Source organism: Streptomyces telluris (genome assembly GCF_024519335.1).
Classification (GTDB): domain Bacteria; phylum Actinomycetota; class Actinomycetes; order Streptomycetales; family Streptomycetaceae; genus Streptomyces; species Streptomyces telluris.
Genome location: NZ_JANIID010000028.1, coordinates 55,811 through 109,721, shown reverse-complemented (window position 1 = coordinate 109,721; position 53,911 = coordinate 55,811). Strand labels below are relative to the sequence as shown.

Genomic DNA, 53,911 nt, shown 5'->3' with positions numbered 1-53,911 from the left:
AGTCCCGCCCGTGGTCCCGTCCGTAGTCCTGTACCGATGCGTTGTGAGCGGGTGCGCCGGCAGTCATTTCCCGCGCCCTCCCATCACGCCCGACCGAGCCGTCCCCGAGGAACTCCATACTCCAAGGATGCGGCAGCGCGCGGGAAACGTGCAGCGGGACGGGCAGCCCCGGCACCCCGCCCCGCCCGCTCGGGGACGGGCGGGGTACGCCACTCCCCCGCTGCGCTGCACGTCAGGCGCCTAGCGGACCAGGCCCCAGCGGAATCCGAGCGCCACGGCGTGCGCCCGGTCCGATGCGCCCAACTTTTTGAACAGGCGCCTGGCGTGCGTCTTGACGGTGTCTTCCGAGAGGAAGAGCTCCCGTCCGATCTCCGCGTTCGAGCGGCCGTGGCTCATGCCTTCGAGCACCTGGATCTCGCGCGCGGTGAGCGTGGGTGCGGCGCCCATCTCGGCCGAGCGCAGCCGGCGCGGGGCGAGCCGCCAGGTCGGGTCGGCGAGGGCCTGCGTCACGGTGGCCCGCAGCTCGGCGCGCGAGGCGTCCTTGTGCAGATAGCCCCGCGCTCCGGCGGCGACCGCGAGCGCGACACCGTCGAGGTCCTCGGCGACGGTGAGCATGATGATGCGGGCCCCGGGGTCCGCGGACAGCAGCCGCCGCACGGTCTCGACTCCACCGAGACCGGGCATGCGTACGTCCATCAGAATCAGATCCGAACGATCGGCTCCCCAGCGGCGGAGGACTTCCTCGCCGTTGGCTGCCGTCGTCACACGCTCGACGCCGGGCACGGTCGCCACCGCGCGGCGGAGCGCCTCGCGGGCAAGCGGGGAATCGTCGCAGACGAGGACGGATGTCATGACCGTCCTCCGCAGCTGATGCGCGTCACCTTGAGCCTCCAGGCTGGTACTGATCGTCACCTGTGCGATCGACGACTCTGGCGCCGGGTCGGACACCTGCCCGACTGCTTCATCCGTCAACCGCCTCCGCCCTCTCAACGACGGTCACCCGAAAGAGTTACGGGGTCGGTCGAGCACGTTCGGCACTCTACGTGAGGGCGCGGACACGGAGCAGGGCGCATTGGGGGCGCCCGGCACACCACCCCTGTCACACCCCCGCCCCGCCCGTGTCACAACTGAGATATGCCCCATTTGCCCATGCGGAGCAGTTTTTCTTCCCATTTGCTGGCGTCTATGACTAGATTCGCAATCAGTCATATTTACATCCGCACGGCAGACCGTTCGCTTCGAGGGGATGGCAATGGCAGATTTCTCCCGGCTTCCCGGTCCCAACGCCGACCTGTGGGACTGGCAGCTCCTGGCCGCCTGCCGCGGGGTCGACAGCTCGCTGTTCTTCCACCCGGAGGGTGAGCGCGGCGCCGCCCGCAGCGCGCGCGAGACCTCCGCGAAAGAGGTGTGCATGCGCTGCCCGGTGCGCGCCGAATGCGCGGCGCACGCGCTGGCCGTGCGGGAGCCCTACGGCGTGTGGGGCGGCCTCACCGAGGACGAGCGCGAGGAGCTGATGGGCCGCGCGCGACACAGAGCCGTCGCCGCGGCCGGCTCATAAGGAGCCCCGACCGCGGCCGGCCCGCAGACCCGCGCCGGGGCGCCGCCCGCCCGGGGCGCGGGACTGACCGGCGACCGGGGCGCCGGGCCCCGCTCAGCGCCCGGCCGTCCCCGCCAGTTTGTCCAGCATCGCGTCCACCGCCGGCACCCGCGCCAGGTCCGGCAGGGTCAGGGCGACGATCTCACGGTGCACCGCGGGCTCCACCGGAACCACCCGCGCGCCCTTGGGGCGGACGGACTCCAGCGCCAGCTCCGGCATCACCGCGACGCCCAGCCCCGCGCCGACCAGGCCGAACACCGCTGGGTAGTCGTCGGTCGCGAAGTCGATGCGAGGGGTGAACCCGGCGCTCTCGCAGACCTCCACCAGATGCCGCCGGCAGCGCGGGCAGCCCGCGATCCACGGCTCCTCGGCCAGGTCGGTGATGCCGATGCGCTCCGCCCCCGCCAGCCGGTGCCCCTCCGGGACCACGCCGATGAGCCGGTCGGTCAGCAGCGGGCGGACGACGAGGTCCTCCCACTCCGCGCCGGCGGCCGGATCCGACCCCCGGACGTCCGGGTAGCGGAAGGCCAGCGCGATCTCGCACTCGCCGTCGCGCAGCATCTCCACCGAGCGCGGGGGCTCGGCCTCCACCAGGGAGATCTCGGTGCCCGGGTGCGCCGCCCGCATCTGTGCGAGCGCGCCGGGCACGAGCGTCGAGCTGCCGCTGGGGAAGGACACGAGCCGCACCCGGCCCGCGCGCAGCCCGGCGATGGCCGCGATCTCCTCCTCTGCGGCGGTCAGCCCGGCCAGGATCCCGGAGGCGTGCCGGACGAGGGCCGTGCCGGCCTGGGTCAGGCGCATCTCCCGGCCCGTGCGCACCAGCAGGGGCGTGCCCGTGGACTGCTCCAGCGCCTTCATCTGCTGACTGACGGCGGGCTGGGTGCAGCCCAGCTCGCGCGCCGCGGCGGAGAAGGAACCGGTCAGGGCCACCGCGCGCAGCACCCTCAGATGACGAGCCTCGATCATGCTGCGAGCATAAGGCAACCTTGGGGAAGTCGCGACTTACCCCCTGGTCACTTTGAGTTGCAGCGAGTAATCTCGGTCCATGCACCTCCTCTCCGTGAATGTGGGCCGCGCCGGTACGGCGGACCTCCCGGGCGCGCCCGGCTTCGAGGCCGGCATGGCCACCGGAATCGACAAGCGCCCCGTCGAGGGGCCGGTCGCCGTGGCCGCGCCGGGCCCCAAGGGCGTGGGCGGCAGCGGCCTCGCGGGCGACGAGATCGTCAGCCTGCGCCACCACGGCGGGGACGACCAGGCGGTGTACGCGTTCGCGCGCGAGGATCTCGACCGCTGGGAGCAGGAGCTCGGCCGCCCCCTGCCCAACGGCTCCTTCGGCGAGAACCTCACCACCAGCGGTCTCGACGTCAACGGCGCGCTGATAGGCGAGCGCTGGCGCATCGGTGCCGATCTGGTGCTCGAAGTCAGCGCTCCCCGCATCCCCTGCCGGACGTTCGCCACGTGGCTCGGCGAGGCGGGCTGGATCAAGCGGTTCACCCAGGAGGCAGCCCCCGGCGCCTACCTTCGGGTGATAGAGCCGGGCGAGATCCGCGCGGGCGACCCCGTCACCGTCGTCCACCGCCCCGCCCACCACGTCACGGTCTCCTTCCTCTTCCGCGCCGGCACCGTCGAGCGGGCCCTCCTCCCCGACGTTCTGGCAGCCGGGGACGCCCTTACGGCCGGTACGCGCGAGAAGGCGCTGGCGTACCGGGCGAGCCTCTGAGGCCTGCGAAGCGGCTCCGGCGGCGGGCCGGGCGGGCGGCGGCGCGCCCCCGACCGGGCGTCCGGAGCGGCCCGGCCGCCGCCCCGTGACCGTCAATCAGCGCCCGACCCGCCGTCAAAACGCCGTACGGCTTCGGCGAGCGCCGTCGACGGGCTCTAACGTGCCGGTATGACGACTGTATTGATCACTGGGGCAACGGCCGGGATCGGCGCCGCGTTCGCGCGCCGCCTGGCGGGCGACGGACACGACCTCGTTCTCGTGGCCCGTGACGAGGAGCGGCTCGGCCGCCATGCGACCGAGCTCCACGACCGGCACGGCGTGGAGGTGGAAGTCCTGAGCGCGGACCTCGCCGAGGAGGAGGGCATCGAGGCGGTCGAGGCGCGCCTGCGCGACCGCGAGCGCCCGGTGCACCTGCTGGTCAACAACGCCGGGTTCGGCAACAAGGGCGGCTATCTGGAGGTGCCCCTCGCCGACGAGCTCAAGATGCTCAAGGTCCACTGCGAGGCGGTGCTGCGGCTGACGTCCGCGGCGGCCGAGGTGATGCGGGAGCGCAAGCGCGGCGCGGTGATCAATGTGGCGTCGGTGGCCGCGTTCGTCCCGCGCGGCACGTACGGCGCGAGCAAGTCCTGGGTCGTGCAGTTCACCCAGGGTGCCGCGCGCGACCTGGCCGGAAGCGGGGTGCGGATGATGGCGCTGTGCCCCGGTTTCGTACGGACCGAGTTCCACCAGCGCGCCGGGATGGGCACGGAGAACGTGCCCGGCTGGCTCTGGCTGGACGCCGACAAGGTGGTGACGGCCGCCCTGCGGGACCTGTCGCAGGGCAAGTCGCTGTCGGTGCCCGACCCGCGGTACAAGGCCATGACGGGCCTGATGAAGCTGGCGCCGCGCAGGGTGGTGTCGCGGGCGTCGTCGTCGACGGGCCGCAAGTACGGGCCGAAGTAGCGGACCGAAGCAGCGGGCCGCCCTCTCCGCCGCATTCTCCGCCGCAGCGGAGAATCCCGCCCTCCCGGGTGATCCATTCAGGACTAACCTGGATATATCACCCGGGAGGCGCCATGACTTTCGTACAGATCATCGACTGCAAGACGAGCCGGTACGACGACATGAACCGGCTGATGAACGACTGGGTCGCCGCGACCGAGGGGAAGCGCACCGCCACGCACTCGATCGTGGGCAAGGACCGCGCACGGGGCGACCACTACGTGGAGATCGTGGAGTTCCCCTCCTACGAGGACGCGATGCGCAACTCGAAGCTCCCCGAGACCGACCGCATCTTCGCCGAGATGGTCGCGCTCTGCGACGGGGAGCCGACCTTCACCGACCTGGACGTGGTCCGCGACGAGCAGCTCAACAAGGCCGCGGCCCGCCGCTTCTTCGACGAGGTGGCGCGGGACGGCGATCTCGGCCTGATCGACGAGCTCATCGCCGCCGACCACCTCGACCACGACATGGGCAAGCCCGAACCCGACATGACCGGCCGGGACGTCATCCGCTCCGACGTCGAAGGCTGGCGGGAGGCGTTCGACTTCTCCTTCACCCTCCACTCCCAGATCGCCGACGGCGACGAGGTCGCCACGCGCTGGACCTGGCGGGGCACGCACCAGGGCGACTTCATGGGCCACCAGCCCACCGGGCAGGAAGTGCTCATGACGGGCACCACCATCTTCCGCTTCCAGGACGGGAAGATCGCCGAGAGCTGGTGGTTCTACGACCTGATGCGGCTGATGGGGCAGCTGGAGGCGGGCCCGGTGTGAACCGCGGGCACCCGTGAACGGCCGGATGAACGACCGGATGAACGGCTGGACGAACGGGCGGACGAACGGCCGGAGCCCGGCACCCACCAGGGGTGCCGGGCTCCGGACTGCGGCCGCCGTGCGGCGTGAGGTCAGTGCCTCAGGGCCTGTGCCTCAGAGGCAGTGCCTTGGCGTCAGTGCGAGTGACCGTGGCCGTGGCCGGCCTCGGGCTCCTCGTCGGCCGGCTTCTCGACGACCAGGGTCTCGGTCGTGAGCAGCAGCGACGCGATGGACGCGGCGTTCTCCAGGGCGGAGCGGGTGACCTTGACCGGGTCGATGACGCCGGCCTTCACCAGGTCGCCGTACTCGCCGGTCGCGGCGTTGAAGCCCTGGCCCTTGTCGAGCTCCGCCACCTTGGAGGTGATGACGTAGCCCTCGAGGCCGGCGTTCTCGGCGATCCAGCGCAGCGGCTCGACGGCGGCGCGGCGGACGACGGCGACACCGGTGGCCTCGTCGCCCTCCTTGCCCAGGTTGCCCTCGAGCACCTTGACGGCGTGGACGAGCGCGGAGCCACCACCGGAGACGATGCCCTCCTCGACCGCGGCGCGGGTCGCGGAGATGGCGTCCTCCAGACGGTGCTTCTTCTCCTTGAGCTCGACCTCGGTGGCCGCACCCACGCGGATGACGCAGACGCCGCCGGCGAGCTTGGCGAGGCGCTCCTGGAGCTTCTCGCGGTCCCAGTCGGAGTCCGTGGCCTCGATCTCGGCCTTGATCTGGGCGACGCGGCCCTGGACGTCCTCGGAGTTGCCGCCACCGTCGACGATGGTGGTGTCGTCCTTGGTGATGGTCACGCGGCGGGCGGAGCCCAGCACGTCCAGGCCGACCTGGTCGAGCTTGAGGCCGACCTCCTCGGCGACGACGGTGCCGCCGGTCAGGGTGGCCATGTCGCCCAGCATCGCCTTGCGGCGGTCGCCGAAGCCCGGGGCCTTGACGGCCACGGCGTTGAAGGTGCCACGGATCTTGTTGACGACGAGGGTGGAGAGGGCCTCGCCCTCGACGTCCTCGGCGATGATCAGCAGCGGCTTGGAGGAGCCACCCTGGATGATCTTCTCCAGCAGGGGCAGCAGGTCCTGGATCGAGGAGATCTTGCCCTGGTGGATGAGGATGTACGGGTCCTCGAGGACGGCCTCCATGCGCTCCTGGTCGGTGACCATGTAGGGCGACAGGTAACCCTTGTCGAAGGCCATGCCCTCGGTGAAGTCCAGCTCCAGACCGAAGGTGTTCGACTCCTCAACGGTGATGACACCGTCCTTGCCGACCTTGTCCATCGCCTCGGCGATGAGCTCGCCGACCTGCTTGTCCTGGGCGGACAGGGCGGCGACGGCCGCGATGTCGGCCTTGTCCTCGATCGGACGGGCGGTCGCGAGCAGCTCGTCGGAGACGGCCTTGACCGCGGCGTCGATGCCCTTCTTCAGGGCGGCCGGGGAGGCGCCGGCGGCGACGTTGCGCAGACCCTCGCGGACCAGCGCCTGGGCCAGGACGGTCGCGGTGGTGGTGCCGTCACCCGCGATGTCGTTGGTCTTGGTCGCCACCTCCTTGACGAGCTGGGCGCCCAGGTTCTCGTACGGGTCCTCGATCTCGACCTCACGGGCGATGGTGACGCCGTCGTTGGTGATGGTCGGGGCACCGAACTTCTTGTCGATGACGACGTTGCGGCCCTTGGGGCCGATCGTCACCTTGACCGTGTCCGCCAGCTTGTTGACACCGCGCTCGAGGGCGCGACGGGCGTCCTCGTCGAACTTCAGGATCTTCGCCATGGTTGCTTCAAGTCCTCTCAAACGAACCGCGCCCCGGACCCCGGCGGCATATACACACGGGAACCAGGGCGCAGATCACATCAAACGGGGTGAATTACTTCTCGATGATCGCGAGCACGTCGCGAGCCGAGAGAACGAGGTACTCCTCGCCGTTGTACTTCACCTCGGTGCCGCCGTACTTGCTGTAGAGCACGACGTCGCCGACGTTCACGTCGAGCGGAAGACGGTTGCCCTCCTCGAAGCGGCCCGGGCCCACGGCCAGGACGACGCCCTCCTGGGGCTTCTCCTTGGCGGTGTCCGGAATAACCAGGCCAGAGGCCGTGGTCTGCTCGGCGTCGAGCGGCTGGACCACGATGCGGTCCTCAAGCGGCTTGATGGCAACCTTGGAGCTGGCGGTCGTCACGATCCGACCTCCCCCTTCGGAGATTCACGGGGTTATCTGTCTGAGGTGGCGACCAGGAGGATCCGTCGTCGCGGGTGCCGGATTCTGCCCGTCGCTGCGTTTGGCACTCCCGGGTGGAGAGTGCCAACGGAGCCGAGACTATGACGCGGTTAGCACTCGGTCAAGCGGAGTGCCAATTCGCCGTGCGGCGAGCCTGCGGTTCACCCCTGGGGGTAAGGCACCCGGCCGGTCGGGGCGGCGCGTTCCGGCGTTCCGGCGCGGAGGTGGATCTGCCCGCGGGCCGCGGGTCGTAATCCTCCGGATTCTCATGCGGCGCGTACGACCCGTGCGGCGCGTCCGGCACCCGGCACCCGGCACCCGGCCTAGACGTAGTCCTCCAGGCGCGCCACCGTGAACCCCTGCCGCTCGATGCTGCGCAGCATGTTGGTGACCATCCGCGTCATGGTCGTGCCCTTGAGCTCCGAGGGGCCGCGGAAGTGGGCGAGGACGATGTCGCCGGAGCGCAGCTTCCCGCCGTCCGCGTAGCGCATGTCGTTGATCTGCATCGTCGCCTCCCACAGCAGCAGCGCCTTCACCCCGCAGCTGCTGGCCGCGGCGAGGGTGGCGTCGTTGTAGTTGCCGTAGGGCGGGCGGAAGAACGGCGGCTTGCTCCCGTACCGCTTCTCCAGGGCGTCCTGCTGGCCGCAGACCTCGCGGCGCTGCGCGTCGGCGGAGAGGGTGCGGAGGTTGGGGTGGGAGAGGGTGTGGTTGTGGATGCCGTTGCGGTTCCCCTCGCCCCGCAGCTGCTCGAAGTAGCCGTAGCCGCTGCCCGCGCGGGCGATGTCGTCGGTGAGGAACATCGTGAAGGGCAGCTTCAGGTCCTTGGCCATCTCCACGAATTCCGGGTCCTTCTCCGCCCCGTCGTCGAAGGTCAGGAAGACGACCTTGTCCTGGGTGGGCACACGCCGGATCACCTTGGGCGCGGCGCCGGCCTTCATCCCGTCCGTCAGCCTGGCGGCCGGCGGGGCGGGCGGCGCGGCGAGGGGCTTGTCCAGGCCCCAGCGGCGGTAGGCGGCGGCGTCCGGGACGGCCGGGGCCGAGGGCGAGGACGCCGCGTCCGTACGCGCAGAGGGGGACGCGGACGCCGTTCCCTTGCCGCCACCGGAGGAACCGGAGCAGCCGCTGAGGAGCAGGGCCAGCAGGAGCGTGCCCGCGGCGGCGGCACGGGCGGACGGGCGGGCGGATATCGGGCCGGATACAGGGGAGCTCACACCTCTGATTGTTGTGCATGTGTTCGAGCCGGGCAGACCGGGCGGAAGGGGGGCCTGTCGGAGGGGCGGGGAGGAGGCCCGGGCGAAGGCCTGGGCAAGAATGGCCGGGTGCCAGCACAGAACGAACCGAACGAGCCGAACAAGCCGAACGCCCGGGACGAACCGGACGCGTCGGGGGCCGCCGTTGCCGCCTTCACCGCCCTCCTCACGGACGAGGGCCGCGGCCTGCTCGCCGGGCTGCGCGACCACGACCCCGCCCGGGAACTGGCCACGGCGACCCGGCTGCGCCGCGACCACCCCGCGGAGCTCGTCTCGGCGGCGCTCGGCATGGCCCGGCTGCGGCAGCGGGCCGTGGCGAAGTTCGGTGCGGAGGACGCGTACCGGATGTTCTTCACGCCGAACGGCGTGGAGCAGTCGACGCGGCGGTCCGTGGCCGAATACCGGGCCGGCCGGTTCGCCGCGCTCGGCGTCCGCTCCGTGGCCGACCTGTGCTGCGGCATCGGCGGCGACGCGATCGCGCTGGCGCGCCTGGGCATCCGCGTCCTCGCCGTCGACCGCGACCCGCTGACCTGCGAGGTGGCCCGCGCGAACGCCGAAGCGCTGGGCCTTTCCGACCTCATCGAGGTGCGCTGCGCCGACGTCGCCGACGTGGACACCTCGGGCTACGACGCGGTGTTCGTCGACCCGGCTCGGCGTGGCGGGCGCGGCCGCATCTTCGACCCGGAGGCGTACTCGCCGCCGCTGTCGTGGGCGGTCGAAGCCGCCCGGAAGGCCCCGCACGCCGCCCTCAAGATCGCTCCCGGGGTGCCCCACGAGGCGGTCCCGGACGACGCCGAGGCCGAGTGGATCTCGGACGGCGGCGACGTGAAGGAGGCCGTGCTGTGGTTCGGCACGGCACCGGGCGCGCGGCGGGCGACCCTGCTGCCGGGCGGGCACTCGCTGGTGGGCGCCGGGCTGCCCGACCCGGCGGTACGACCGGTGGGACGGTACGTGTACGAGCCGGACGGTGCCGTGATCCGCGCGCACCTGGTGGCGGACGTGGCGGCCGCGCTGGACGGCGGCGGGCTGATCGACGAGACGATCGCGTACGTGACGAGCGACGAGCTGCGGGCGACGGACTACGCGTCGGCGTACGAGATCACGGACGTCCTCCCGTTCAACCTGAAGAAGCTCAAGGCCGTGGTGCGCGAGCGGGGCATCGGCGTCGCCGTCATCAAGAAGCGGGGCTCGGCGGTGGAGCCGGAGGACCTCCGCAAGAAGCTGAAGCTCGCCGGACCGAACTCCTGCGTGATCGTGCTGACCCGGGCGGCGGGAGCGCCCGTGATGCTGCTGGGGCGGGAGATCCGCGCTTAGGCGGTCCGTTCCTCCTACGCTCGCCCCATGAGCAAGAACCTGAACGAGAACGAGATCAAGCTCAAGGCCATCGCGGCGCTCACGGCCCTGCGCGGCGGCGTGGGGACGGACTACGTGTCGTCCCTCCTCGGCGAGGTGATCCCGGACGAGTTCATGGTGCCGGTCGGCGCGGAGGCGCGCGAGGTGGGGCTCGCCGTGCTGAACCAGCTCTCCGCGCCCATGAGCGCGCTGATCAGCGGTCTGATGCTGGCCTTCGAGGCGGTCGCGGACGCCTACGACGAGACGACGCCCGAGGCGCCGACGGAGGAGATCCTGCAGTCCCTGGCGCTCGAACTCGCCCGGGACTCCGAGTAGCGCGGATCCGCCACCGGGCAACCGGTCGTATTTCCCGCCGAACGGACGCTGCGACGACCGGTTCGGCGCTAGCGTGCGTCGCGTCCGGCACGGACACGTTGACGGGGACCACGGGGACGACGGGGGCGAGCGGGATGCTGAGCGAGGCACTGACGGAGGCGGCCGCGGCGGGCGGTACGGCGGTCGTACGGACGGCGGGAACCGACGCGTGGACCGGGCTCCGGGAACGGGTCGCCCGGTGGTTCGGCCGCGGCGACGCCACGCGCGAGCACGGAGAACTGGAACGGCTCGACCGCACGGCCGCCGCCCTGGACACCGCGGCCCGGTCCGGCCGGACGGAGCGCACCCGCGACCGCCAGGAGGCCGTCTGGCAGGACCGCTTCGAGACCCTCCTGGAGAGCCTCCCCACGGACCAGCGGGAGCCCGCGGCGGAGGAGTTGAAGGCCCTGGTCGAGAAGTACGGGGCGCCTTCGCAGGCGGCGGGGCAGGTACCCGGGAACGTCTTCCGCGGGCCGACGGCGTTCGAGGTGAGTGACACGAGCGACGGCGTCACCCACCTCGGCCCGGATCAGTCGGCGTAGTCCTTCAGTTTCTCGGTCTCCAGAGTGATGCCGACCGGGGCCGGGAGCTTGACGGTGTCGCCGTACGGGTACGGCGTGCACACCTGGTAGGTGCCGTCCTTCGGCTCACTGTGGACGACGACCGTGTGCGCCTGCCGATCGACGAGGAGGTAGACCGGGATGTCCGCCTCGGCGTAGCCGTCGCGCTTCTCGTTACGGTCTCGCCGGTCCGTGTCCGAATCGTGGGAGGTGACCTCCACGACCATCAAGGCGCCGGCCGGGTCGGCCCACTCGCCGGAGGCGGCGAAATGATCGATGGGAGCGAGGGTGGCGTCGGTGATGGCCCGACCCTTGCGGTAGCTCTCGGCCTTCAGTTGCTGTTCCGGGATGAGATCCAGCTCAGGGCGCTGCTGCATGCACTGCCTGAGCATCCACATGATGATCGCCCCATGGGCACCATCCGGCACCGGCTTGACCTCTAGCTTTCCCTTGATGAGTTCGAGCTTCACGCCTTCCGGCGCATGGTGGGCAAGCTGTTCGAAGTCATCTTCGGGCAGCTGATGCCAGTCCGGGGCAGCGGGCGTAGCAGGTGTCATGGCGTCGCCTCCTCCCCTCAATGGTGCCCCTATGACCCGGCGTAGCTCCTGAACACTCACGTGCTGCTCCTTTCGAGGGTGCGGAGGTTTACGCGGATGGCGGCGGCCCGGCGGTGAATTTCTGTCGGGGGGACGGCCTGGGGAAGGTCGGGGAGCGACTCGCCGCGGCAGGGGCGGCAGAGGCCGCCCGGGAGGGCCTCCGGACGGCCCGGGGTGCGGCAGACCGTGCACTCCAGGATGCGGAGGGTCCGGTCCGGCAGCGGTGGCGCCGACCGCTCGGGCGGGAGCTTGTCCCTGAGGCGACGGCGGGCCAGCGCTGCGCCGTGGTGGACTTCCGGCGGCAGGCCGGCGGTGAGTTCGCGGGCGATGTCAGCGGGAGTCGCACCCCTGGCCAGCCATTCCTCTGCGAGGGGCTCCAGGGCGGCGCAGTCCGCCGCAGACAGGGTCATGCGGGGATCCATGCGACCCGCTGTCGCGAGGGCCTCGTACGCCTGTGAGCGGGGCGGCTTTTCTGACGGTAACGACTGCCGCGGCGGTTGCGTGCGCGACCTCGGAACGTTTCCCGCCTGGAACTCCGCCCACCACTCGTCGTCCCTCGCCGTGCGCGAGAAGTACGTCCGCGTCACCCAGTGCGTGCTGCCGCCGTCACCCTTGATCCGCTCCGTCACCCTGCGCAGGTGGCCTTCCAGCGACAGCCGGCGCAGTGCCGTGCGGCAGGCCGCCTGGCCGTAGTTCGGGAGGTGCGCCGCAAGTGTTTTCGCATCCATGGCCGCACCTTCGGGCAGGCGGTCGATGAACGCGGCGATCGACGCCTCGCGGGGCGGGAGGTGTGCGAAGTCTTCGGCGGTGCGGCGGCGCTGGCCGGGGGCGGATCGTTTACCGTAGCCCGGCTTCGCCTGAGGGTGCACCTGTGCGGGCAGCGCGGCGGCGCTAGAGTTGGCCTCAGCCATGGGATCGAGTCTCTTTCGATCTTGATGGTCAAGCCCCGGTTCGGTGTTGGCGCACCAGCCGGGGCTGATTTGTTGCTGCGAACGCTAGAGGCCCGTGACGGTTCGTTGCAACCCGGTCGCCCAAAGTGAACTCGTGTGGTATGTGCGGCCGTTGGCCCTCGCGTACGCGAGGAAGGGAGGGTGGGTGGGTTATCACCCACCCGTTCCTCGGAAAGAGGGCTCGGGACCCGACCCCCGAAGCCCGGAGCGCGGCGCTCAGGCCGCATCGCCCTTTGCCGCTACCGGAGGTTGAGGGAGCGGAACCAGCAGCGCCGGGATCACCGCCCCGCCCGCCAGGATCAGATACGCGACCGCGTAGACGTACTGCACACCACCCTCAGGTGCCAGGGCGGGGGTGGTGGCGGCAGCTTCACGACTCGTACAGGTTCTTCCTGCTCAGTTCGTGGACGTGGTCGTGATCATGGGAGTGGGAGTGGGAGTGGGAGTGCCCATGCCCGTGGTCGTGTCCGTGCTCGTGCTCCTCCCCCGGCACGTGCGTCTCCGTCACCGGCAGCGACGAGTCCGCCGACAGGTCCCACGACGACGCCGCGCGCCCCCGCGCCACCATCTCCGCGCCCAGCGCCGCCACCATCGCCCCGTTGTCCGTGCACAGCTTCGGCCGCGGCACGCGCAGCGTGATGCCCGCGTCCTCGCAGCGGCGCTGCGCCATCGCCCGCAGCCGCGTGTTCGCCGCGACGCCGCCGCCGATCATCAGGTGGTCGACGCCCTCGTCCTTGCACGCGCGGACGGCCTTGCGCGTGAGGACGTCCACGACGGCCTCCTGGAACGACGCGGCGACGTCCGCGACCGGCACGTCCTCGCCCGCCGCCCGCTTGGCCTCTATCCAGCGGGCCACGGCCGTCTTCAGGCCGGAGAAGGAGAAGTCGTAAATCGGGTCGCGCGAGCCGGTCAGGCCGCGCGGGAAGCGGATCGCGTCGGGGTTGCCCTCGCGGGCGTAGCGGTCGATGACCGGGCCGCCGGGGAAGCCGAGGTTCAGCACGCGGGCGACCTTGTCGAAGGCCTCGCCGGCCGCGTCGTCGATCGTCGAGCCGAGGGGGCGGACGTCCGAGGTGATGTCGGGGGCCAGGAGGAGGGACGAGTGGCCGCCGCTGACCAGCAGCGCCATCGTCGGCTCGGGCAGCGGGCCGTGCTCCAGCTGGTCGACGCAGATGTGCGAGGCGAGGTGGTTGACGCCGTAGAGCGGCTTGCCGAGGGCGTACGCGTACGCCTTGGCCGCCGAGACGCCGACGAGCAGGGCGCCGGCGAGCCCGGGGCCCGCGGTGACCGCGATGCCGTCGAGGTCCTGCGCGGAGACGCCGGCCTCCTTCAGGGCGCGCTGGATGGTCGGGACCATCGCCTCCAGGTGGGCGCGGCTCGCCACCTCCGGGACGACGCCGCCGAAGCGGGCGTGCTCGTCCACGCTGGAGGCGACGGCGTCGGCGAGCAGCGTGTGCCCGCGGACGATGCCGACGCCGGTCTCGTCGCACGAGGTCTCGATGCCGAGGACGAGGGGTTCGTCAGCCTTGCGAGCCATGGGTCATTCCTTGCACTGCGGAGAGGGGATCGGAGAGGCGCATCACGAGGGCGTCGATGTTGCCGGGCTGGTAGTAGCCGCGGCGCACGCCCACCGCCTCGAAGCCGAAGCGTTCGTACAGGCGCTGCGCCCGGGTGTTGTCGACGCGCACTTCGAGGAGCACCTCGCGGCACTCGAAGTCGGTCGCGGCGGTCAGGAGCTCGCCGAGGAGGCGGGAGCCGAGGCCCGTGCTCCACTGGTCCTGGGAGACGGCGATGGTCTGGACGTCGCCGGTGCCGTCGATCGCGGCGAGGCCCGCGTAGCCGACGACGCGGCCCTCGTCGTTCTCGGCGACGACGTAGCGGCGGGTGGCGCCCGCGCCGCGCGCGTGGGCCAGCTCGGACCAGAACAGGCCCTTGGACCAGGCGTCGTCCGGGAAGAGCGCGCGCTCCAGCTCCAGCACCGGCCCGATGTCCCACCAGCGCATCTCGCGGACACGCACGTTCACGGTCACTTGGGGGTGACCACCTTGTAGTTGGCGGGCACCTGGGCGTCGGGGCGGCGCAGGTAGAGCGGCTGGTCCGGCAGGAACTCGCCGCCCGTGCGCAGGCGCTCCGCGGCGAGGGAGGCCAGGGCGCCCGCGGACTGGTGCTCGGGCATGTCGGCCCGCACGTCCGTGAAGGAGTCGGCGTAGAGCACGGCGCCCGCGCCGACGACGGTCAGGCCGGCCAGCTTCTCGGTGAGGTCGCCGGGGCGGTCCACGGAGGGCTCGGTGACGCGGGTACGTGCGTCGGCGTACCGCGCCCAGTAGACCTCCTTGCGGCGGGCGTCCGTCGCCACGACGAACTCGCCCTCCAGCCCCGCCTGCCCGGCCGCGTACGCGAGACCGTCGAGCGAGCACAGGCCGCGGACGGGCACGCCGAGCGCGGCGCCGAAGGTGGCGGCGGTGACGATGCCGACCCGCAGGCCGGTGTACGGGCCGGGGCCGACGCCGACCACGATGTCCGTCACGGCGTCGAGCTTGCGGCCCGCTTCGCCGAGCACCCGGTCGACGGCGGGAAGCAGCAGCTCACCGTGCCGGCGCGCGTCGACCTGACGCGATTCGGCGATGACTTTGTCGCCGTCGTGGAGGGCGACGGTGACGGCGGGCGTGGCGGTATCAAGAGCGAGCAGCAGCACACTGACAGACTACGGCTCACCGTGGGGCGGACGGTGCGCACCTGGGCCGCGCGTGGGCCGGGCCGACGGCGCGGCGGGGGCGCGGGCGGGTGCTACGGTCAGCCGCAACGCCGTATCTATATGTACGTAGGACCAGGACCGGCGGTCCTGAGAAGGGTGCGCAGCCGTGGCACGCAGCAGCTCGGGGGTCTTCGTGGCCGCGCTCACCGCGGCGGCCCTCGCGGGCGTCGGTTTCCTCGCCGTCCAGGCCGAGGCCGCTCCCGACAAGCCGCACTCCTCGCACGCTGCGGGCGCGGGCGCCTCCGGCAAGGGCGAGGACAAAGGCAAGGACGGCGCACCGGCGGATTCCGGCACCGGTTCCGGCAAGGACGCGGGCGCGAAGGCCGCCCTCCCGGACGTGCCCGCGGGCTCCGGCACCGGCAAGCGGGTCGTCTACGCGCTCGGGCAGAAGCGGGTGTGGCTGGTCGGCGCGGACGGCAAGGCGACGCACAGCTTCGAGGTGGCGCCGAGTGCGGTGAACCCGGTTCCGGGGCCCTACGCGGTGACCTCGCGGGACGCCACGGGCACGGGGTCCGACGGCAAGGCCATCGAGCACGTGGTGCGGTTCCACCGCAATCCGGCGGGGGTCGTCTTCGGCTTCAGCGCGGCGGTGGACGGGTCGCTGCCGGATCCGGCGGCGGCGGGGAAGAAGACGGGTGCGGTTCGGGAGATGCCGGCCGATGGGCGGGCCATGTGGGACTTCGCTTTGAACGGGACGAAGGTGGTCGTGGTCGCGTAGGGGGTCTTTTCCCCTACCCGCCCCTTCCCGTAACCGGGGCAAGCCCCCGGACCCCCTGTCGCGCTGAACGCGCTCGTCCTCAAACGCCGGACGGGCTGGATTTATGCGGCGTCCTGCGCGCCGGGCGCCGCCTCGTCGTCGCCCTGCGCCTCCGGCGCACCGGGCGCCCGCGGCGGTTTCGACACCGCGTCCGCCGCCGCGCAGGAAGCCAGCAGGTCGCGCATCGACGTCGACGGAGGCCGCTCTTCCGAGCGGGTCCCGGACTGCGGCTGCTCTGGGGCCGGCATGGTGCCTCCTGGGGGGCATCGGGCAAGGTTAGGTAGACCTAACCATGTCTCTGCCTACCATGTGACCACGCCCGCAGCCGCCGACGCAACATCTTGCCGACGGCTTGTCGGAACGTACAGCGGGGCGGGTTCCTCAGCCGTCTCAGCTGTTACCCGGCCGTTTCCTCAGCCGAGCGGTGACAGGTCCACGCCCGCCCAGCGCGCCCCCACGCCCGCCACCCGGACGCTCCGCACGTCATCGGCGTCCTCCGCCGCATGGGCCACATCCGCCGCGTCCGCGGCGCTCGCGCCCACGGCGCGGTGGATGACGACGTGCAGCCGGTCCTCCGAGAGCTCCTCGACCTTGCCGTCGCCCCACTCCACGACGATCACGGACTCGGGGAGGGAGACGTCGAGGTCCAGGTCCTCCATCTCGTCCAGACCGCCGGACAGCCGGTAGGCGTCGACGTGGACGAGCGCCGGGCCGCCGCCGAGGTGGGGGTGCACGCGCGCGATGACGAACGTCGGGGAGGTGACCGCGCCACGGACGCCCAGGCCCTCGCCGAGCCCGCGGGTCAGCGTCGTCTTGCCCGCGCCGAGCTCGCCGGTGAGCAGCACCAGGTCGCCGGGGCGCAGCAGGCCGGCCAGCCGGCGGCCCACCTCCCGCATGGCGTCGGCGGTCTTGACCGTGAGCTCTGTGCTGGTCGTGGTGGTGGCGGCGGTGATGTCAGGCTGGGCGCTCATACCCGCCGATGGTACGGGGCCGGGCGGTCCCGGCGCGTTTCAGGCGCGGCCGCGCGCCCCCGCCGCCGCGCACTCCCCGCGCCCCAGGGCTCCGCCGCCGGCCGCCGCGGCGAGCAGCTCGGCCAGCTGGGCGGTGACCACCTCGTGCCGCTCCAGCATCACCAGGTGCCCGGTGTCCTCCAGGATGAGGAGCCGGGCGCCCGGCAGGGCCTCCGCGATGGCCTCGCTGTGCTCGCGGGGCGTGAGGAGGTCCTTGTCGCCCGCCGCGACGACCACCGGCAGGCCGTCGAAGGCGCGCAGCGCCTCCCGCTTCTCGTGCTCGGCGAAGACCGGGTAGAACGCGGCGACGACGTCGACCGGCGTGGCCTCGATCAGCCGTTCCGCGAACCGCACGACCGCCGGGTCCACGTCCTTGGACCCGAACGAGTACCACCGCAGGACGCCCGCGAACAGGTCGGACGTGGCCCGGCGGCCCTTCTCGATCAGCTCGGGCCGGGCGGCCATCAGCTTGAAGGCGCCCGGCAGGACGAGCCGCCGGACCAGGGCCATCCCGGCGGCCGGCAGGCCGTAGGTGTTCTCGGCGAGCCCGCCCGAGGACGTGCCGAGGAAGGCCGCGCCGACGACGCGCCCGGCGATCAGGCCGGGGTACTGCGCGGCCAGCCCCATCGTCGTCATGCCGCCCATCGAGTGCCCCACGAGCACCAGCGGTCCCTCGGGGGCCGCGGCGTCGATGACGGCCTTGAGGTCGCGGCCGAAGAGGTCGATGGAGACGGCGCCCGTACGGCTGCGCTCGGAGCGGCCGTGGCTGCGCTGGTCCCAGAAGACCGCGCGGATTCCGGCGGCCCGCAGGGCCGCGCGCTGGAAGTGCCAGGAGTCCTGGCTGAGACAGTAGCCATGGCTGAAGACGACCGTCAGGGGCGGCGCGGCGGGCGTACGGCGGCCGCCGAACAGCCGCCGGGAGGCGGAGCCCTCCGCTTCCTCGCGCGCCTGCTCCGGCTCGTCGACCTCGTAGTAGAGCTGCGTGCCGTCCTCCGCGACCGCCGAGCCCGGCGTCCCGCGCAGCGTCCCGTACGGGCCCGCCGAGTCCAGGGCCAGCCGGGCGTCGCGGCGCATGCCGCGCCCGACCGTCAGCCGCTCGACCGCCACGCCGACCGCGGCTCCCGCGGCCAGGACGCCCAGAGCCGCTCCCGCGACGCCGGCGCCGCGGCGCCATCCGGTGCCCGCTCCCGGCGGCGTCATGCCGCCGGCCGCCGCGACGGCCCCGACGGCTTCGAAGGCCCCGGCGGCCGCGGCCGCCGTGCCCGCGCCCGTGCTGTTCCCGTTCATCGCGCGCCCCCCGTGTCCCCGCTTTTCGGCATGTCCACGTCCGCGTACTCATCGTGCCCGTGCTCGTGCCCGTGCGGGCCGGGCCCAATCCTGCGCCCTGCCCGTCCGGTCCTGCGGAACTATTCGGTGTACCCGTCCACGTTCTCACCGACATAGACGCGGGGCACCCGGTTGGAGATGCGCGTGACCACCTCGTAAGCGATCGTTCCGGTGGCCCGCGCCCAGTCCTCGGCGGTCGGTTCGCCCCGGTCGCCCGGCCCGAACAGCACCGCTTCCTCGCCCACCTGCGCCGCATCGCCGCCCAGGTCGACCACGAACTGGTCCATGGCCACCCGCCCGGCCACCGTCCGCCACTTGCCGCCCACCAGCACCGGGCCGGTACCGGAGCCCGCGCGCGGGATGCCGTCCGCGTAGCCCACGGGGACGAGCGCGAGAGTGGTGGGGCCCGGGGTGATGTAGTGGTGCCCGTACGAGACGCCGTGGCCGCCCGGCACCCGCTTCACCGACGCCAGGTACGCCGACAGCGTCATCACCGGCTTCAGGCCCAGCTCCTGCGGCGTGCCGACCTCGGGGCTCGGCGAGACCCCGTACATCGCGATGCCCGTCCGCACGAGGTCGAAGTGCGTCTCGGGGAGCGTGAGGGTCGCCGGGGAGTTGGCTATGTGCCGCACCTCGGGCTCGACGCCCTGCCGCTCCGCGTACGCCACCGCGTCCCGGAAGACCCTCAGCTGGGCCTGGATGGAGGGGTGCCCCGGCTCGTCGGCGCACGCGAAGTGCGACCAGATGCCGGTCACCTTCAGCAGGCCGGCCTCCTCCGCCTCGCGCGCCGCGGCGATCAGTTCCGGCCAGTCGTCGGGCTGGCAGCCGTTGCGCCCCAGACCGGTGTCGATCTTCAGCTGAACGCGCGCGGGACGCCCCGCGGCCCGTACCGCCTCCGCTACCTCCGCGAGCGCCCACAGCCCGCTGACCGTCACGTCGACGTCCGCCTCCACGGCCTCGCGCCACGGCCCGCCCGGCGTCCACAGCCAGCACATCAGCCGGCCCCGGTCGCCCGCCGCGCGCAGCGCCAGCGCCTCGTCCGGCGTGGCCGTGCCCACCCACTCGGCACCGGCCTCGCGGGCCGCCCGGGCACACTGCACCGCGCCGTGGCCGTAGGCGTTGGCCTTGACCACAGCCATCAGCTGCGCCCCGGCCGCGCGGGCCTTGAGCGTGCGTACGTTGGCCCGCAGCGCGGCCAGGTCGACCAGGGCACGGGCGCGCATCGGGGTCTCGCGGGCGCGGATCGGAGTCTCGTTCATCCCCGTCAGTCTCTCAGGACGTCCGCGCAGGCGATGAGGGGTGGGCCTCAGGCTGTCATTTCGGGGGGTCTTTTCCGGAACGTCAGGTCGCGCCGGGCCGCGTCAGGTCGCGCCGGATCGCGTCGGGTGGCACCAGGTCGCATCAGGTCGCATCAGGTCGCACCCCTTCGGGAGCGTGCGGGGCGTGCTGTGGTGAGACTTAGTACATGAGGACTGCCTACAGCGTCGAGACCGTACGGGCCGCCGAGCGCGCGCTCATGGCACAGCTCCCCCACGGCGCCCTGATGCAGCGCGCCGCCGCGGGGCTCGCCGCCTCCTGCGCCGGACTGCTCAGGCGGGTGTACGGGTCACGGATCGCCCTGCTCGTCGGCAGCGGCGACAACGGCGGCGACGCCCTCTACGCCGGGGCCCGGCTCGCCCGGCGCGGCGCCGGAGTGACCGCCGTGCTCGTCGCCCCCGAACGGGCCCACGCCGCCGGGCTCGCCGCCCTGCGGGCCGCCGGGGGGCGCGTCGCCTCCGCCGAGGCCGCCGACGGGGTGCTGCGCGGCGCGGACCTCGTCCTCGACGGGATCGTCGGCATCGGCGGCAAGGGCGGCCTGCGCCCCGACGCCGCCCAGCTCGTCCGGGCCGCCGCCGACGGCGGCGCGATCCTCGTCGCCGTCGACCTGCCCAGCGGCGTCGACGCCGACACCGGGGAAGTGCACGGCACCGCCGTGCGCGCCGACGCGACGATCACCTTCGGCGCGTACAAGCCCGGCCTCCTCGTCGACCCGGCCCGCGAGCACGCCGGCGCCCTCCGGCTCGTCGACATCGGGCTGCAGCTGCCCGCCCGGCCCGACGCCGAGTCCCTGCAGCACGCCGACGTCGCCGCGCTGCTGCCGCGGCCCGCCGCGGAGAGCGACAAGTACCGGCGCGGCGTCGTCGGCGTCGTCGCCGGCTCCGCCCGCTACCCCGGCGCGGCCGTCCTCGCCGTCGCGGGCGCCCTCCACGGCGGCGCGGGCGCCGTGCGCTACACCGGCCCGGCCGCGGACGCCGTGATCGCCCGCTTCCCCGAAACCCTCGTCACCGCCGGCCCCCCGTCCAAGGCGGGCCGCGTCCAGGCCTGGGTCGTCGGCCCCGGCCTCGGCGACGGCCCCGAGGCCCGGCAGGCACTGGAAGACGTCCTCGCCTCGGACGTACCCGTCCTCGTGGACGCGGACGGGCTGCGGCTGATGCCGGCCGACACCGTACGGGCCCGGGCGGCGGAGACCGTCCTCACCCCGCACGCCGGGGAGGCCGCGGCCCTGCTGGGCGTCTCGCGCGACCGCGTCGAATCCGGCCGCCTGGCCGCCGTCCGCGCCCTCTCCGAACGCTACGGAGCCACCGCTCTCCTCAAGGGCTCCACGACCCTGATCGCCTCCACAGGCGGCCCCGGCCACGGCCGCCGCACGGTCCGCGTCAACCCGACGGGAACGCCGTGGCTGGCCACGGCAGGAAGCGGCGACGTCCTGTCGGGCCTCACGGGATCCCTGCTGGCGGCAGGGCTGCCCGGCTGGGACGCCGCCGCCGTCGGGGCGTACCTGCACGGGCTGGCCGCCCGGGAACGGGGGGCTGCGCCGCTGACGGCGATGGGGGTGGCGGAGGAGCTGCGGGGGGCGTGGAGGGGGGTGGCGGGATGACGTCAGGCACGGCACCGGGGAACCACTCGTTCGAGAGAAATCCAGGAGAATGAAGTATGGGTACGGGTACGTACCCATACTCTTCCTGCGTGCTGAACAGAGGATTACCCATGGCCGACGCGAACATCCGCATTCCCGCCGATGCCCGTGACCGCCTCGCCGAGGTCGCCGCAGCAGAAGGCATGTCCCTGCGCGCCTACCTCTCCCGACTGGCCGACGAGCTCCTCACCCCCGCCGAGCGCGCCGAGCAAGCCGAGCGAGCCCGCCGGATGCTGCGCGAGTGGAACGGCTACGACCCCAGCCAGGACGAAGAGGAACGGCTCGACGCCGAGCTGGACCGGCGGCTCTCCGAGGCGGCGCGGTGAGCGACCACCTCCACATCGTTCTCGACCACACAGCCATGGTGGCCGCCGGCCGCGGCAACGTCGTCGCCTCCCGGCTCATCCACCGCGCGCACATGGAAGCGGGGTGGCACTTGTACGCCCCGACCTGCGCACTGGTCGAGGCCGACCGGGCCCGCCCCGGCACGGCCGAGCATCTCGCCGCACTCCCCGGCGTCACCGTCCTCGACCTGGACCTGCCGGCAGCACTGGCCATCGCAAGCAGCGGCAGCTGGGCGGACGCACACGCCCGGTACGCGGCCGAGCCGAACCCCGAGCGACCCGACGGGGCGTTCGTCGCCACGGCGGAACCCGGGCGCTGGGCGGGGGAACTCGTACGGGTGCTCGACGTCAGCCCTTGAACCCTCCGCCTCCAACGCGGCGGGGGCCGCGCCGGCGAGCGGGGCGGGAGCCGGTTACGGCGGTAGGGGCTGGGGGAGGGAGTGCTCAGGTCCGATCGGCGATGAGGGTCAGTTCGGAGCCGGCGGGGAGGGAATCCCGGTTGATGACCGGGCCGGTGTGCCTGATGCGCACATTCAACGGGCCCAGGTTCCCGAGCAGCGCCAGGTCGACCGGCTCCTCGCGCCCGTCGCTCACGGGGTCGATGATGTTGATCTTCTTGACCGCCGGGTAGACGCGCGACACGTGGGCCAGCCCGGACAGGCCGGTGCTCTCCTTCAGGTGGAGCTCCTCCACTTGCGGCAGGGGCTCCAGGTCCACGAGGTACCGCAGGTTCTCCCCATAGACCCGGAGGAACCGCAGCTCGGAAAGAGACGCCAACGGCAATCGCTTCCGGGCGCGGCCCCCGTGAATCACCAACTGCTGGAGTGTGGGGTGCCCTGCCAGGTCGGGCAGCTCTGCGGCGGACGACACACCGGGGCCGATGTGCAGGTAGCGGAGCGCACGGGGCAGCCGTACCTCGCAGGACGGCACGCGGAGCCCCGTGTCCTCCCAGTGCAACGTCAGATCCCGCAACCCGGTCATGGCGGGCAGCGCTCCGAGGTCCTCCGGCCAGCCCTCCAACCACAGGTGCATGGTCTGCAACGCGCTGACGTCCAGTGCACTCAGCTGGAGTACCGGCGGGGTCTCGACGGCGCGCAGGGCTCGCAGCGGAGGGCAGCCGCGCAACACACGCAAGTCGACACAGTCGCTCATGCCCCGGAAGGTCACGTCGGCGAGGGCCGGCGTGGCGAGATCCGTCAGGTCCTCGGCGGTCTCCAGCCCTCGGATCTGCACCTGGGGCCGCCCCCCGAGCCGCTTCAGCGCAGCCAGGTGCTCCCGCGACTTCACCACGAAGTCGAGCCCGTCCTCGTACGCCAGCCGCCCGATCACGGCCTCGGCGTACGCCTCCGTCTCGAACCGGTCCCAGGCCCACGCGAGCTGTGCCCGCACCTCCAGCAAGGGGTGGTCCACATACCGGGACAACAAGGGCAAAGCCCTGTCATCAGCCACCGTCGTCGCCGCGACGACCACCGCATGCGCGACGTCGTCCGTAAGCCCCTCCGGCCCGGGCAGCAGGTCCAGGACCACCCTCCCCGCCGCGGCGAGCGACTTCGCCGCCTCCAGGTCCCGCGGCGGTACGAGCTCCGCCGCCGCCTTCTCGACCCGCGCGCGGACCTCCCAGTCGACCTCCGTCGCGTGTTCGAGGCACGCCGCGGCGAGGAGGTGGAGCCGGGCCCGATGGGCCGGCTCCTTGTCGCCGCGTTCCAGGAGCAGGCGCAGCAGCTCCGCGCGGGCGCGCGGCGGTGCGTGGCCGACCGCCATCCTCAGCACGTCCTCCCACTGGTCGTCGTGGGCGTGGTGGACGAGGACGTCGAAGTCCCAGTCGTCCACGGCGGCCTGGGCGCCGAGGTAGTCCTGGAAGGTGCGGTGGATGAAGTCGAGGGTCTCGCTGGTGGGGCGGCGCAGCAGACCGCTGCGCAGGACGAGGTGGCGCAGTATGTCCTCGGCGCTGCCGCGGGCGGCGACGGACGGCATGGCGGGCAGCGCACGGTCGAGGATCTCGACGGCCTTGTGCCATTCGATCTCGGAACGGCCGTTGCGGATCAGCCAGTAGGCGATCTTCTGCAGCAGGGCCACCTGCTGCCCGTGCTCCAGCTCCGGCCCGTCCTCGCCGACCACCACGCCCCGCTCGCGGTCGCGCCGCACGAGCAGCAGTTCCAGCGCGGCGCGGTAGAGCTCCATGCGGCCGTGCGGGAGGTACCCCTTGCGGGAGCGGTTGAGGGCGCAGATCAGGGCGCACATCAGGGGGTTGGTGGCGAGCATGCCGAGGTCGCGTTTGGTGACGACGGCGGTGGTGAGGGCGTCGCGGAAGGCGCGCAGGGGTTCGTGGTGGCGCGCGCCCGCCGCGTCGTGCCAGCGGCCGATGAACGAGATGACGTCGCCGCGGCTCATGGGGAGGAGTTCGAGCTCGGTGAAGCCGGCGTCGGCGAGCCAGCCCTCGCGGACGGCGGAGGGGCGGGTGGTGATGACGTAGCGGGCGTCGGGGTAGGCGGCGAGGAGGTCCTTGACCCAGGTCAGGGTGCGGCGGCGGTCGGCCTCGGGGACCTCGTCCACGCCGTCGATCAGCAGGAGCGCGGTGCCTTCGGTGAGCCTGCGGGTGACCCAGCCCCGGGCGGCGGGCAGGCCGGCGAGCGGGCCGGCGGCCGCGGCCAGGAACTCCTCGGGCTGCGGGAGTTCGCCGCGGCGGATGAGCGTACGGAGGGGGAGGGTGAGCGGCAGGCAGCCGCTGAGGTGGCCGAGGCCGGGCGGCAGGTCGCCGCGGGCGGTGATGGTGGCGAGCCACTGCAGCAGCGTCGTCTTGCCGGAGCCGGCGGCGCCGCGCAGGAGCACGCGGCGGCGCCCGGCGAGGGCTTCCTCGGCGCGCCTGGGGGACGGCGTGGAGTTCTCGGGCAGCCACTCCCCCATCGCCCTGGCCTCGGCGCCGCCCGCGCCGCGCGCCGCGCCGCCGGTCAGTTCCAGGCTGAGGTAGGCGGCGTCCAGGGGCCAGGTCTCGCCCTCGCCGTCGGAGAGGGTCAGGCCGATGATGGTCAGTTCGCCGGACTTCTCGACGATGTAGTCGCGCAGGCGCCGTTCGAAGGCCTCGATCTCCAGCTGCCGCGGCGAGGCGAGGGAGCGGGACTCGGGCTTGTGGCCCACGAGCAGGCACTCGCTGAGGAACGCGAAGTCCTGCCAGAGCGTGGCGGACGGGGTGACCGTGAGCCGTCCGTGCCGCCAGCCGTTCGGGTCGGCGCAGACCACCCCGGCGAGCAGGCCGTCCACGAAGACGGCGGCGCCGGACATCCCGGCCCACGGCGAGCCGCCGTCGGCGGGCTGCCGCGGGGACCCGTACTCGCTGTCGAGCACGTGCCGGCCGCTGAGCAGGTTGCTGCCCGGCTTGAGGGAGCCGACGATCTGCTCGGTGTCGAGCTCGCCGGCTTCGTCGCGCTGGACGTGCGGGTAGCCGATGGCCTGGGCGCCCGGCCAGACCCTCAGGTCGTAGGCGCGGCCCCAGACAAGGGGTTCGAAGGCTTCGGCGACGTCCTCGGGGACGAGGTCCCGCTCGCCGACGAGCAGGGCGACGTCGCAGCGGCGGTTGTCGTCGCGAGCCCAGACCACTTTGCAGCGCACCTGCCCGACGCCGCCGGGGACGATCGCCCGCGGGTTCGCGCAGTCACCGACCACGTGTGCGGCCGTCAGGACCAGGTTCGGGGCGAGGAGGTATCCGCTGCCCTGACTCCGTCCGAATACCGCTGCGATACGTTCCTTCGCCGGGTGCACCTCTGTCCCCTCCGCGCGCGTTTCCGCCAACCGACGATACGTCAGGAGAGAGGTGTTGACAGGGGGTTCCGCGAACGCGCGAGCCTGAGTACGCGACGGGGCGTCGATCAAGGCGGACGGGGAGGCACGGGCCGGCCCGGCCGGACGCCCGGCCGGGAACCGACCCGGCAGCCGACCCCGGCACCCGGCCCGGTGCACCGACGGCGGCGCACCGGGCCGGGCCTTGCGGGCACGTACGCCCTACCCCCGGACCCCGGCCCGCAGCGCGGCCGCGAACCACTCCGTGGCCGGCTCCATGTCCGGCAGCGCCCAGCCGTTGATCACGGCGACGAGCCGCCAGTACTTGCCGTAGCGCGGGTCGTTGCCGGCCTCCAGCCGCTCCAGCAGCCAGGCCCGGAACTCCGGCCCGTCCTCGCGGCGCGACACCTCCGCGAGGGCGGCGGCGATCCGGTCGACGTACGGCCGGGCCGCGGGGCCGTCCGGGGCGATCCCGGCCTGCCGCGCCTCGGCCGTACGCTCCTTGATCACCTGCGCCGCGTACTTCGTGCGCTCTCCGTCGGGCCGGCCGGACTCCTGCCAGGCCCGCGTCTGATCCTCGGCCGCCCGGCGGATCCCGGCCCGGAACTCCTCGTCCTGGACGAGCTCCGCGAGCTCCACCCAGGCGTCGAGCTGCTCCTGCGAGGGGTCCTCCGGCAGCCGGGGCATGCCGTCGCGCATCGAGGCGAGGAAGTCCGGGTCGACGTCCAGGCCCTCGAAGGCACTGTCGATGAATTCATTGATCAGGCGGCGTCGTTCCTGCTCGGACAGGGTGGCGAGCTTGTGCACGAGTTCCATCTCCTCGGGTGTCGACCCGCGCCCGGCCACCGCCCGCAGCACGGCCTGACGCAACCGCAAGGTGCGGATCTGCACGTCCAGGGCCTCGGCGTGGACGGCCGCGACCTCGGAGACGGTGATCTCCCGCTCCAGCACCTGCCGGATGACGGGGAGCCCCACGCCGAGGTCGCGCAGCGTCCGCACGAGGCCGAGGCGCGCGAGCGCGTCGGGGCCGTAGAGGCGGTAGCCCGCGGGTGTGCGGTCGGTCGGCGGCACCACGCCCGTGTCGGACCAGAACCGGATGGTCCTGACCGTCAGCCCGGTCAGCCGGGCCAGTTCCCCGATGGAGTGCAGGGGGTACGCGGTGTCGTCGTCCATGTCCCTCACCTTGGAGCCTCCGGTCGCTGGAGAGTCAACAACGGATTTACCGGCGGCCGAATACGGCACACGCGGCAAATGAGACAAAAAGGGAGAAGTATGCGCGAGACTTGGCCGCGCATCAACCCCCCATCCCCGGGAGTTCCCATGACACCCACCACCAAGACCGCCGCCACCGCGGCCGCGGCCGCCACGCTCCTCGCCGCGGCGGGCGCCGGCGCGGCCACCGCCGACAGCGTCCCGGTCGGCGCCGCGCACGGATCCCCCGGCGTGATCTCGGGCAACGTGATCCAGATCCCGATCTACGTGCCCATCAACCTGTGTTCCCTCAGCCTCAACGTCGTCGGCCTGCTCAACCCGGCCTCCGGCAACGTCTGCATCAGCGACTAGCCCCTCCGGGCCGCGCCCGCACCCGCGCGGCCCGGCTGCCCCCTACGGGACGACCCCGGGCAGGGCCCCGACGCCGCGCGCGCCACGTCTCGTCCGAGTGAACGATGATCGGACCGCAAGCGGAACGGATCCTTTTAGCAGCCCCTCAGGGAAGCGAAAGGACCACCATGGCAACGCCCTCGACGCCCTCAACGCCCGCGACGCCCCGTTCCGCCGAAGGCCTCAACCACCCCCGCATCCAACGGTCGTTACGCAGCGCCAAGCTGCTCATCAGCTGCTTCGCGGGCCTCAGCCTGGGCACCCTGATCGCCGTCGTCCTCCTGCGCGACCACCACGACCTCGTGACCGACGCCGTCTGGGCGCGGGCGAGCATCGTCGTCGCCGCGTCGCTCCTCATGGCCCGGTTCGCCGCCCGGACGGCCCGCGGCCACAGCCCCTCGTACGCCCGGCTGCGCTTCTCCTCGCTCGGCATGACGGTGGCGATCGCCGTCATCGTCGCGCTGCCGGGCGCGTTTCCGGCATGGCTGAAGGTGGAGCAGGCCGTGTGCGGCGTCCTTCTGGCCGGCGTCGTCCTGATCGTCAACAGCAAGCCGATGCGCGCGGTATTCACCGCCCGCGCCCACTAGTCACAGCCCGCACCATTGCCCCACCGGCTCGCCCGGTTCGCCTCCGCGACCTTCGCGCTGAGCGTCGCGCGCGCCGCGCGGGTCGAGCACGTGCACGTGAGCAGGGAGTGCCTCGGCCTGAGGTCGATCCCGTGGGCGGTCGCCCACACGTAGACGCCGCACGTGGCCGACTTCTCCTGCGCGGCCGACGGTACGGCCGGGTCTGCCGGTGCAGCCGGTGCGGCCTGCGCCAGCGCGCCGGGCGCGGCCGGGGCCGCCTGGGTGGCCGGTTCGCGGCCGATCCTCAGCCAGGCGGTGAGGCGGCGGATAGTGTTGCGCATGTCGACGCTCCTATGCGGCGTGGGCCATGCCCCCGGGCCGTTCGCCCGGCCGCGGGGGTCTTCCGACCACCACAGAGTGGCGACACAACAGGGCCGGAACTACCAGCAGTTGCTGATAGCTCCGGCCATCGCCTCGCCGTGCGTCACCTGCCCAGCCAGGCCCCGTAGTTGCTGAACGTCTCGGGCATCCGCCGCTTCGCCGACTCCAGCCCCGCGAACGTCTCGCGCACCGTCGGGTGGTAGCGCGTCTGCTGCGGCGCCACCTTCCGGGCCAGCTGCAGGTTCCTGAAGGCGGCGTCCGTGCGGCCGGTCCACAGCTCGGCCCGGGCGACCTCGGTGTAGTGGTGCGCCCGGCGGGACGGCGGCCAGGCGTCCGGGATCGCCGTCTCCTCGGCTGCGCGCACGGCCTCCGGATACCGGTCCAGTTCGGCGAGGACGCTCACGTGGTGCGCCCCGACGTTGGTCGGCCCGAAGGACAGCCAGTGCACCTTCCCGGCCTCCCCGGTGCGCTCCGCGATCCGCCGTGCCTCGTCCAGGTGGTCCGTGGCGGCGTCCCCGTCCTTGTCCCGGCCCGCGAGCACGGCGGCGCCCAGGTGCAGTTGGCCCGTGACGACGTCGCGCACCCGCCCCGCCTCGGCCTGCGCCAAGGTGGACATGGCGAGCCGTACGAGCCGCTTGCCCGTGCGGTAGTCGCTGGCGCGGAGGTAGGCCAGGGCCCGCAGGTACTGGCGCATCCCGCCGAGAACCGGGTCCGAGGCGCGCTGCGCGGCCCACTCCAGGCGATCCAGGGCGACCGTGCAGAGGTCGAGGAAGCCGAGCTTCGTGGTCACGTCGTACGCCGTCCGGTACGCGCTGGCCAGGACGCGCCAGCTGCGGTCGCCGGGAGAGGCGTGCGCCGCCGTGGTGGCCTCGTGGATCAGCCCGGGCAGGGCGGCGGCGACCTGCTTGATGTTCGTCGCCCGGACCATGGCGCACAGCGCGTCGGCGTGCGCCTCCAGCTCCGCCAAGGGGCGGGGGGTGACGTCCGGGTCGGGCCCGAGGTCGTAGACGTCCAGCGCCTCCCGGATCGGCTGGATCAGCCCGTCCAGCTGGTCCGCCCGCAACTCGTCGAGGTAGGGCTGGCCGGTCAGTTCGGTGACGGGCAGGGACAGCGCACGGGCCAGCGCCCCGATGACCGACGGGCTCGCGGGCAGGGCGCCCTGCTCGACCTTGGTCAGGGTGCTGTAGGAGACATGGGCCAGGTCCGACAGCTCGCGCTGGGTCAGGCGCCGGACCTTACGCGCGCGAGCGATGCGCGCGCCGGTGTGCTCGTCATTGTGCGGGGGCATACGGAGCTCCGTTTCTGACGTGACACGGAAACCGTACTCCTGCCCTACGACAGGCCGGGCCGCGAACGGCCCCCGCTCCGCGGGGCGTTCGTGCGTGGGCGCGGCGAGGCGCGCCACAACCGAACCGTCCAACCCGGCGCGGACGCGCCCACCGTCACCCCGCCGCGGCGTCCAGCGCGTCCGCCCTCCGCCGGAGCTCCGCGGCGATGTCGTCCCAGTCGGGGCCGTGCAGGTAGAGACTGTCCGCGGCCTCCCGCATCAGGTCGGGCTCGTCGGGCCGCTGGAGGAGGACGAGCCGGTAGGCGAGGTTGCGGATCCAGACGGGGAGGTAGCCGTCGACCAGGTGCGGGCTCAGTTCGCGCAGCATCGCGAGCACCTCGTCCGCACCGGCGAAGGTGAGCCGCTCGACGAAGTAGCGCTCGATGTGCTCGCCGTCGCACGCGGGCGCGGGCGCGGGCGCGGGCCGGTGCTCGTCACCGTAGACGCACCGCGCGTACTCGGTCAGGGTCGTGTGCGTCGTGGGCATGGCGCCGAGCCTACGGCGGGGCCGGCGCCCCCTCGCCACCGCCCGGGGCGGCGGGCCGGGGGCGCCGGCCCCGTCTCACTTCTCCGCGATCACCACAGCGGAAGCGACCCCCGCGTCGTGGCTCAGCGAGACGTGCCACGACGTCACCCCGAGCTCCTCCGCCCGCGCCGCGACCGTGCCGCGGACCACCAGCCGCGGCTGGCCGCTGCTCTCCGTGGTCACTTCGGCGTCCGTCCACAGGAGGTTCCCGGGGGCGCCCAGGGCCTTGGCCACGGCCTCCTTCGCGGCGAAGCGGACCGCGAGGGAGGCGATGCCGCGCCGTTCGCCGCTGGGCAGGTGCAGCTCGCCGTCCGCGAAGAGCCGGGCCGCCAGCCCGGGCGTACGCCGCAGGGCGGCTTCGAAGCGGTCGATCGCGGCGACGTCGATGCCGACTCCGACGATCATTCGACGGTCACCGACTTGGCCAGGTTGCGGGGCTGGTCGACCTCGTTGCCGCGGGCCGTGGCGAGTTCGCAGGCGAAGACCTGGAGGGGCACCGTGGCGACCAGCGGCTGCAGCAGCACCGGCGTCTGCGGGATCTCGATGAGGTGGTCGGCGTAGGGCCGCACCGCCTCGTCGCCCCGCTCGGCGATCACGATGGTCCGTGCGCCGCGCGCCCGGATCTCCTGGATGTTCGAGACGATCTTGTCGTGGAGGACGGACCGGCCGCGCGGCGACGGCACGACGACCACGACCGGCAGGTCGCGCTCGATCAGCGCGATGGGCCCGTGCTTGAGCTCGCCCGCCGCGAAGCCCTCCGCGTGCATGTACGCGAGCTCCTTGAGCTTCAGCGCGCCCTCCAGGGCCACGGGGTAGCCCACGTGGCGGCCCAGGAACAGCACGGTGTTCTTGTCGGCCAGGGAGCGGGCCAGTTCGCGGACCGGCTCCATGGTCTCCAGGACCTCCTCCACCTGGCCCGCGATCTGCGACAGCTCGCGGATCACGGAGACGACCTCGTCGCCCCACTTGGTGCCGCGCACCTGGCCCAGGTACAGCGCGACCAGGTAGCAGGCCACCAGCTGGGTCAGGAAGGCCTTGGTCGAGGCGACGGCCACCTCCGGGCCGGCGTGCGTGTACAGGACCGCGTCCGACTCCCGCGGGATGGTCGAGCCGTTGGTGTTGCAGATGGCGAGGACCTTCGCACCCTGCTCCCGCGCGTGCCGCAGGGCCATCAGGGTGTCCATGGTCTCGCCGGACTGGCTGATGGCGATCACCAGCGTCCGCGGGTCCAGGATCGGGTCCCGGTAGCGGAACTCGCTGGCCAGCTCCGTCTCGCAGGGGATGCGGGTCCAGTGCTCGATCGCGTACTTGGCGATCATCCCCGCGTGGTACGCCGTGCCGCACGCCACGATGACGATCTTGTCGGCCTCGCGCAGCACGGACGCCGGGATCCGCACCTCGTCCAGCGACAGCGTCCCCGCGGCGTCGATGCGGCCCAGGAGGGTGTCCGCGACGGCCTTCGGCTGCTCGGCGATCTCCTTGAGCATGAAGTAGTCGTAACCGCCCTTCTCGGCGGCCGAGGCGTCCCAGTCGACGTGGTACGGGCGCACGTCCGCGGGCGCCCCGTCGAAGCCGGTGACGGTCACGCCGTCGCGGCGCAGCTCCACGACCTGGTCCTGGCCGAGCTCGACGGCCTCGCGGGTGTGGGCGATGAAGGCGGCGACGTCGGAGGCGAGGAAGGACTCGCCGTCGCCGAGGCCGACCACGAGCGGGGAGTTGCGGCGCGCGCCGACCACCACGTCCGGCTCGTCCGCGTGCACCGCGACCAGCGTGAACGCGCCCTCCAGCCGGCGGCAGACCTGGCGCATCGACTCGGCCAGGTCGCCGCAGGAGGAGAAGGACTCGGACAGCAGGTGAGCGACGACCTCGGTGTCGGTGTCCGACGCGAGGCCGTGGCCGCGCTCGGTCAGTTCGGCCCGCAGCTCGGCGAAGTTCTCGATGATGCCGTTGTGGACGACGGCGACGCGGCCCGGGTTGTCCAGGTGGGGGTGGGCGTTGGCGTCGTTGGGCGCGCCGTGCGTGGCCCAGCGCGTGTGGCCGATGCCGGTCGGGCCGGACGGCAGCGGCCGGTCGGACAGCTCCTTCTCCAGGTTGGCGAGCTTGCCCGCCTTCTTCGCGGCGGCGAGACCGCCGTCGGCCAGCACCGCGACCCCGGCCGAGTCATAGCCGCGGTACTCCAGCCGCCGCAGCCCCGCCAATACGACATCGAGGGCGGACTGCCCTCCCACATAGCCAACGATTCCGCACATGCGGAGCAGGGTACGGCGCGGGCGGCCCCGCTCGTGGCGGCAACGGCACAACCGCCGGGCCGGGCACCGGATCGGCGGGGCGCCCGGCGGGACGTCCGGCGGGCGTTCGGCGGCGCGTCCGGCGGGGCATCCGGCGGGGCATCCGGCGGGGCATCCGGCGGAGGGTCAGCAGCCCCGTTCGATCCTGTCGATGGCGTCCTGCACCATCTCCAGGTACTCGACCTCCTCGCAGCGCGGCTTGCTGCCGAGCTCGTAGCGGTCGAGGCAGTCGTCGAGGTCCTGGGTGAGGTCCTCGTCGGGCAGGTCGTCGGCCAGCTCGGCGCAGACGCGGGCGGCGAAGTCCTCCCGGCCGGCCTCGGCGGATCTCCGGCGCAGGTTTCTGAGAGCGAACACAGACAACACGGGCATCCCTACGTGATGCGGCCGCGTGGTGGGGGGGCGTGCGCGTGCGGCCCGCGAGCGGAACGTAATGGCTGACCGGTCAGTAGGTACAGAGGTCGGTGAAAGTTCACCCACCGTTGCGGCCCGTTACCCGCCGTACGAGTCACCCAAATCCCACGAGAACACCCGTTCCCGCCACCCGGAAGTGAGCGCCGGGCGCGACCCGCGCACAATGGGCCCGTGCCGACCACCACAGACCAGCCGCCGCAGCGCCGCCGCGCGGACTCGTCCCCGTACGTGGACCTGACCCGCGCCGAGTGGAGCGCCCTGCGGGAGAACACCCCGCTGCCGCTGACAGCCGACGAGGTCGAGCGGCTGCGCGGCCTCGGGGACGTCATCGACCTGGACGAGGTGCGGGAGGTCTACCTGCCCCTGTCCCGGCTGCTGCACCTGTACGTCGAGGCCACCAGTCAGCTGCGGGGCACGCTGAACACCTTCCTGGGCGACGTGGGCGACGGGCACGGCTCCCAGCCCGGCACGCCCTTCGTCATCGGTGTCGCGGGCAGCGTGGCGGTCGGCAAGTCGACCACCGCGCGCCTCCTGCAGGCGCTGCTGGCCCGCTGGCCCGAGCACCCGCGGGTGGAGCTGGTCACCACGGACGGCTTCCTGCTGCCCAACGCCGAGCTGCAGAGCCGCGGCCTGATGTCGCGGAAAGGTTTCCCCGAGTCCTACGACCGGCGCGCCCTGACCCGCTTCGTCGCCGATGTGAAGGCGGGCAAGGACGAGGTCTCGGCCCCCGTCTACTCCCACCTGATCTACGACATCGTGCCCGGCGAGAAGCTGACCGTGCACCGCCCCGACATCCTGATCATCGAGGGCCTCAACGTCCTCCAGCCGGCCCTGCCCGGCAAGGACGGCCGCACCCGCGTCGGACTCGCCGACTTCTTCGACTTCAGCCTCTACGTGGACGCGCGCGCCGAGGACATCGAGCGCTGGTACTACGAGCGCTTCAAGAAGCTACGCGCGACGGCCTTCACCGACCCCGACTCCTACTTCCGGCGCTACACCCAGGTCTCCGAGGAGGAGGCCCTGGACTACGCGCGCCGCAACTGGCGCACCATCAACAAGCCCAACCTGCTGGAGAACGTGGCCCCCACCCGCGGCCGGTCGAACCTGATCCTGCGCAAGGGGCCGGACCACAAGGTGCAGCGGCTGTCCCTGCGCAAGCTCTGAGGACTGCGCAAGCTCTGAGGACTGCACAAGCTCCGAGGACCTGGGCAAAGCCCTGAGGCCTGCACAAGCCCTGAGAAACAGTCACGCCTGCCCGCCCGGAAGCGATTCCGGGCGGGCAGGCGTGTCAGGGCCTGACGCGGAGGACCTAGCCCAGGGCGGACTTCACCGCGTCCGCGAGGCGCTGGGCCACGGTGCGGGCCTGCTCGATGTCGGCGGCCTCCACCATCACGCGCACGAGCGGCTCCGTGCCGGACGGGCGCAGCAGCACGCGGCCGGTGGAGCCCAGCTGCGCCTCGGCGTCGGCGACGGCCGCGGCGAGCTCCTCGGAGGAGTTCACCCGGGTCTTGTCGACGTCGCGGACGTTGATGAGGATCTGCGGCAGGCGCTCCATGACGGCGGCCAGATCCGCGAGGGAACGGCCCGTGGCGGCGACGCGGGCGGCCAGCATCAGGCCGGTCAGGGTGCCGTCGCCGGTCGTGGCGTGGTCGAGGACGATGACGTGCCCGGACTGCTCGCCGCCGAGGGCGAAGCCGTGGGCCTTCATCTCCTCCAGGACGTAGCGGTCGCCGACGGCCGTCTGGACCATCTCGACGCCCTCGCGCTCCATGGCCAGCTTGAAGCCCAGGTTGGACATGACGGTCGCCACGACGGTGTTCTTGCGCAGCGAGCCCGCCTCGCGCATGGCGAGGGCCAGGACGGCGAGGATCTGGTCGCCGTCGACCTCGTTGCCCTTGTGGTCCACGGCCAGGCAGCGGTCGGCGTCGCCGTCGTGCGCCACGCCCAGGTCCGCGCCGTGCTCGACGACGGCGGCACGCAGCTTGTCCAGGTGGGTGGAGCCGCACTCGTGGTTGATGTTGAGGCCGTCGGGCTCGGTGCCGATCGTGATGACCTCGGCACCGGCGCGGGCGAAGGCCTCCGGGGAGACGCGGGCCGCGGCGCCGTGGGCGCCGTCGATGACGACCTTCAGGCCGTCCATGCGGTTGGGGAGGACGCCGATCAGGTGGGCGACGTAGTTGTCGAAGCCCTGGTCGTACTCGCGGACGCGGCCGACGCCGGCACCGGTGGGACGGTCCCAGGGCTCGCCGGAGGCGTGCGCCCGGTAGGTCTGCTCGATGCGGTCCTCCAGCTCGTCGGCGAGCTTGTGGCCGCCGCGCGCGAAGAACTTGATGCCGTTGTCGGGCATGGCGTTGTGGCTCGCGGAGAGCATCACGCCGAGGTCGGCGCCGAGGGCGCCCGTCAGATAGGCGACGGCGGGCGTGGGCAGCACGCCCACCCGCAGCACGTCGACGCCGGCGCTGGCCAGGCCGGCCACGACGGCGGCCTCCAGGAACTCCCCGGACGCGCGCGGGTCACGGCCCACGACGGCCACCGGGCGGTGGCCCTCGAACGTCCCCGCCTCGGCGAGCACGTGCGCCGCGGCGACCGACAGGCCGAGTGCGAGCTCGGCCGTCAGATCGGCGTTGGCGACGCCGCGCACACCGTCCGTACCGAAGAGTCGTCCCACTGGTGTCCTCCGAAAAACGCGCGGATACGGGGCCTGCCTGTGAACGGGCCCCGCAAACAAAAGTGTCGGGTCCGGAACCGGAACGTTGACTTCAGGTATACGCCGATACGTCCCGGGTGACCGATAGCCGAAACGCCCCGGCGGGCACGGAGTGTGCCGCCGGGGCGTTCGAGCAGAGCAGCGAAGCCGCGTGATTAGCGCTTGCTGTACTGCGGGGCCTTGCGGGCCTTCTTGAGACCGGCCTTCTTGCGCTCGACCGCACGGTCGTCGCGGCTCAGGAAGCCGGCCTTCTTCAGCGGGCCGCGGTTGTTGTCCACGTCCGCCTCGTTCAGCGCGCGGGCCACGCCGAGGCGCAGGGCGCCGGCCTGGCCGGAGACGCCGCCACCCGAGATGCGGGCGATGACGTCGTAGCGGTCGTCAAGCTCGAGCACCTTGAAGGGCTCGTTGACTTCCTGCTGGTGCACCTTGTTGGGGAAGTAGTCCTCAAGGGTGCGACCGTTGATCTTCCACTTGCCGGAGCCCGGAACGATCCGGACACGGGCAATGGCGTTCTTGCGACGGCCCAGGCCGGCGGCCGGCTGCGGGTCGCCGAAGCGGGACGCGAGGGACTCGGAGGTGTACTCCGACTCAACGACCTCGGTCTCGGTGGTGTACTCCTCGACGCCCTCGACCGGCATCTCGGCAGTGGTCTCAGCCACGATTCTCCTCAGACTTTCTGGTTCGGCGGTGGCCGGGACTTAGCCCTGCTTGACCTGGGTGATCTCGAACGGCTGCGGCTGCTGGGCGGCGTGCGGGTGCTCGGCGCCGGAGTAGACCTTCAGCTTCGAGAGCATCTGACGGCCGAGGGAGTTCTTGGGCAGCATGCCCTTGATCGCCTTCTCGACGGCCTTCTCGGGGTTCTTGTCGAGCAGCTCGTCGTAACGGACGGAGCGCAGACCACCCGGGAAGCCAGAGTGGCGGTACGCCATCTTCTGGGTCTTCTTGTTGCCGGACAGGTGAACCTTGTCGGCGTTGATGATGACGACGAAGTCACCCATGTCCATGTGCGGGGCGTACACAGGCTTGTGCTTGCCGCGCAGCAGGGAGGCGGCCTGAGAGGCCAGACGGCCCAGGACGACGTCCTGCGCGTCGATGATGTGCCACTGGCGCTGGACATCGCCGGGCTTGGGGCTGAACGTACGCACGGTCGTAGCCTTCGCTTCTTCAGTGAGTGGGTCCTGACACGGCCCGCCTGAGGCGGCTGCCGGCGAGGGACGCACTCCGGGGACGCAACCCGGGTGCGGGCCGCTGGCGGCCACTCTGGTGGGCAAGCGTAAGGGCCCCTCGCGTGAGAACGACCAAGCCAATACGCATAACGAACTCGTAGAGTACCGGGCGCCCACCGGCGGGGTCAAAACACATGGTCTCACCGGCGCGCAGGCCCGGCCACCCGCACCGGCCCCGCGGGCCTCGTCCTCAAGCGCCGGACGGGCTGATTCTCATGGGCGGGCTCAGCGATATCTCAGCCCGTCCGGCGTTTGAGGACACCGCCGCAGGCGGTCACCTGCTCCGCTCCACTCGCCCCTCGTCCCACACCGGCTCCGGAACCTCGCGGACCCGCCCGTCCGCCCCGAAGACGAGAAAGCGGTCGAAGGAGCGGGCGAACCAGCGGTCGTGTGTGACGCAGAGCACCGTTCCCTCATACGCCTCCAGACCCTCCTGGAGGGCCTCCGCGCTCTCCAGGTCCAGGTTGTCCGTGGGCTCGTCCAGGAGCAGGGCCGTCGTCCCCGCCAGCTCCAGCAGCAGGATCTGGAAGCGGGCCTGCTGGCCGCCCGAGAGCCTCTCGAAGAGCTGGTCCCCCTGCTTCTCCAGCTCGTACCGCCGCAAGGCGGACATCGCCCCGCCGCGGTCCTTGGCGTGCTCCGTCCACAGGATGTCGACGAGCGTGCGCCCCAGCAGCTCCGGGTGGGCGTGGGTCTGCGCGAAGTGCCCCGGCACGACGCGGGCGCCCAGCTTCCACTCGCCCGTGTGCGCCACGGGATTCTCGGAGTCCCCGGCCAGGAGCCGCAGGAAGTGCGACTTGCCGGAGCCGTTCGAGCCCAGGATCGCGACCCGCTCGCCGTAGAAGACCTCCAGGCCGAACGGCTTCATCAGGCCGGTCAGCTCCAGGTCCACGCAGGTCAGGGCGCGCACGCCGGTGCGGCCGCCGCGCAGCCGCATCCGGATGTCCTGCTCGCGGGGCGGCTCCGGCGGCGGGCCCGCCTCCTCGAACTTCCGCAGCCGGGTCTGCGCCGCGGCGTACCGCGAGGCCATCTCGTGGCTGACGGCGGCCGCCTGCCGCAGCGTGATCACCAGCTTCTTCAGCTGGGCGTGCTTCTCGTCCCAGCGCCGCCGCAGCTCCTCGAAGCGGGCGAAGCGCTCCTTGCGGGCCTCGTGGTACGTGGCGAAGCCGCCGCCGTGCACCCAGACGTCGCTGCCCGCCGGGCCCGGCTCGACGCTGATGATCTTCTCGGCGGAGCGGGCCAGCAGCTCGCGGTCGTGGGAGACGAAGAGGACCGTCTTCTTCGTCTCGCGCAGCTTCTCCTCCAGCCAGCGCTTGCCGGGGACGTCCAGATAGTTGTCCGGCTCGTCCAGGAGCAGGACCTCGTCCGTGCCGCGCAGCAGGGACTCCAGGACGAGCCGCTTCTGCTCGCCGCCGGAGAGCGTGCGCACCTGGCGCCACTGCGCCTTCTCGTACGGGACGCCGAGCGCGGCCGTGGTGCACATGTCCCACACGGTCTCGGCCTCGTAGCCGCGGGCCTCGGCCCAGTCGGAGAGGGCCTGCGCGTAGGCCATCTGCGCGGCCTCGTCGTCCCGCTCCATGATGGCGAGCTCGGCGGCGTCCACCGCCCGCGCCGCCTCGCGGATGCGCGGCTGGGCGACGGAGACCAGCAGGTCGCGGACCGTGCGGTCGTCCCGGACCGAGCCCACGAACTGCGGCATCACGCCGAGGCCGCCGCTGACGGAGACCGTGCCGCCGTGCGGCTGCAGCTCGCCGGCGATCAGGCGCAGCAGCGTGGTCTTGCCGGCGCCGTTGGCACCGACGAGGGCGACCGCGGCGCCTTCGCCCACGCGGAAGGAGACATCGCCGAGGAGCACCCTCCCGTCCGGGAGGTAGTACTCCAGATGTGCCGCTTCCACGTGTCCCATGGGCGGGATTCTCCCTGCTCGCCGAGGGGGCGACCAACCCGTTTTCGCGGTTTACGATGCACGCCATGAGTTTTGGGCAGGCAGGGCCGTACGGGCCCCCGGGGGATCCGCAGCAGCCGCACCAGCAGCCGGGTCCGCCCTCGGGGCCGCCGTCAGGGCCGCCGCCGGGCTCGCAGCCGATGCCGCCGGCCGGGCAGTTCGGTCCGCCGCCGGACCTGTCGCCGCAGCCGCAGCCGCAGGGGCCCGGGGCGCAGCAGCAGCCGGCGCAGCAGGCGGTGCCACAGCCGGTCCCGCAGCCGGCGCCGCAGCATCCCGTGCCGCCCGCACCGCCCGCGCCGTGGGCCTCCGCCCCCGGCCAGGCCTCGCAGACGCCCGACTGGGACGCCCTCGCCGACACCACCGCGGCCCGCGGCCGGCGCCGCAAGTGGCTGCTGGTCGGCGGCGGCGCGCTGGCCACGGTCGCCGTCGCCGGCACCGTGGCGGCCCTCGTCGTCGGTTCGCACAAGGGCGGCAAGTCCGCCTCCGACCTGCCGTCGGCGCAGAAGCTGCCGAGCTCCTCCGGCTCGCCCGAGCCGTCGTTCTCGCAGGTCGCGCCGCCGCCTCCGCCCAACCCGCGCGACTTCATAGCCAGCGCGGAGAAGGACAAGGCGCCGCTCAGCACGAAGACGCTCTTCCCGCACAGCAAGCCCTCCCTCGACAAGCGCAAGTACGACCGCGTCGACACGGCCACGACCGAGGACTGCGCCTCGGCGACGCAGGGCGGGCTCGGCTCCGTCCTCGCCGACAACGGCTGCCGGAAGGTGATGCGGGCGACGTACAAGCGGGACGGAGTGGCGGTGACGGTCGGCGTGGCCGTCTTCGACACCAAGGCCGCGGCCGACAAGGCCAAGGAGCAGTCCACGGGGAACATCGCCTCGCTCCCGGGCGACGGCCCCTCCTTCTGCCGGGCCACGGCCTGCCGCCTGACCGCCAACGCGGAGGGGCGCTACGCCTACTTCACCGTGGCCGGCTACCTGAACGGCAAGGCCGTCCCCGACGACGACAAGGACGCCCTCCAGGCGGGCCGCGACGTGGCGGGCTACACCTTCCGCCGCATCATGGCCCGGGCCAACTCCCAGGCAGCGGCGTCGGTGGCCTCCGCCACCCCGTCCGCGGCCCCCAAGAAGCAGGCGTAGGCGGGGGCCGGGCCGGGCGCAGCGCCACTCCCTGCCGTCAGGCAGGAAAACCCGCCGCACCGGCGCCCAGCCCCCACCGCGCAGCCCGGCGGCGCCGAACCGCCCGAGGCCGTACGGCACCGCCGGACACCACCATCGTGGCTGCCCGCCGCCGCGGCGGATACGAGGACGCGGGACGGCGTGCGTCACCCGCCGTCCCCCTCCCCCGCCTCCCCGCCTTCCCCCACCGCCATCGGTGAGGACGGCGGCGGGACCGTGGGGGCCTTTTGTTCGGCTCGGGAGAGTTTGGCGATCTGGGCGTCGACGAGTTCCGGGGGGATTTCGACGTCCTCGGGGTCGGACAGGCTCGTGGCGAAGAACATCGCGAGCGTGGCGCCCGAGCGCACGACCGTGATCAGGCTCGGCGCCCGCTCCGCCGCGTTCTCCAGCCGGTAGGCCACCGCCTCGTCCCCCAGCCGGGGCGCCGTGAGCGTGCGGACCGCCCGGAACTCCTGGGGTTCGCCCTCCCCGGTGCGCATGCGGAAGCCGCCCGCGCAGCCGGCCGCCGCGGACCGCAGCCCGTCGAGGGTGGAGACGGCGCCGTCGCCGCGGTAGGTGGAGACGCGGATCATCCCCATGAGGCCCTGGAAGTCGAGGTCCTCGCCGGCCTTGGCGAAGGTGTTGACGACGGACGCGGCCGGCGCGGGCCGGGGCCGGGAGCCGAGGGCCTCGACGAGGGGCCGGCAGGAGGCGTCGTCGGCGACGGGCCGACCACCGCCCGCGGCCCAGCTGCTCGCGCGTTCGATCTGGAAGCCGGGGACCTCGCGCGGCCCCAGCTCGACGTGCCTGAGCTGGGCGGAGCTGAGTATCCGCACGGCACCGCGCGTGTCCTTGGCCTCGCCGCGGCCGCCGCCGCGTCCGCCTCCTCCGCCGGAGCCGCCGTTGCCGTCGAGCCCGCCGTCGCCGCCAGGGCCGCCGCATCCCGCCGTCAGCCCGAGGGCCACGACCGCGGAGACCGCCACCATCGCCTTCACAGGGCCCAGCCTCCCAGCGCCCGCGGGGTCCGTCCCCGCGCCACGCCCGGCCACCCGGTTACCCTCTGGACTTCCGTTCGACGGGCCGCTTGACGGAAGCGGCGCGGCTGCCCCTACAGTTCGCTCGCCCGAACAAACGGGCGGACCCGGCACGCGCACGGAGAGGGGGCCCACACTCATGAAGATCGCCTTCCTGATCCACAACGCCTACGGCATCGGCGGCACGATCCGCGCCACCGGCAACCTCGCGAGCGCCCTCGCCGCCCGCCACGACGTCGAGATCATCTCCGTCCACCGCGGCGCGGACGCCCCGAAGCTCCCCGCCGACCGCCGCACGGCACCCGCACCCGCCGCGGCATCGCGCTCGTCCCGCCCGGGGACGCCGCCCACGACGCGCACCGCCTGGAACTGCGCCCCGGCCCCTCGGAACCGCCCGTCCCGCTCGGCCGTCTCACGGGCGACGGCGTGGACCGCAAGCGCACCGACGTGCACCCCGCGCGCGACCTGGAACACCCGGTGCGGGGTACCGTCGCCGTGCGCCCCGTCTTCGACCCGGAGAACGATCTCACCCTTGACGTAAGCGACGTGACTCAAGCCACAATGTAGCCTCGACAAGCAACCGAAATCCCTCCCAACGGTCTTAACCGACGGATCGGACCGGACCGCAGAAGCATCCGGCCGACAGGGGAGACCCGTACACCCAGGCCAGGGGGAAGGACGGACGCGCCGCCCGTAACGCCGCGCACACACCGCCATGAAGATCTCTTTCCTTTTGCAGAACGCCTACGGCATCGGCGGCACGATCCGCTCCACCTTCAACGTCGCCAGTGCGCTCGCCGCCCGGCACGACGTGGAGATCGTGTCCATCCACAGGACCGGTGGCACACCCAAGCTCCCCCTGCACCGCAAGGTGAAGCTGGTCCACCTGATCGACACCCGCGCCGAGACCGGCGCCGACCGGGACAACCCGCTCCTGGAGCAGGACAGCGCCCACATCCCGCCCGTCGAGGCCAAGGGCGCGCACTTCAGCGCCCTGACCGACAAGCGCGTCGCCGAGCACCTCGCCCGCACCGACGCCGACGTCGTCATCGCCACCCGCCCCGGCCTGGTCATGTACCTGGCCGAATTCGGGCAGGACCGCTATCTGCGGATCGGCCAGGAGCACCGGATCTACGGCACCCACGAGCCGAACATCCGCGCCGCCCAGGACCGCGCCATCCCGCACCTCGACGCCCACACCGCCGTCTCCGAGGCCGACGCCGCGACCCACCGCGAGCAGTTCCCGGGCGTCAAGACCAAGCTCGTCGCGCTGCCCAACGGCGTCCCCGCCTCCGAGGTCGAGCACTCCGACGGCAACGCCAAGCTCGTCGTCGCCGCCGGCCGCCTCATCCCCGTCAAGCGCTACGACCTCCTGGTCAAGGCCTGGGTCACCGTCGCCGCCGCCCGCCCCGACTGGAAGCTGCGCATCTACGGCCGCGGCCCCCAGCAGGCGAAGCTGCGCGAGCAGATCGACCAGCTCGGCCTCACCGAGCACATCACCCTCATGGGCCCCCACTCCCCCATCGAGACCGAGTGGGCCAAGGGCTCGATCGCCGCCGTGACCTCCCGCGAGGAGTCCTTCGGCATGACGATCGTGGAGGCCATGAACTGCGGCGTCCCCGTCGTCGCCACCGACTGCCCGCACGGCCCCGGCGAGATCATCAAGGACGGCCACGACGGCCTCCTCGTCACCAACCTCGACAGCGACGCCATCGCCAAGGGCCTCCTCAAGCTCATCGAGGACGACGAGCTGCGCCACGCCATGGGCAAGGCCGCCCGCATCTCCGCCGAGCGCTACCACCCGGACGCCATCGCCCGCCGCTACGAGGAGCTCATCGAGAGCCTCGGCGGGGCCCGCGACAGCTCCACCCCGGCAGCGGCCCCCGCCGCGGGCTCCGGCACCGCCGAGCGCAAGCCCGCGCCCGTCCCGCTGACGAAGATGCTGCGCCGCACCGCCGGCAAGATCCTCCGCCCGCTGCGCCGCGGCGTCGCCAAGCCCTCCACCCCGCCGGTGAAGGCAGCGATCAAGGAGATCGTCCGCAAGCCGCTGCGCTGCACCGCCTCCTGCCGCGTCGACGCCGACGGCAACATCCTCGTCTCCGTCGACCGCAAGGGCCTCTCCGGCGAGAAGCTCTCGCTGACGGTCACCCGCCGCAAGGAGGGCAAGCCCGTCGCCGTGCCCCTGAAGGCACCGGCCGGCCCGAAGGACCCGTACACCGCCGTCCTCGACCGCAAGCAGCTGCGCCTGGGCGAGGGCCGCTGGGACCTCCACGTCGTCCGCGGCGACGACGGCGCCCGCCGCCGCGTCGTCTCCCACCTCGCCGAGGGCCGCGGCCTGGTCGAGCTGGAGCCGCTGCCCGGCGCGCCCTTCACCTGGTGGGTGCCCTACCCGACGGTCGACGGCTTCCTCGCCCTGCGCGCCTGGAACCGCCCCGTCCACGCCGAGGCCCGCCTCGTCCGCCAGGACGAGACCGCCCTCACCGTCGAAGGCACCCTGCACGGCGCCGAGTTCGCCGACGGCGCCGAGCCGGTCCTCGTCGCCACGCCCCGCGCGGACACGGCCGACCGGGTCACCGCGCAGGTCACCGCCGTCGACAGCACGGCCTTCCGGGTGACCGTCCCCTACGCCGAGCTGCGGCACGCCCGCGGCACCGGCGAGGAGAACACCGTCTGGGACCTGGCCCTGCGCCTGACCCCGGACGGCGAGCCGGTCAAGGTGGCCCGTCTCGTCGGCGACATCGTCGACCGCAACAAGACGGACCTGTACCCGAAGGTCGACGGCATCAAGCCGTACTTCACGGTCAACAGCGACCTGGCGGTCAGCTGCCCCGCGTAAACCCCGAAACGCAGGTGGGGCCCGGCGAAAACCGGGCCCCACCTGCGTTTCGTCAGCAGCAACCCGCGCCGGGCAGCGTCCTCTTGTTCCGCGCCGCGATGTTCCGCGCCGCGAGCTCGGAGTCGGCCGGATACCCGACCTCCTCCAGCGTGAGCCCGTGCGGACGCACCACGTGCACGGCCGAATCGCGCACCCGCGCCGCCAGCACCTTGCCCGGCCAGTCCACCGGCCGGTGCCCGTCACCCACGAACAGCAGCGCACCCACCAGCGACCGCACCATGTTGTGGCAGAACGCGTCCGCCCGCACGGTCGCCGTGATGACGCCGGAGGCGTCCCGCTCCCAACTCAGCTGCTGCAGCGTCCGGATGGTCGTCGCACCCTCGCGCCGCTTGCAGTAGGCGGCGAAGTCGTGCTCGCCGATCAGCGCCTTCGAGGCCGCGTTCATGGCGTCGACGTCCAACGGCCAGTCGTGCCACAGCACATGACCGCGCAGCAGCGGATCGACCCCGCCGTGATGGTCCGTCACCCGGTAGGCGTAGCGCCGCCAGATCGCGGAGAAGCGCGCGTTGAATCCGGCCGGCGCCTCGGCGACCTTCCACACCCGCACGTCGTGCGACAGCCGGCCGGCCAGCCGGCGCAGCAGCTTCTCCTCGTGCTCGGCCCACACCTCGGCCGGCAGGTCGACGTGCGCGACCTGGCCCCGGGCGTGCACTCCGGAGTCGGTACGACCGGCGACCGTCAGCTCGTACGTCTCCTTGGACCGGGTCACGGTCCGGATCGCGGCCTCCAGCTCACCCTGCACCGTGCGCTGGCCCTCGCGCTGCTTGGCCCAGCCGGAGAAGTCCTTGCCGTCGTACGAAAGGTCCAGCCGCACCCGTACGTAACCGGGTGCCACCTCGTCACTCACCAGGGGTTCCTCTCAGAAATGCGGGACGGGCCCGCCCCCGGAAAGGGGCGGGCCCGTCACTGACACGCATCAGCGTTGTCAGGCGTCCTTCGACTCCTCGGCCGGAGCCTCGGCGGCAGCCTCGGACTCCTTGACCGCACGCTTGGTGGCGGCCTCGGCCTCGGCGACGGTCGCCTTCTTGGCGATCTCGCCCTCGACCAGCTCGATCACGGCCATGGGCGCGTTGTCGCCACGGCGGTTACCGATCTTGGTGATACGGGTGTAGCCACCCGGACGCTCGGCGAAGCGCGGAGCGATCTCGGTGAAGAGCACGTGCACGATGCCCTTGTCCGTGATCGTCTGCAGCACCTGGCGACGGTTGTGGATGTCGCCCTTCTTCGCCTTGGTGATCAGGCGCTCGGCGACCGGACGCAGGCGGCGGGCCTTGGCCTCGGTCGTCGTGATGCGGCCGTGCTCGAAGAGCGACTTGGCGAGGTTCGCCAGCATCAGCTTCTCGTGCGCGGCACCGCCGCCCAGACGGGCACCCTTGGTGGGACGCGGCATGGTGTTTCTCCTAGGTGTCTGCCCCGGCCGTATCAGGTACCGGGGTCAGTATCCGAGCGGGCGGTCGCCCGTCGGAGACCCGCGCCCCCGAAGGGGCGCGGGGAACTGCGCGATCAGCCGAAACCGATCCGCAGCCAAGATCGAGCCGTCAGGCCCGAGCTCTTAGTACTGCTCGGTCTCGACGAAACCGGCGTCCGCGTCGTCGTCCGCGCCGAAGGCGTCCGCGGCAGCGGTCGGGTCGAATCCGGGCGGGCTGTCCTTGAGGGCCAGGCCCATGCCGGCCAGCTTCGCCTTGACCTCGTCGATCGACTTCGCACCGAAGTTGCGGATGTCGAGCAGGTCGGCCTCGGAGCGGGCGACGAGCTCACCCACGGAGTGGATGCCCTCGCGCTTGAGGCAGTTGTACGAGCGGACCGTGAGCTCGAGCTCCTCGATCGGCAGCGCGAGGTCGGCGGCCAGGGCGGCGTCCGTCGGGGACGGGCCCATGTCGATGCCCTCGGCGTCGATGTTGAGCTCGCGGGCCAGACCGAACAGCTCGACCAGGGTCTTACCGGCGGACGCCATGGCGTCGCGCGGGCGCATGGCCTGCTTGGTCTCGACGTCGACGATCAGCTTGTCGAAGTCGGTGCGCTGCTCGACTCGGGTCGCCTCGACCTTGTAGGTGACCTTGAGGACCGGCGAGTAGATGGAGTCGACCGGGATGCGGCCGATCTCCTGGCCCACCTGCTTGTTCTGGACGGCGGAGACGTAGCCGCGACCGCGCTCGACGGTCAGCTCCATCTCCAGCTTGCCCTTGGCGTTCAGGGTCGCCAGAACCAGGTCGGGGTTGTGCACCTCGACACCGGCCGGCGGGGCGATGTCGGCGGCGGTGACCAGACCCGGGCCCTGCTTGCGCAGGTACATCACGACCGGCTCGTCGTGCTCCGAGGAGACGACCAGCTGCTTGATGTTCAGGATGAGGTCGGTGACGTCCTCCTTGACGCCCGGCACGGTGGTGAACTCGTGCAGGACACCGTCGATGCGGATGGACGTGACCGCCGCACCCGGGATCGAGGAGAGGAGCGTACGGCGCAGGGAGTTGCCGAGGGTGTAGCCGAAGCCCGGCTCCAGCGGCTCGATCACGAACCGGGAGCGGAACTCGTCGACGACCTCTTCGGTCAGCGAGGGGCGCTGAGCGATCAGCATGCGATGAATCCTTCAGTCATGGACACCCACTATTTGATGTCCCGAGGTATTACAAGGGTACGGGCGGCACGGCCCCCCGGAAGGGAAGCCGTACCGCCCAGACCCTCAAGGCAGCAGCCGAAGCCGCGCAGCGTCAGACGCGGCGACGCTTCGGGGGGCGGCAGCCGTTGTGCGGGGTCGGGGTGACGTCCTGGATGGAGCCGACCTCGAGACCGGTCGCCTGGAGCGAACGGATGGCGGTCTCACGACCGGAACCCGGGCCCTTGACGAAGACGTCGACCTTGCGCATGCCGTGCTCCTGCGCACGACGCGCGGCGGACTCGGCGGCCATCTGCGCGGCGAACGGGGTGGACTTGCGCGAGCCCTTGAAGCCGACGTGGCCGGCGGAGGCCCAGGAGATCACGTTGCCGGTCGGGTCCGTGATGGACACGATCGTGTTGTTGAACGTGCTCTTGATGTGCGCGTGGCCGTGAGCGACGTTCTTCTTTTCCTTGCGGCGCACCTTCTTGGCAGCGCCCTGACGACCCTTGGGGGGCATGTCTTACTCCTGATGGAGGGAGGTGGTCGGTCCTACAGCGAAGACCGCTGGAATGCGGCCGACCCGGGGGTTGCCCCCCGGAGCACCGCAGCGTCCGCTGTGGACTACTTCTTGCCCGGCTTCTTCTTGCCGGCGATGGCGCGACGCGGGCCCTTGCGGGTACGAGCGTTCGTGCTGGTGCGCTGACCGTGGACCGGCAGGCCACGACGGTGACGCAGACCCTGGTAGCAGCCGATCTCGACCTTGCGGCGGATGTCGGCCTGGATCTCGCGACGGAGGTCACCCTCGGTCTTGAGGTTGGCGTCCACGTACTCGCGGATCTTGACCAGGTCCTCTTCGGGAAGGTCACGAACGCGGGTGTTCGGGTTCACACCGGTGGCGGCGAGGGTCGCCTGCGACTGGGTGCGGCCGATACCGAAGACGTAGGTGAGTGCAACCTCCACGCGCTTGTCGCGCGGGATGTCAACACCGGAAACGCGTGCCATTCAATGGCTCCAGATGTTCTCGGGGGTCTGACACAGAACCGATCCCGGCCGCCGTACTAGGTACGTTCCGGGTCCCCGGCCCCCGCCGGAGGTGTCGCCAGTGATCACTGGACGGGTTCTGCGTATGTACGTTTTTTGCTCGCGTCGCGCGAAGAAACTGCGAAGTGCAGGTTCTGCGTCAGCCCTGGCGCTGCTTGTGGCGCAGGTTGTCGCAGATGACCATGACCCGGCCGTGGCGGCGGATCACCTTGCACTTGTCGCAGATCTTCTTGACGCTCGGCTTGACCTTCATGGGTGTGAGGTTCTCCGGGTCAGTGCCGTCGCCCCGTACGAGCGGGACGGCGACAAGATCTACTTGTAGCGGTAGACGATCCGGCCACGCGTCAGGTCGTAGGGAGAGAGCTCCACGACGACCCGGTCATCCGGAAGGATGCGGATGTAGTGCATCCGCATCTTGCCGCTGATGTGCGCGAGGACCTTGTGACCGTTCTGGAGCTCCACCTTGAACATTGCGTTCGGCAGAGACTCGATCACGGTGCCCTCGATCTCGATGGCACCTTGCTTCTTGGCCACGCTTCGCCTTTCGAATCGGCTACCTTGATCAACTCTAGTGCTGCACGGTCCACCGCAAAGAAATTACAAGCGGGCATGCGGATACACGAGAGCCGACGCGTCAGTCTACGTCAGGGCAACCCGAAAGACTAATCCAGGGGTGACTGCCCAGCCGCAGTGATCCTTATGCGACGCCTCAGGCCAGCGGGTCCGGGGCCGCCGTCACCCCGTACTCCGCCAGCTTCGCCTTGCCGCCGTCGACCGCCGTCAGCACCAGCGGCCCTTCCTCCGTCAGGGCGACGGAGTGCTCCCAGTGGGAGGACCAGGACATGTCGTCCGTGAGGACCGTCCAGTCGTCCTCCAGGACGTGCGTACGGGCCGTGCCGAGGCTCACCATGGGCTCGATGGCGATGCAGAAGCCCGGGACGAGCTTGGGGCCCTTGCCGCGCTTGCGGGAGACGTAGTTCAGCAGGTGCGGGTCCATGTGCATCTCGGAGCCGATGCCGTGGCCGCCGTAGTCCTCGATGATCCCGTACTTCCCGGAGGCCGGGCGGGGCTGGCGGCGGATGTAGCCCTCGATGGCCCGGGAGATGTCCACCAGGCGGTTGCCGTTCTTCACGGCGGCGATGCCGGCCCACATGGACTCCTCGGTCACCCGGGAGAGCTCCAGCAGCTCCGGAGCGTGTCCGGTGCCCACGAAGGCCGTGAAGGCCGCGTCACCGTGCCAGCCGTCGATGATGGCGCCGGCGTCGATGGAGATGATGTCGCCGTCCTTGAGGACGGTCTTCGTGTCCGGGATGCCATGGACGACGACCTCGTTCACCGAGGTGCAGATGGTGGCGGGGAAGCCGCCGTACCCGAGGAAGTTCGACTTCGCGCCGTGCTCGGCGATCACCTTGCGGGCGACGTCGTCCAGGTCCTTGGTCGTGGCACCGGGGACGGCCGCCTCCCGGGTGGCCGCGTGCACGGCGGCGACGACCAGGCCGGCCTCGCGCATCTTCGCGATCTGCTCGGCGGTCTTGATCTCGACCATGGGATGCCTTCCTGGGTCTTACGGTCCAAATGCTCAAACAAACACTACGGCCGCGGTGCCCCGAAGGGCACCGCGGCCGTAGTACGTGCCATGTCAGGCGGCTTCGCGCTCCAGCGCGGCCATCGCCCGCTCCGTCACCTCGGCGACCTTGCCGAGGGCCGGGATCGTCACCACGAGGCCCTGGGCCTTGTAGTAGTCGATGATCGGCTCGGTCTCCGTGTGGTAGACCTCCAGCCGCTTGCGGACGGTCTCCTCGCGGTCGTCCTCGCGCTGGTACAGCTCACCGCCGCACGTGTCGCACACACCCTCGGCCTTCGGGGGGTTGTAGATCACGTGGAAGATGTGGCTGCTGTCCTTGCGGCACATCCGGCGACCGGCGATCCGCTTGACGACCTCGTCCTCCGGGACCTCCAGGTCCAGGACGGCGTCCAGCTTGAGGCCGCCGGCCTTGAGGATGGCGTCCAGCGCCTCGGCCTGGGCCAGGTTGCGCGGGAAGCCGTCGAGCAGGAAGCCGCCGGCGGCGTCCTCCTGGTCCATGCGGTCCTTGGCCATGCCGATGGTGACCTCGTCCGGCACGAGCTGGCCGGCCCGCATGTACTCCTGGGCCTTCTGGCCCAGGGGCGTGCCCTGGCTGATGTTCGCCCGGAAAAGGTCGCCCGTCGAGATGTGCGGGATCGCGAGGTTCTTGGCGAGGTACGCGGCCTGCGTACCCTTGCCGGCGCCGGGCGGCCCGACGAGGACGATTCGCATCAGCGGAGGAACCCTTCGTAGTTGCGCTGCTGAAGCTGGCTCTCGATCTGCTTCACAGTCTCCAGACCGACACCCACGATGATCAGGATGCTGGTTCCCCCGAACGGGAAGTTCTGGTTCGCGTTGAGTGTGACCAGTGCCACCGTGGGCACCAGGGCGATCAGGCCCAGGTAGAGAGAGCCCGGCCACGTGATGCGGTTCAGCACGTAGCTCAGGTACTCCGCGGTGGGACGACCCGCCCGGATGCCCGGGATGAACCCACCATACTTCTTCATGTTGTCGGCAACTTCTTCGGGGTTGAAGGAGATGGCGACGTAGAAGAAGGCGAAGAAAACGATCAGCAGGAAGTAGGTGGCCATGTAGATCGGGTGGTCACCCTTGACCAGGTTGGCGTTGATCCAGTTCGCCCAGCCCGCCTTGGAGCCGGTGAACTGCACGAGCAGCGCCGGAATGTAGAGCAGCGACGAGGCGAAGATGACGGGGATCACGCCCGCCTGGTTCACCTTGAGCGGGATGTAGGTGGACGTACCGCCGTAGGAACGGCGGCCGATCATGCGCTTGGCGTACTGCACGGGGATCCGGCGCTGGGCCTGCTCGACGAAGACGACGAGCGCGACCATCGCGAGACCGCACAGGATGACCAGGGAGAACTCCAGCCAACCGCCCATCAGGCTGCCCTGGAGCTTGATCGCCCAGAGGGAGCTCGGGAAACCGGCGGCGATGGAGGTGAACATCAGGATCGACATGCCGTTGCCGATGCCGCGGTCGGTGATGAGCTCACCGAGCCACATGATCAGCGCGGTACCGGCGGTCATGGTGATGACCATGACGACGGTGGTGAAGATCGACTGGTTGGGAACGATCTGGTTCCCGACGGTGCAGCCCCCGAACAAGGCACCGCTGCGGGCCGTGGCGACCAGGCCGGTGCCCTGAAGGATCGCAAGAGCCACGGTCAGATAGCGCGTGTACTGCGTGATCTTCGCCTGTCCCGACTGCCCCTCCTTCTTGAGGGCTTCCAGCCGTGGAATGACGACGGTCAGGAGCTGCAGGATGATGCTCGCCGTGATGTACGGCATGATCCCGAGCGCAAAGATCGTGATCTGCAGCAGCGCGCCACCACTGAACATGTTCACGAGGCCGAAGAGGCCCTGACCGCTCTTGGTCTGGTCCATGCACATCTGGACATTGCGGTAGTCGACTCCCGGCACCGGTACGTGCGCACCGAGTCGGAAGAGCACCATGATGCCCAGCGTGAACAGCAGCTTCTTGCGCAGGTCGGGCGTCTTGAACGCCCGGGCGAACGCGGTGAGCACGGTGCCTCCTGCGCCTCTCACGTTGCCACGCGAGAGGTGACGGTCTTGAGGATCGACGAATACTTATCAGTCAAAATCCGCGCGGGCACAGGCCGCGCGGAGGTTAACAGTGCACGCCACCTTACCGGCGACCGTGCCCCCCTTGGAACGACCAACCGGGGATGCCCCTTTTGGGACATCCCCGGTTGTCAGTTCAACGAGCTCAGACGAGCTCGGTGACGCTGCCGCCGGCAGCGACAATCTTCTCCTTGGCGGAGCCGGAGACGGCGTCAACCGAAACCTGCAGCGCCACGGAGATCTCGCCCTGGCCCAGGACCTTGACGAGCTGGTTCTTGCGAACCGCACCCTTGGCGACCAGGTCGGCCACCGTGACCTCGCCACCCTGCGGGTAGAGCGCGGCCAGCTTGTCCAGGTTCACGACCTGGAACTCGGTGCGGAACGGGTTCTTGAAGCCCTTGAGCTTCGGCAGGCGCATGTGGAGGGGCATCTGCCCACCCTCGAAGCGCTGCGGAACCTGGTAACGGGCCTTGGTGCCCTTGGTACCACGACCTGCGGTCTTACCCTTGGACGCCTCACCACGACCCACACGGGTCTTGGCGGTCTTGGCGCCCGGGGCAGGACGGAGGTTGTGGACCTTCAGCGGGTTCTGCTCCGCCATGTCAGTCGACCTCCTCAACCGTCACGAGGTGGCGGACGGTCTGCACCATGCCGCGGATCTCGGGACGGTCCTCCTTGACAACCACGTCGTTGATCTTCTTGAGACCAAGCGAACGCAGGGTGTCGCGGTGGTTCTGCTTGCTACCGATGTAGGACTTGACCTGCGTGACCTTGAGGCGAGCCATTACGCACCCGCCCCTGCACGCGCCCGCAGCAGAGCGGCGGGAGCCACGTCCTCCAGCGGCAGGCCACGACGGGCGGCGATCTCCTCGGGACGGGAGAGTCCCTGGAGGGCCGTCACCGTGGCGTGCACGATGTTGATCGGGTTCGAAGAACCGAGCGACTTCGACAGGATGTCGTGAACGCCGGCGCACTCGAGCACGGCACGCACCGGGCCACCGGCGATAACACCGGTACCGGGGGAAGCCGGCTTGAGCAGGACGACGCCCGCGGCCTTCTCGCCCTGGATCGGGTGCGGGATGGTGCCCTGGATACGGGGGACCTTGAAGAAGTTCTTCTTGGCCTCTTCCACGCCCTTGGCGATGGCAGCCGGAACTTCCTTGGCCTTGCCGTAACCGACACCCACGGTGCCGTCACCGTCACCCACCACGACGAGCGCGGTGAAGCTGAAGCGACGACCACCCTTGACAACCTTGGCGACGCGGTTGATCGCGACTACGCGCTCAACGTACGCGGTCTTCTCGGCGGCAGCGCCACCGTCGCGACCCTTCCGGTCCCGCCGCTCGCCGCCACCGGCACCGCTTCCGCGGCGCTGGGGTCCAGCCATTGGATTTACCTCTCTCTGTTACGTCCGCTAGCTCCGGAACCGGGGCTTAGAACTTCAGCCCGGCTTCGCGGGCGGCGTCCGCCAGAGCGGCAATGCGCCCGGCGTACTGGTTGCCACCGCGGTCGAACACGACGGCCTCGACGCCGGCGGCCTTGGCGCGCTCGGCGACCAGGGCGCCCACCTTCGTGGCCTGGGCGCTCTTGTCGCCCTCGCCACCGCGGATCGACGCGTCCAGGTGGGACGCCGACGCCAGGGTGTGACCCTTGATGTCGTCGATCACCTGGGCGGTGATGCCACGGTTCGAACGCGTCACGACCAGGCGCGGACGCTCGGCCGTACCCGACATGTTCTTGCGGATGCGGATGTGGCGGCGCTGCTTGGCGGCGCGCTTGTAAGCATCGCCCTTGGCGATCTTCACACCGTATGCCATGGCTTACTTACCAGCCTTTCCGACCTTGCGGCGGATGACCTCGCCCGCGTACTTCACGCCCTTGGCCTTGTAGGGGTCGGGCTTGCGAAGCTTGCGGATGTTGGCGGCAACCTCGCCGACCTTCTGCTTGTCGATGCCCTCGACGCTGAGCTTGGTGGGGGACTCGACCTTGAAGGTGATGCCCTCGGGGGCCTCGATCAGAATCGGGTGGCTGTAGCCCAGAGAGAACTCCAGGTTGGAGCCCTTCGCCTGGACGCGGTAACCGACACCGCTGATCTCAAGAGCCTTGCTGTAGCCCGCGGTCACGCCGGTGATCATGTTCGCCACCAGCGTGCGGGACAGGCCGTGCAGGGCCTTGTTCTGACGCTCGTCGTTCGGACGCGAGACGACAAGGGTGCCGTCCTCGGCCTTAGCGATCTCGATGGGCGCGGCAACGGCGTGCGTGAGGGAACCCTTGGGGCCCTTCACGTGCACCGTACGGCCATCGATGGTGACGTCCACACCAGCGGGAACCTGGATGGGCAGCCGTCCAATACGCGACATTGGCTATTCCTCCGTTCCCTGGTTACCAGACGTAGGCGAGGACTTCCCCACCCACGCCCTTCTTGCTGGCCTGCTGGCCGGTCAGGAGACCGTGGGACGTGGAGATGATCGCCACGCCCAGGCCGCCGAGGACCTTCGGCAGGTTGGTGGACTTTGCGTAGACACGCAGGCCCGGCTTCGAGATGCGCTTGATCCCGGCGATCGAGCGCTCGCGGTTCGGACCGAACTTCAGGTCGATGACGAGGCTCTTGCCGACCTCGGCGTCCTCGACCTTCCAGCCGGCGATGTAGCCCTCCTGCTGCAGGATTTCGGCGATGTGCGCCTTGATCTTGCTGTGGGGCATGGCCACGGAGTCGTGGTAAGCCGAGTTCGCGTTCCGCAGACGGGTCAGCATGTCTGCGATCGGATCGGTCATGGTCATGTTTGGCCTTCGGCCTCTCTCGCCGTGGTTTCCTATCTGCGCCATCCCTCTCCCCGAACAGGGTCGGGGCGGGTGCGGCGCGGGGACCTACGGCGTAGTAAGACGGTCATGGGCGGCGGGCACCCAACCCTTCAACTCTACGCGAGTGAAGGATCGGGCCCCACCGTCCTTGATGCTTACCGAGAGTCCTGGTCAACCCAAGTGGGTTGTTACCAGGAGCTCTTGGTCACGCCCGGCAGCTCGCCACGGTGAGCCATCTCACGAAGGCACACGCGGCAGAGGCCGAACTTGCGGTACACGGAGTGCGGGCGGCCGCAGCGCTGGCAGCGGGTGTACGCGCGCACACCGAACTTCGGCTTGCGAGCAGCCTTGGCAATAAGAGACTTCTTCGCCATCTCGCTTACGCCTCCTTGAACGGGAAGCCGAGGTGACGAAGGAGGGCGCGGCCCTCGTCGTCGTTGGTCGCCGTGGTCACC

General features: G+C 71.4%; 62 protein-coding genes (1 of these 62 only partly in view). 17 read left to right on the top strand and 45 right to left on the bottom strand.

The window, feature by feature from the left end:
• Positions 1 to 240: 240 nt before the first annotated feature.
• Positions 241 to 852: a response regulator transcription factor gene (locus tag NQU55_RS26540; protein WP_003948568.1), complete on the bottom strand. Its 612-nt coding sequence runs from the start codon at positions 850 to 852 to the stop codon at positions 241 to 243.
• A gap of 400 nt (positions 853 to 1,252) precedes the next feature.
• On the opposite strand from NQU55_RS26540, the gene NQU55_RS26535 reads away from it, so the two are divergent.
• Positions 1,253 to 1,558 carry a WhiB family transcriptional regulator gene (locus NQU55_RS26535; protein ID WP_168093460.1) on the top strand — a complete coding sequence of 102 codons (306 nt, stop codon included), beginning with the start codon at positions 1,253 to 1,255 and terminating at the stop codon, positions 1,556 to 1,558.
• 93 nt (positions 1,559 to 1,651) lie between these two features.
• Here the strand turns inward: NQU55_RS26535 and NQU55_RS26530 are convergent, their stop codons facing one another.
• A complete protein-coding gene (locus tag NQU55_RS26530; protein WP_058046782.1) occupies positions 1,652 to 2,563 on the bottom strand; it encodes a LysR family transcriptional regulator in 912 nt (303 codons plus the stop codon).
• Positions 2,564 to 2,642: 79 nt separating this feature from the next.
• On the opposite strand from NQU55_RS26530, the gene NQU55_RS26525 reads away from it, so the two are divergent.
• The 3 genes from NQU55_RS26525 to NQU55_RS26515 all read left to right on the top strand — a co-directional run bounded on the left by NQU55_RS26525 (position 2,643) and on the right by NQU55_RS26515 (position 5,071).
• Positions 2,643 to 3,317 (top strand): MOSC domain-containing protein, encoded by a 675-nt coding sequence (locus tag NQU55_RS26525; protein ID WP_168093459.1) that lies wholly within the window; start codon positions 2,643 to 2,645, stop codon positions 3,315 to 3,317.
• Between the two features lie 168 nt (positions 3,318 to 3,485).
• A complete protein-coding gene (locus NQU55_RS26520) occupies positions 3,486 to 4,259 on the top strand; it encodes an SDR family NAD(P)-dependent oxidoreductase (RefSeq protein WP_168093458.1) in 774 nt (257 codons plus the stop codon).
• A 113-nt stretch (positions 4,260 to 4,372) separates the two neighbouring features.
• Positions 4,373 to 5,071 carry an ester cyclase gene (locus NQU55_RS26515; protein ID WP_168093457.1) on the top strand — a complete coding sequence of 233 codons (699 nt, stop codon included), beginning with the start codon at positions 4,373 to 4,375 and terminating at the stop codon, positions 5,069 to 5,071.
• A gap of 173 nt (positions 5,072 to 5,244) precedes the next feature.
• Here NQU55_RS26515 and groL read toward each other — a convergent pair whose 3' ends face one another.
• The 3 genes from groL to NQU55_RS26500 all read right to left on the bottom strand — a co-directional run bounded on the left by groL (position 5,245) and on the right by NQU55_RS26500 (position 8,520).
• The gene (groL, locus tag NQU55_RS26510; protein WP_058046786.1) at positions 5,245 to 6,867 is read right to left on the bottom strand and encodes a chaperonin GroEL; all 1,623 of its coding nucleotides are present in this window, start codon (positions 6,865 to 6,867) and stop codon (positions 5,245 to 5,247) included.
• 94 nt (positions 6,868 to 6,961) lie between these two features.
• A complete protein-coding gene (gene groES / locus NQU55_RS26505) occupies positions 6,962 to 7,270 on the bottom strand; it encodes a co-chaperone GroES (protein ID WP_058046787.1) in 309 nt (102 codons plus the stop codon).
• A 362-nt stretch (positions 7,271 to 7,632) separates the two neighbouring features.
• Positions 7,633 to 8,520, bottom strand: coding sequence for a polysaccharide deacetylase family protein (locus tag NQU55_RS26500; RefSeq protein ID WP_256791295.1), 888 nt, complete (start codon positions 8,518 to 8,520; stop codon positions 7,633 to 7,635).
• Positions 8,521 to 8,628: 108 nt separating this feature from the next.
• On the opposite strand from NQU55_RS26500, the gene NQU55_RS26495 reads away from it, so the two are divergent.
• The 3 genes from NQU55_RS26495 (at position 8,629) to NQU55_RS26485 (ending at position 10,808) form a co-directional block, all read left to right on the top strand.
• Positions 8,629 to 9,873 (top strand): THUMP-like domain-containing protein, encoded by a 1,245-nt coding sequence (locus tag NQU55_RS26495; RefSeq protein ID WP_168093456.1) that lies wholly within the window; start codon positions 8,629 to 8,631, stop codon positions 9,871 to 9,873.
• A gap of 27 nt (positions 9,874 to 9,900) precedes the next feature.
• The gene (locus NQU55_RS26490; protein WP_168095702.1) at positions 9,901 to 10,227 is read left to right on the top strand and encodes a hypothetical protein; all 327 of its coding nucleotides are present in this window, start codon (positions 9,901 to 9,903) and stop codon (positions 10,225 to 10,227) included.
• Positions 10,228 to 10,361: 134 nt separating this feature from the next.
• Positions 10,362 to 10,808, top strand: a complete 447-nt coding sequence (locus NQU55_RS26485; RefSeq protein ID WP_168095703.1) for a hypothetical protein — start codon at positions 10,362 to 10,364, stop codon at positions 10,806 to 10,808.
• On the opposite strand, the gene NQU55_RS26480 is transcribed toward NQU55_RS26485, so the two are convergent.
• The 5 genes from NQU55_RS26480 to tsaB all read right to left on the bottom strand — a co-directional run bounded on the left by NQU55_RS26480 (position 10,796) and on the right by tsaB (position 15,064).
• Positions 10,796 to 11,383, bottom strand: coding sequence for a Uma2 family endonuclease (locus NQU55_RS26480; protein ID WP_168095704.1), 588 nt, complete (start codon positions 11,381 to 11,383; stop codon positions 10,796 to 10,798). The two genes, NQU55_RS26485 and NQU55_RS26480, sit on opposite strands and share 13 nt — an antisense overlap.
• 56 nt (positions 11,384 to 11,439) lie before the next feature.
• Entirely contained in the window at positions 11,440 to 12,333 is an 894-nt protein-coding gene (locus tag NQU55_RS26475) for a hypothetical protein (RefSeq protein WP_168095705.1), read from the bottom strand.
• 409 nt (positions 12,334 to 12,742) lie between these two features.
• Positions 12,743 to 13,906 carry a tRNA (adenosine(37)-N6)-threonylcarbamoyltransferase complex transferase subunit TsaD gene (gene tsaD, locus NQU55_RS26470; RefSeq protein ID WP_168095706.1) on the bottom strand — a complete coding sequence of 388 codons (1,164 nt, stop codon included), beginning with the start codon at positions 13,904 to 13,906 and terminating at the stop codon, positions 12,743 to 12,745.
• On the bottom strand, positions 13,890 to 14,372 hold the full coding sequence (gene rimI / locus NQU55_RS26465; protein WP_168095708.1) for a ribosomal protein S18-alanine N-acetyltransferase: 483 nt from the start codon (positions 14,370 to 14,372) through the stop codon (positions 13,890 to 13,892). Before rimI ends, tsaD begins: the two co-directional genes overlap by 17 nt.
• Before the next feature lie 23 nt (positions 14,373 to 14,395).
• Complete coding sequence (tsaB, locus tag NQU55_RS26460; RefSeq protein ID WP_168095707.1) at positions 14,396 to 15,064, bottom strand: tRNA (adenosine(37)-N6)-threonylcarbamoyltransferase complex dimerization subunit type 1 TsaB; 669 nt, start codon at positions 15,062 to 15,064, stop codon at positions 14,396 to 14,398.
• A 166-nt stretch (positions 15,065 to 15,230) separates the two neighbouring features.
• Between tsaB and NQU55_RS26455 the strand changes: the two genes are divergently transcribed.
• Positions 15,231 to 15,842: a hypothetical protein gene (locus tag NQU55_RS26455; protein WP_256791293.1), complete on the top strand. Its 612-nt coding sequence runs from the start codon at positions 15,231 to 15,233 to the stop codon at positions 15,840 to 15,842.
• Between the two features lie 101 nt (positions 15,843 to 15,943).
• Here NQU55_RS26455 and NQU55_RS26450 read toward each other — a convergent pair whose 3' ends face one another.
• The 4 genes from NQU55_RS26450 to alr all read right to left on the bottom strand — a co-directional run bounded on the left by NQU55_RS26450 (position 15,944) and on the right by alr (position 19,476).
• Positions 15,944 to 16,129: a hypothetical protein gene (locus NQU55_RS26450; protein ID WP_168096583.1), complete on the bottom strand. Its 186-nt coding sequence runs from the start codon at positions 16,127 to 16,129 to the stop codon at positions 15,944 to 15,946.
• A 165-nt stretch (positions 16,130 to 16,294) separates the two neighbouring features.
• Positions 16,295 to 16,852, bottom strand: a complete 558-nt coding sequence (gene tsaE / locus NQU55_RS26445; RefSeq protein WP_168096582.1) for a tRNA (adenosine(37)-N6)-threonylcarbamoyltransferase complex ATPase subunit type 1 TsaE — start codon at positions 16,850 to 16,852, stop codon at positions 16,295 to 16,297.
• Positions 16,853 to 16,891: 39 nt separating this feature from the next.
• The gene (locus NQU55_RS26440) at positions 16,892 to 18,178 is read right to left on the bottom strand and encodes an alpha/beta fold hydrolase (RefSeq protein ID WP_168096581.1); all 1,287 of its coding nucleotides are present in this window, start codon (positions 18,176 to 18,178) and stop codon (positions 16,892 to 16,894) included.
• Between the two features lie 119 nt (positions 18,179 to 18,297).
• A complete protein-coding gene (alr, locus tag NQU55_RS26435) occupies positions 18,298 to 19,476 on the bottom strand; it encodes an alanine racemase (protein ID WP_256791292.1) in 1,179 nt (392 codons plus the stop codon).
• Positions 19,477 to 19,682: 206 nt separating this feature from the next.
• Here alr and NQU55_RS26430 point away from each other — a divergent pair, with 206 nt between their 5' ends.
• From NQU55_RS26430 to NQU55_RS26420, 3 genes are all read left to right on the top strand, one after another.
• Positions 19,683 to 21,134, top strand: coding sequence for an NAD(P)H-hydrate dehydratase (locus NQU55_RS26430; RefSeq protein WP_168096087.1), 1,452 nt, complete (start codon positions 19,683 to 19,685; stop codon positions 21,132 to 21,134).
• Positions 21,135 to 21,244: 110 nt separating this feature from the next.
• Positions 21,245 to 21,499, top strand: coding sequence for a hypothetical protein (locus tag NQU55_RS26425; protein WP_058046799.1), 255 nt, complete (start codon positions 21,245 to 21,247; stop codon positions 21,497 to 21,499).
• Complete coding sequence (locus NQU55_RS26420; protein ID WP_256791291.1) at positions 21,496 to 21,876, top strand: PIN domain-containing protein; 381 nt, start codon at positions 21,496 to 21,498, stop codon at positions 21,874 to 21,876. The genes NQU55_RS26425 and NQU55_RS26420 overlap by 4 nt, the downstream gene beginning before the upstream one ends.
• 85 nt (positions 21,877 to 21,961) lie before the next feature.
• Here the strand turns inward: NQU55_RS26420 and NQU55_RS26415 are convergent, their stop codons facing one another.
• Positions 21,962 to 25,273, bottom strand: a complete 3,312-nt coding sequence (locus NQU55_RS26415) for an NACHT domain-containing protein (protein WP_256791290.1) — start codon at positions 25,271 to 25,273, stop codon at positions 21,962 to 21,964.
• A 240-nt stretch (positions 25,274 to 25,513) separates the two neighbouring features.
• Positions 25,514 to 26,464, bottom strand: a complete 951-nt coding sequence (locus NQU55_RS26410; protein WP_168096342.1) for a MerR family transcriptional regulator — start codon at positions 26,462 to 26,464, stop codon at positions 25,514 to 25,516.
• 147 nt (positions 26,465 to 26,611) lie between these two features.
• Here NQU55_RS26410 and NQU55_RS26405 point away from each other — a divergent pair, with 147 nt between their 5' ends.
• A complete protein-coding gene (locus tag NQU55_RS26405; RefSeq protein ID WP_168096343.1) occupies positions 26,612 to 26,854 on the top strand; it encodes a chaplin in 243 nt (80 codons plus the stop codon).
• Positions 26,855 to 27,021: 167 nt separating this feature from the next.
• Positions 27,022 to 27,480, top strand: coding sequence for a hypothetical protein (locus tag NQU55_RS26400; protein WP_256791289.1), 459 nt, complete (start codon positions 27,022 to 27,024; stop codon positions 27,478 to 27,480).
• Here the strand turns inward: NQU55_RS26400 and NQU55_RS26395 are convergent.
• From NQU55_RS26395 to NQU55_RS26370, 6 genes are all read right to left on the bottom strand, one after another.
• The gene (locus NQU55_RS26395) at positions 27,477 to 27,800 is read right to left on the bottom strand and encodes a hypothetical protein (protein WP_168093345.1); all 324 of its coding nucleotides are present in this window, start codon (positions 27,798 to 27,800) and stop codon (positions 27,477 to 27,479) included. The two genes, NQU55_RS26400 and NQU55_RS26395, sit on opposite strands and share 4 nt — an antisense overlap.
• A gap of 143 nt (positions 27,801 to 27,943) precedes the next feature.
• Positions 27,944 to 29,128, bottom strand: a complete 1,185-nt coding sequence (locus NQU55_RS26390) for a helix-turn-helix domain-containing protein (RefSeq protein ID WP_168093353.1) — start codon at positions 29,126 to 29,128, stop codon at positions 27,944 to 27,946.
• A 154-nt stretch (positions 29,129 to 29,282) separates the two neighbouring features.
• Positions 29,283 to 29,654, bottom strand: coding sequence for a hypothetical protein (locus NQU55_RS26385; RefSeq protein ID WP_168093352.1), 372 nt, complete (start codon positions 29,652 to 29,654; stop codon positions 29,283 to 29,285).
• Positions 29,655 to 29,729: 75 nt separating this feature from the next.
• Positions 29,730 to 30,098 (bottom strand): holo-ACP synthase, encoded by a 369-nt coding sequence (locus tag NQU55_RS26380; RefSeq protein ID WP_168093351.1) that lies wholly within the window; start codon positions 30,096 to 30,098, stop codon positions 29,730 to 29,732.
• Positions 30,095 to 31,942 (bottom strand): glutamine--fructose-6-phosphate transaminase (isomerizing), encoded by a 1,848-nt coding sequence (gene glmS, locus NQU55_RS26375; protein WP_168093350.1) that lies wholly within the window; start codon positions 31,940 to 31,942, stop codon positions 30,095 to 30,097. Before glmS ends, NQU55_RS26380 begins: the two co-directional genes overlap by 4 nt.
• Positions 31,943 to 32,107: 165 nt before the next feature.
• Positions 32,108 to 32,335, bottom strand: a complete 228-nt coding sequence (locus NQU55_RS26370) for a hypothetical protein (protein ID WP_245700596.1) — start codon at positions 32,333 to 32,335, stop codon at positions 32,108 to 32,110.
• Positions 32,336 to 32,563: 228 nt separating this feature from the next.
• On the opposite strand from NQU55_RS26370, the gene coaA reads away from it, so the two are divergent.
• Complete coding sequence (coaA, locus tag NQU55_RS26365; protein WP_168093348.1) at positions 32,564 to 33,556, top strand: type I pantothenate kinase; 993 nt, start codon at positions 32,564 to 32,566, stop codon at positions 33,554 to 33,556.
• A gap of 145 nt (positions 33,557 to 33,701) precedes the next feature.
• Here coaA and glmM read toward each other — a convergent pair whose 3' ends face one another.
• The 4 genes from glmM to NQU55_RS26345 form a co-directional block, all read right to left on the bottom strand.
• A complete protein-coding gene (glmM, locus tag NQU55_RS26360; protein ID WP_168093347.1) occupies positions 33,702 to 35,060 on the bottom strand; it encodes a phosphoglucosamine mutase in 1,359 nt (452 codons plus the stop codon).
• 194 nt (positions 35,061 to 35,254) lie between these two features.
• Positions 35,255 to 35,758 carry a 30S ribosomal protein S9 gene (rpsI, locus tag NQU55_RS26355; RefSeq protein WP_106681042.1) on the bottom strand — a complete coding sequence of 168 codons (504 nt, stop codon included), beginning with the start codon at positions 35,756 to 35,758 and terminating at the stop codon, positions 35,255 to 35,257.
• Positions 35,759 to 35,797: 39 nt separating this feature from the next.
• A complete protein-coding gene (rplM, locus tag NQU55_RS26350; RefSeq protein ID WP_106681041.1) occupies positions 35,798 to 36,244 on the bottom strand; it encodes a 50S ribosomal protein L13 in 447 nt (148 codons plus the stop codon).
• Between the two features lie 355 nt (positions 36,245 to 36,599).
• On the bottom strand, positions 36,600 to 38,228 hold the full coding sequence (locus NQU55_RS26345) for an ABC-F family ATP-binding cassette domain-containing protein (protein ID WP_206329415.1): 1,629 nt from the start codon (positions 38,226 to 38,228) through the stop codon (positions 36,600 to 36,602).
• A 65-nt stretch (positions 38,229 to 38,293) separates the two neighbouring features.
• On the opposite strand from NQU55_RS26345, the gene NQU55_RS26340 reads away from it, so the two are divergent.
• Complete coding sequence (locus NQU55_RS26340; protein WP_240976417.1) at positions 38,294 to 39,403, top strand: hypothetical protein; 1,110 nt, start codon at positions 38,294 to 38,296, stop codon at positions 39,401 to 39,403.
• A gap of 185 nt (positions 39,404 to 39,588) precedes the next feature.
• Here NQU55_RS26340 and NQU55_RS26335 read toward each other — a convergent pair whose 3' ends face one another.
• Complete coding sequence (locus tag NQU55_RS26335; RefSeq protein WP_168093344.1) at positions 39,589 to 40,416, bottom strand: hypothetical protein; 828 nt, start codon at positions 40,414 to 40,416, stop codon at positions 39,589 to 39,591.
• Positions 40,417 to 40,594: 178 nt separating this feature from the next.
• On the opposite strand from NQU55_RS26335, the gene NQU55_RS37190 reads away from it, so the two are divergent.
• On the top strand, positions 40,595 to 40,996 hold the full coding sequence (locus tag NQU55_RS37190) for a hypothetical protein (protein ID WP_206329419.1): 402 nt from the start codon (positions 40,595 to 40,597) through the stop codon (positions 40,994 to 40,996).
• A gap of 174 nt (positions 40,997 to 41,170) precedes the next feature.
• Positions 41,171 to 43,291 (top strand): glycosyltransferase family 4 protein, encoded by a 2,121-nt coding sequence (locus NQU55_RS26325; protein WP_256791286.1) that lies wholly within the window; start codon positions 41,171 to 41,173, stop codon positions 43,289 to 43,291.
• A gap of 52 nt (positions 43,292 to 43,343) precedes the next feature.
• On the opposite strand, the gene truA is transcribed toward NQU55_RS26325, so the two are convergent.
• The 18 genes from truA to rplE all read right to left on the bottom strand — a co-directional run.
• Positions 43,344 to 44,198, bottom strand: a complete 855-nt coding sequence (gene truA, locus NQU55_RS26320; RefSeq protein WP_168092746.1) for a tRNA pseudouridine(38-40) synthase TruA — start codon at positions 44,196 to 44,198, stop codon at positions 43,344 to 43,346.
• Between the two features lie 78 nt (positions 44,199 to 44,276).
• Positions 44,277 to 44,741 (bottom strand): 50S ribosomal protein L17, encoded by a 465-nt coding sequence (gene rplQ / locus NQU55_RS26315; RefSeq protein ID WP_030368392.1) that lies wholly within the window; start codon positions 44,739 to 44,741, stop codon positions 44,277 to 44,279.
• Between the two features lie 162 nt (positions 44,742 to 44,903).
• Positions 44,904 to 45,926 (bottom strand): DNA-directed RNA polymerase subunit alpha, encoded by a 1,023-nt coding sequence (locus tag NQU55_RS26310; RefSeq protein ID WP_004946635.1) that lies wholly within the window; start codon positions 45,924 to 45,926, stop codon positions 44,904 to 44,906.
• A gap of 133 nt (positions 45,927 to 46,059) precedes the next feature.
• Positions 46,060 to 46,464 carry a 30S ribosomal protein S11 gene (gene rpsK / locus NQU55_RS26305; protein WP_003948617.1) on the bottom strand — a complete coding sequence of 135 codons (405 nt, stop codon included), beginning with the start codon at positions 46,462 to 46,464 and terminating at the stop codon, positions 46,060 to 46,062.
• Between the two features lie 104 nt (positions 46,465 to 46,568).
• Positions 46,569 to 46,949, bottom strand: a complete 381-nt coding sequence (gene rpsM, locus NQU55_RS26300) for a 30S ribosomal protein S13 (protein ID WP_030368393.1) — start codon at positions 46,947 to 46,949, stop codon at positions 46,569 to 46,571.
• Between the two features lie 178 nt (positions 46,950 to 47,127).
• On the bottom strand, positions 47,128 to 47,241 hold the full coding sequence (gene rpmJ, locus NQU55_RS26295) for a 50S ribosomal protein L36 (protein ID WP_003956441.1): 114 nt from the start codon (positions 47,239 to 47,241) through the stop codon (positions 47,128 to 47,130).
• A gap of 59 nt (positions 47,242 to 47,300) precedes the next feature.
• Positions 47,301 to 47,522, bottom strand: coding sequence for a translation initiation factor IF-1 (gene infA, locus NQU55_RS26290; protein WP_003956442.1), 222 nt, complete (start codon positions 47,520 to 47,522; stop codon positions 47,301 to 47,303).
• A gap of 175 nt (positions 47,523 to 47,697) precedes the next feature.
• Positions 47,698 to 48,534: a type I methionyl aminopeptidase gene (gene map, locus NQU55_RS26285; protein WP_168092747.1), complete on the bottom strand. Its 837-nt coding sequence runs from the start codon at positions 48,532 to 48,534 to the stop codon at positions 47,698 to 47,700.
• Positions 48,535 to 48,627: 93 nt separating this feature from the next.
• Complete coding sequence (locus NQU55_RS26280) at positions 48,628 to 49,284, bottom strand: adenylate kinase (RefSeq protein WP_168092748.1); 657 nt, start codon at positions 49,282 to 49,284, stop codon at positions 48,628 to 48,630.
• On the bottom strand, positions 49,284 to 50,597 hold the full coding sequence (secY, locus tag NQU55_RS26275; protein ID WP_058046819.1) for a preprotein translocase subunit SecY: 1,314 nt from the start codon (positions 50,595 to 50,597) through the stop codon (positions 49,284 to 49,286). The genes NQU55_RS26280 and secY overlap by 1 nt, the downstream gene beginning before the upstream one ends.
• Positions 50,598 to 50,799: 202 nt before the next feature.
• Positions 50,800 to 51,255: a 50S ribosomal protein L15 gene (rplO, locus tag NQU55_RS26270; RefSeq protein ID WP_168092749.1), complete on the bottom strand. Its 456-nt coding sequence runs from the start codon at positions 51,253 to 51,255 to the stop codon at positions 50,800 to 50,802.
• 1 nt (position 51,256) lies between these two features.
• Complete coding sequence (gene rpmD, locus NQU55_RS26265) at positions 51,257 to 51,439, bottom strand: 50S ribosomal protein L30 (RefSeq protein WP_058046820.1); 183 nt, start codon at positions 51,437 to 51,439, stop codon at positions 51,257 to 51,259.
• On the bottom strand, positions 51,439 to 52,041 hold the full coding sequence (rpsE, locus tag NQU55_RS26260) for a 30S ribosomal protein S5 (RefSeq protein WP_030368399.1): 603 nt from the start codon (positions 52,039 to 52,041) through the stop codon (positions 51,439 to 51,441). Before rpsE ends, rpmD begins: the two co-directional genes overlap by 1 nt.
• A 46-nt stretch (positions 52,042 to 52,087) precedes the next feature.
• The gene (gene rplR / locus NQU55_RS26255; protein WP_058046821.1) at positions 52,088 to 52,471 is read right to left on the bottom strand and encodes a 50S ribosomal protein L18; all 384 of its coding nucleotides are present in this window, start codon (positions 52,469 to 52,471) and stop codon (positions 52,088 to 52,090) included.
• A gap of 3 nt (positions 52,472 to 52,474) precedes the next feature.
• Entirely contained in the window at positions 52,475 to 53,014 is a 540-nt protein-coding gene (gene rplF, locus NQU55_RS26250) for a 50S ribosomal protein L6 (RefSeq protein ID WP_030368401.1), read from the bottom strand.
• 22 nt (positions 53,015 to 53,036) lie between these two features.
• Complete coding sequence (rpsH, locus tag NQU55_RS26245) at positions 53,037 to 53,435, bottom strand: 30S ribosomal protein S8 (protein ID WP_058046822.1); 399 nt, start codon at positions 53,433 to 53,435, stop codon at positions 53,037 to 53,039.
• 209 nt (positions 53,436 to 53,644) lie between these two features.
• The gene (locus NQU55_RS26240) at positions 53,645 to 53,830 is read right to left on the bottom strand and encodes a type Z 30S ribosomal protein S14 (protein WP_030368403.1); all 186 of its coding nucleotides are present in this window, start codon (positions 53,828 to 53,830) and stop codon (positions 53,645 to 53,647) included.
• 5 nt (positions 53,831 to 53,835) lie between these two features.
• On the bottom strand, positions 53,836 to 53,911 hold the 3' end of the coding sequence (rplE, locus tag NQU55_RS26235; protein ID WP_030368404.1) for a 50S ribosomal protein L5. The gene runs 485 nt beyond the window's last position; 76 of the gene's 561 nt are visible here — the last part of the coding sequence; its start codon lies beyond the right edge, outside the window — the gene reads right to left on this strand; its stop codon occupies positions 53,836 to 53,838.

Bases quoted from the DNA above. Each gene is read 5' to 3' on its own strand.
- NQU55_RS26540 (WP_003948568.1), bottom strand. From the start codon at position 852: ATGACATCCGTCCTCGTCTGCGACGATTCCCCGCTTGCCCGCGAGGCG.
- NQU55_RS26535 (WP_168093460.1), top strand. From the start codon at position 1,253: ATGGCAGATTTCTCCCGGCTTCCCGGTCCCAACGCCGACCTGTGGGAC.
- NQU55_RS26530 (WP_058046782.1), bottom strand. From the start codon at position 2,563: ATGATCGAGGCTCGTCATCTGAGGGTGCTGCGCGCGGTGGCCCTGACC.
- NQU55_RS26525 (WP_168093459.1), top strand. From the start codon at position 2,643: ATGCACCTCCTCTCCGTGAATGTGGGCCGCGCCGGTACGGCGGACCTC.
- NQU55_RS26520 (WP_168093458.1), top strand. From the start codon at position 3,486: ATGACGACTGTATTGATCACTGGGGCAACGGCCGGGATCGGCGCCGCG.
- NQU55_RS26515 (WP_168093457.1), top strand. From the start codon at position 4,373: ATGACTTTCGTACAGATCATCGACTGCAAGACGAGCCGGTACGACGAC.
- groL (WP_058046786.1), bottom strand. From the start codon at position 6,867: ATGGCGAAGATCCTGAAGTTCGACGAGGACGCCCGTCGCGCCCTCGAG.
- NQU55_RS26490 (WP_168095702.1), top strand. From the start codon at position 9,901: ATGAGCAAGAACCTGAACGAGAACGAGATCAAGCTCAAGGCCATCGCG.
- NQU55_RS26485 (WP_168095703.1), top strand. From the start codon at position 10,362: ATGCTGAGCGAGGCACTGACGGAGGCGGCCGCGGCGGGCGGTACGGCG.
- NQU55_RS26480 (WP_168095704.1), bottom strand. From the start codon at position 11,383: ATGACACCTGCTACGCCCGCTGCCCCGGACTGGCATCAGCTGCCCGAA.
- NQU55_RS26475 (WP_168095705.1), bottom strand. From the start codon at position 12,333: ATGGCTGAGGCCAACTCTAGCGCCGCCGCGCTGCCCGCACAGGTGCAC.
- tsaD (WP_168095706.1), bottom strand. From the start codon at position 13,906: ATGGCTCGCAAGGCTGACGAACCCCTCGTCCTCGGCATCGAGACCTCG.
- rimI (WP_168095708.1), bottom strand. From the start codon at position 14,372: ATGCGCTGGTGGGACATCGGGCCGGTGCTGGAGCTGGAGCGCGCGCTC.
- NQU55_RS26450 (WP_168096583.1), bottom strand. From the start codon at position 16,129: ATGCCGGCCCCAGAGCAGCCGCAGTCCGGGACCCGCTCGGAAGAGCGG.
- tsaE (WP_168096582.1), bottom strand. From the start codon at position 16,852: ATGAGCGCCCAGCCTGACATCACCGCCGCCACCACCACGACCAGCACA.
- NQU55_RS26440 (WP_168096581.1), bottom strand. From the start codon at position 18,178: ATGAACGGGAACAGCACGGGCGCGGGCACGGCGGCCGCGGCCGCCGGG.
- alr (WP_256791292.1), bottom strand. From the start codon at position 19,476: ATGAACGAGACTCCGATCCGCGCCCGCGAGACCCCGATGCGCGCCCGT.
- NQU55_RS26430 (WP_168096087.1), top strand. From the start codon at position 19,683: ATGAGGACTGCCTACAGCGTCGAGACCGTACGGGCCGCCGAGCGCGCG.
- NQU55_RS26425 (WP_058046799.1), top strand. From the start codon at position 21,245: ATGGCCGACGCGAACATCCGCATTCCCGCCGATGCCCGTGACCGCCTC.
- NQU55_RS26410 (WP_168096342.1), bottom strand. From the start codon at position 26,464: ATGGACGACGACACCGCGTACCCCCTGCACTCCATCGGGGAACTGGCC.
- NQU55_RS26405 (WP_168096343.1), top strand. From the start codon at position 26,612: ATGACACCCACCACCAAGACCGCCGCCACCGCGGCCGCGGCCGCCACG.
- NQU55_RS26400 (WP_256791289.1), top strand. From the start codon at position 27,022: ATGGCAACGCCCTCGACGCCCTCAACGCCCGCGACGCCCCGTTCCGCC.
- NQU55_RS26395 (WP_168093345.1), bottom strand. From the start codon at position 27,800: ATGCGCAACACTATCCGCCGCCTCACCGCCTGGCTGAGGATCGGCCGC.
- NQU55_RS26390 (WP_168093353.1), bottom strand. From the start codon at position 29,128: ATGCCCCCGCACAATGACGAGCACACCGGCGCGCGCATCGCTCGCGCG.
- NQU55_RS26385 (WP_168093352.1), bottom strand. From the start codon at position 29,654: ATGCCCACGACGCACACGACCCTGACCGAGTACGCGCGGTGCGTCTAC.
- NQU55_RS26380 (WP_168093351.1), bottom strand. From the start codon at position 30,098: ATGATCGTCGGAGTCGGCATCGACGTCGCCGCGATCGACCGCTTCGAA.
- glmS (WP_168093350.1), bottom strand. From the start codon at position 31,942: ATGTGCGGAATCGTTGGCTATGTGGGAGGGCAGTCCGCCCTCGATGTC.
- NQU55_RS26345 (WP_206329415.1), bottom strand. From the start codon at position 38,228: ATGGGACACGTGGAAGCGGCACATCTGGAGTACTACCTCCCGGACGGG.
- NQU55_RS26340 (WP_240976417.1), top strand. From the start codon at position 38,294: ATGAGTTTTGGGCAGGCAGGGCCGTACGGGCCCCCGGGGGATCCGCAG.
- NQU55_RS37190 (WP_206329419.1), top strand. From the start codon at position 40,595: ATGAAGATCGCCTTCCTGATCCACAACGCCTACGGCATCGGCGGCACG.
- NQU55_RS26325 (WP_256791286.1), top strand. From the start codon at position 41,171: ATGAAGATCTCTTTCCTTTTGCAGAACGCCTACGGCATCGGCGGCACG.
- rplQ (WP_030368392.1), bottom strand. From the start codon at position 44,741: ATGCCGCGTCCCACCAAGGGTGCCCGTCTGGGCGGCGGTGCCGCGCAC.
- NQU55_RS26310 (WP_004946635.1), bottom strand. From the start codon at position 45,926: ATGCTGATCGCTCAGCGCCCCTCGCTGACCGAAGAGGTCGTCGACGAG.
- rpsK (WP_003948617.1), bottom strand. From the start codon at position 46,464: ATGCCCCCCAAGGGTCGTCAGGGCGCTGCCAAGAAGGTGCGCCGCAAG.
- rpsM (WP_030368393.1), bottom strand. From the start codon at position 46,949: ATGGCACGCGTTTCCGGTGTTGACATCCCGCGCGACAAGCGCGTGGAG.
- rpmJ (WP_003956441.1), bottom strand. From the start codon at position 47,241: ATGAAGGTCAAGCCGAGCGTCAAGAAGATCTGCGACAAGTGCAAGGTG.
- map (WP_168092747.1), bottom strand. From the start codon at position 48,534: ATGGTCGAGATCAAGACCGCCGAGCAGATCGCGAAGATGCGCGAGGCC.
- NQU55_RS26280 (WP_168092748.1), bottom strand. From the start codon at position 49,284: ATGCGAATCGTCCTCGTCGGGCCGCCCGGCGCCGGCAAGGGTACGCAG.
- rplO (WP_168092749.1), bottom strand. From the start codon at position 51,255: ATGGCGGAGCAGAACCCGCTGAAGGTCCACAACCTCCGTCCTGCCCCG.
- rpmD (WP_058046820.1), bottom strand. From the start codon at position 51,439: ATGGCTCGCCTCAAGGTCACGCAGGTCAAGTCCTACATCGGTAGCAAG.
- rpsE (WP_030368399.1), bottom strand. From the start codon at position 52,041: ATGGCTGGACCCCAGCGCCGCGGAAGCGGTGCCGGTGGCGGCGAGCGG.
- rplR (WP_058046821.1), bottom strand. From the start codon at position 52,471: ATGGCATACGGTGTGAAGATCGCCAAGGGCGATGCTTACAAGCGCGCC.
- rplF (WP_030368401.1), bottom strand. From the start codon at position 53,014: ATGTCGCGTATTGGACGGCTGCCCATCCAGGTTCCCGCTGGTGTGGAC.
- rpsH (WP_058046822.1), bottom strand. From the start codon at position 53,435: ATGACCATGACCGATCCGATCGCAGACATGCTGACCCGTCTGCGGAAC.
- NQU55_RS26240 (WP_030368403.1), bottom strand. From the start codon at position 53,830: ATGGCGAAGAAGTCTCTTATTGCCAAGGCTGCTCGCAAGCCGAAGTTC.